Here is a 52,166-nt window from a genome sequence, read left to right as displayed (position 1 = left end):
CTGCGGTCAGCGTCGTCTTACCATGGTCAACGTGCCCAATCGTGCCGATGTTGACGTGCGGTTTTGTACGCTCAAACTTTTCCTTTGCCATGATGGCCTCCTTTTTCGGTAATGAAGGGAGCGTGATACCCACGCTCCCTCAAATCTTTGGTTATGCGTATTTCGCCTGGATCTCGTCCGAGATGTTCTGCGGAACCGGATCGTAGTGGTCGAACTGCATGGTGAACTGGGCACGGCCCGACGACATCGAACGCAGAGTGTTGATGTAGCCGAACATGTTCGCCAGCGGAACGAACGCGTCGATCGCGATCGCGTTGCCGCGCGGTTCCTGACCAGAAACCTGGCCACGACGCGAGGTCAGGTCGCCGATGATACCGCCAGTGTATTCTTCCGGGGTGATCACTTCGACCTTCATGATCGGTTCAAGCAGTTTCGCGCCTGCTTTACGCATGCCTTCACGCATACACATACGGGCTGCGATTTCGAATGCCAGAACGCTCGAGTCAACGTCGTGGAACTTACCGTCCAGCAGGGCAACCTTGAAGTCGATCACAGGGAAGCCAGCCAGAGGGCCGCTGTCCATGACGGACTGGATGCCTTTTTCAACACCCGGGATATATTCCTTCGGAACGGCACCACCAACGATACGGCTTTCGAACGAATACCCTTCGCCCGGCTCGGTCGGAGTGATCTCAAGCTTGACCTCACCGAACTGACCCGAACCACCCGACTGTTTCTTGTGGGTGTAGGTGTGCTCGACCGGCATCGAGATGGTTTCGCGATAGGCCACCTGCGGTGCACCGATGTTCGCTTCAACCTTGAACTCGCGCTTCAGACGGTCAACCAGGATGTCCAGGTGAAGTTCGCCCATGCCTTTCATGATGGTCTGACCCGATTCCAGGTCGGTTTCCACACGGAAGGACGGGTCTTCGGCGGCCAAACGGGCCAGACCCTGGGACATCTTCTCTTGGTCGCCCTTGGTTTTAGGCTCAACCGCGATCTCGATAACCGGATCAGGGAAGGTCATGGTTTCCAGAACCACCGGATCCTTCGCATCACACAGAGTGTCACCGGTGGTGGTATCTTTCAGACCCGCCAGCGCGATGATGTCGCCTGCAAACGCTTCTTCGATCTCTTCCCGGTTGTTCGAGTGCATCATCATCATACGACCGATGCGCTCTTTCTTACCTTTGGTCGAGTTCAGGATCGAGTCACCCTTGTTCATGGTGCCCGAGTAGATCCGAGTGAAGGTCAGCGAGCCAACAAAGGGGTCGTTCATGATTTTGAACGCCAGACCCGAGAAGGCCATTTCGTCGTCTGCACGACGGGCGATGTCACGAACTTCTTCTTCGTCGCCGGGTTTGAAGCCCATGTAATCAACAACGTCCAGCGGGCTGGGCAGATAGTCGATCACAGCGTTGAGCAGCGGCTGAACGCCTTTGTTCTTGAACGCCGAACCACCCAAAACCGGAACGAACGCGATGTCCAGGGTCCCTTTGCGCAGCAGGGCGCGCAGCGTCGGAACGTCGGGCTCATTGCCTTCCAGGTATTCCATCATCGCGTCGTCGTCCATTTCGACGGCCGCTTCGATCATCTTACCGCGCCATTCGTCAGCCATGTCTTTCAGGCTGTCGCGGATCGGAGCTTTGATCCAGCTTGCGCCCAGATCTTCACCCTGCCACAGCCATTCTTCCATGGTGACCAGGTCGATCAGACCTTCCAGTTCGGACTCGGCGCCGATCGGAATACCAACCGGAACAGCACGTGCGCCGGTACGGTCTTCGATCATGCGAACGCAGTTGAAGAAGTCTGCGCCGATCTTGTCCATCTTGTTGACGAAAACCATACGCGGAACCTTGTAGCGGTCAGCCTGACGCCACACGGTTTCGGTCTGGGGTTCAACACCGGCGTTTGCGTCCAGAACGCAGACGGCACCGTCGAGAACCGCCAGCGAACGCTCAACTTCGATGGTGAAGTCAACGTGGCCGGGGGTGTCGATGATGTTCAGGCGGTGCTTGGGGGTATCGGCGGTTTGACCGTCCTCGGTGCGCTCCCAGAAAGTGGTGGTCGCAGCCGAAGTGATGGTGATGCCGCGTTCCTGCTCCTGCTCCATCCAGTCCATGGTGGCTGCACCATCGTGCACCTCACCGATGTTGTGGGATTTACCAGTGTAATACAGGATACGCTCCGAGCAGGTGGTTTTACCTGCATCGATGTGCGCCATGATACCGAAGTTACGGTATAGTTCGAGCGGATATTCGCGTGCCATTTTTGATAAGCCTCTGAATTACCAACGGTAGTGGCTGAAGGCTTTGTTCGCCTCGGCCATCTTGTGGGTGTCTTCGCGCTTCTTCACGGCGGTACCGCGGGACTGTACAGCGTCCAGCAGTTCGCCGGCGAGGCGTTCTTCCATGGTGTTTTCGTTGCGGCCACGCGCAGCAGTGATCAGCCAGCGGATGGCCAGTGCTTCGCGGCGCTCGGGGCGCACTTCGACCGGAACCTGATAGGTTGCACCACCAACCCGGCGCGAGCGAACCTCGACCGACGGTTTGATGTTGTCGAGCGCTTCGTGGAACACCTCGACAGGTGCGCGCTTGATTTTGTTCTCAACGCGGTCAAACGCGTTGTAAACGATGCGCTCTGCGACCGACTTTTTGCCGTCGATCATCAGGTTGTTCATGAATTTTGTCAGAACCTTGTCGCCAAATTTGGCGTCAGGCAGGACTTCGCGTTTTTCGGCGGCGTGACGACGTGACATATCAGCCTCTCCTTCTTACTTGGGACGCTTCGCGCCGTATTTCGAACGACGTTGCTTACGATCTTTGACGCCCTGAGTATCCAGAACACCGCGCAGGATGTGGTAACGCACACCGGGAAGGTCTTTTACACGGCCGCCACGGATCAGAACAACCGAGTGTTCCTGCAGGTTGTGGCTTTCACCGGGGATGTACGAGATGACCTCGAACCCGTTGGTCAGGCGCACCTTGGCAACCTTACGCATAGCCGAGTTCGGCTTCTTCGGTGTGGTTGTATATACACGTGTGCAGACGCCGCGTTTCTGCGGGCACTGCTCCAGGTGCATGGACTTCGAGCGTTTTACTTTGGGCTGCCGCGGTTTGCGGATCAGCTGTTGAATAGTTGGCATTCCGGTTTCTTCCCCGTTTTGCAACACACATGACATGCACGCGCATTGCGTGCGGTTAAATTTGCTGCACTTATGCGTCCACAAGCGCAAAACCCGCGAGCGTTCCCATTCCGAGGTGAACGTCGCGGTTGGTTATCAGAGGACGCGAACTGCAAAATTGTCCGGGTCTTGACCAGTTCATTACTGAAATCGGTTTTGGGGCGGCCCCCGGTACCGAGATGACGCGCGTAATAGGGGGAGTCGGCCCAAGTGTCAACAGCACTTACCCCAGTGCGCAAAACTGGCCGGATTGCGCTGTGATATCAACGATTGCGCGCTCCGGCCAGCCTCTTCTGGCGTTGCGGGTGCAGGCATAGCCCGGCATAGTGAGCGCAGAACTCTTTGCGATGGATGACAGATGCAGGTTATCGGCCTTTGCCGCTTTTCCTTTCCAGCCCTTGGCAGCTTTCAGACCGAACATGAAAACCTGGATGATCGGCGTCGTCACCTCTACAGCCCTACCCGTCTGGAAGAGAGGTTCCGACTGTTTGAGTCCTCGACCCTGCCCTGTTTTCGCGAACACACCGACGAGGATTTCGAGCTGCTGGTGGTGATCGGAGACTGCCTGCCCAAAGATGCCTATGACCGGCTACACGACCTGACAGCAGATGTGAAACAGGTCCGGATCGTCGAGGAGTCGCCTCGGGCCGACAAATCGCATCGCCATATCATGAAGGATATTCTGAACGCAGCCCGCAAAGACCCGGCTCAGCCTTGCATCCAATTCCGCCACGACGATGACGACGCGGTATCCGTGGATTTCGTTGAACGTCTGCGCGAATCCGCCCGCGACAGCAAGGGCCTGATGGAGCGCAACACCATTGTCGGCATTGATTTCAACCAAGGCTTCTTCGCCCGGCTGAATGCCGATGGGATCACGGCGAAACCAACGCATAAACCGCTTTTGGGCGTGGGTCTTGGGATGCATATCGCAGGCGGCTGCAAACAGACGATCATCAGCTTTACCCATCATCGCATGGGCCGCTTCATGCCCATCGTCAGCTATGCCGATGCACCAATGTGGGTGCGTTCGCTCAACAGGTTCAACGACTCACGCGGGGCGCGCAACTATGACCGCGAACTCTCAGCACTAAGCCCCGAGCTTGAGGGAGAGTTCATCGCCCGTTTTGCCATTGATCAAAGCATCGTCCGGCAGGTTCACGGCGCGCCCTGAGTTGTTCTTTCGCGGAACAGGGTAAACAAACCGGCGGCTACAACCAGCCCGGCGCCGAACAAGGTCACCGCATCGGGCCATTCGCCAAACACGACCCAACCCAAGCCCAAGGCCCAGATCAGGCTAGAGTAGCGGAAGGGCGCAATGAAACCGACCTCGCCTTCTCGCATTACCATCACACTGCACAGATATCCGATCAGGACAAACACAGCCGCCGATGCCACCAAAACAGCATTGCCGCCGGACAGGTTGACCCAACCCTCAAACGTCGACACCAGACCTGCTGCGACCGAGATCGATAGCGAGGTGGCAAGGGTCACCACCAGTGATGGAACCTGCGGTGACATGCGCCGGGTGATCAAGTCTCGGATCGTCACCGAGACCACGGCCAGCAACGCATAGATCGCGTAGACGCTGAACCCGTCCGGGCCGGGCCGAACGATCAGCAGCATGCCCATGAACCCGACAACAATCGCCATGATGCGACGCCAGCCGATATGTTCCGAGAAGAACAGAACTGCCCCCAAGGTCACGGTCAGCGGCAACACCTGAAGAACCGCAGTCACATTCGCCAACGGCATGTTCTTGAGCGCAGTCAGAAAGAAAAACGTCGCAGATAGTTCGGCAACACAGCGAATTGAGACCAACCATTTGTCATGCCGCGAAAAATTCAGATGCAACGCCCCAAGATGGCGCGCCAACCCGTAAACAAGCAGAGTCGCCAAAGCCCCCCGGATCGCAACCAACTGAAACAAGGGCAATTCTCGCAGCGCGATTTTGACCAGCGTGTCATTCACTGTAAACGCGGCCATGCTGGCCATCATCAGCAGTGCGCCTTTAACATTTGGACTCATTCAAACAATACTCGGCCTTCAAACAATGGCGGTATTCACGCTTCAATCTCACGCAAAGTCAATTCGCGCGTCTCGATCCTAAAATTTTTTCACGAAGAGCAACTGTAACCGGTTGTTTTCCAGTCGCTTCAGTCCGTCATCTGGGCTGATGGCGTCGATTTAGAGATCGCGATCTCCTCATCCGTCATCTCTTCTTCCACCCCTTCAAACAACGGGGTCGAAAGATACCGTTCGCCGGTATCTGGGAGCATCACCAGCATCACCGATCCGTCCGGCGCGGCTTCAGCCAGTTTCATCGCCACCGCAAATGTGGACCCGCCCGATACGCCGGTGAAAATCCCCTCTTCCGCAGCCAGACGGCGCGACCAGGCAATACCGTCTACGCCGGGCACGGGGATCAACTCATCATAGAAGCCGTTATCTATGGCCTCCTGCAAGACCCAGGGAATGAAATCAGGCGTCCAGCCCTGGATCGGATGCGGCTCGAAGTTCGGATGGCTTTCTGTCGGCTGGTGCGTGTCGTTGCGGGTGTTCACATAGCCCGACGAGACAATCGCCGCATTCGCAGGTTCCGTCAGGATAATCTTCGTGTCCGGGCGTTCTTTCCTCAGAACCCGCGCCACGCCCGAGACGGTTCCGCCAGTGCCATAACCCGTCACCCAATAGTCGAGCTTCTGCCCGTCGAAATCCGCCAGAATCTCCCGCGCGGTGGTGTTTTCATGAATGTCGGCATTTGCCGCGGTTTCAAACTGACTGGCGAGGAACCAGCCATTCTGCTCGGCCAGCTCCTTGGCTTTGGTATACATGCCGAACCCTTTCTGGGCGCGCGGAGTCAGGACAACCTTGGCCCCCAGGAACCGCATCAGCTTGCGCCGCTCGACCGAAAAACTGTCGGCCATGGTCACAACCAGAGGATAGCCCTTGGCCGCACAGACCATCGCCAGCCCAATCCCGGTATTGCCCGAGGTCGCTTCGACAACCGTTTGACCCGGTTTCAGACGACCGTCCCGCTCGGCCGCTTCGATGATGTTCAGAGCCAGACGATCCTTGACGGAACTGGCCGGATTGAACGCTTCGAACTTCACGTAGACCGTCACGTTTGAGGGCGCGATCCTGTTGATGCGCACGCAGGGCGTGTCTCCGACAGTGTCCAAAATGCTGTCATACAGGCGCTTGCGCCCTTGCGTTTGCCGGGTTGTCATGGCGGCCCCTCCTCTGCTTTGCGCAACCATGCCACAAACAGATCCACATTGATAATTTTCTTTGTGAAAGCGCGCTGCGGGGGCGCAAACAAAAAGGCCCCGCGAAATCGCAGGGCCTTTTCTGTCTCTCAGATCCGAGGGTTACTCGCGGCTTTCCGGTGTTTCCACCAGAACGTCCAGCTCATCCCCTACCATGTCGTCATCAAAGCTGGGCGCCGCCAGAGCAGCAGCGGCTTCGGCCTCTTCCCGACGGGCTTCGATGACCACATTGTCACGCGACTGGGCGATGTGGCGGACGGCCTGAGTGGCCCCACCGGTACCGGCGGGGATCAGACGACCAACGATGACGTTCTCTTTCAGGCCAACCAGCTTGTCTTTCTTGCCCTGAACCGACGCTTCGGTAAGGACGCGGGTGGTTTCCTGGAACGACGCCGCAGAGATGAACGAACGCGTTTGCAGCGAGGCTTTGGTGATCCCCAGAAGGATTGGCTCGCCTTGTGCCGGACGACCACCGCGGGCAATGGTCTTCTCGTTGGCCGCGTCGAACTCTTGCTTGTCGACATGCTCGCCTTTCAGCAGGGTGGTGTCGCCTGAATCCAGGATCTCCCACTTCTGCAGCATCTGGCGCACGATGACCTCGATGTGCTTGTCGTTGATCTTCACGCCCTGCAGACGATAGACGTCCTGCACCTCGTCGATCATGTAATCCGCCAGCGCTTCGACACCCATGATGGACAGGATGTCGTGCGGAGCCGGGTTACCGTCCATCAGGTATTCACCCTTCTGGATGAAGTCCCCTTCGGCGACCGGGATGTGCTTGCCCTTGGGCACCATGTACTCGATGGTCTCCATGGACTCGTCAGCCGGTTCGATGCTGATGCGGCGCTTGTTCTTGTAGTCGCGACCAAAGCGCACGTAACCATCGGCTTCTGCGATGATCGCGTGATCTTTCGGACGACGCGCTTCGAACAGTTCGGCCACACGCGGCAGACCACCGGTGATGTCCTTGGTCTTGGCACCTTCGCGCGGGATACGCGCAACAACGTCACCAGCTTCGACCTTCTGACCGTCTTCGACCGACAGGATCGCATCCACCGACATCGGGTAGTGAACCGGGTTGCCCGCATCGTTGCGGACCGGCTCGCCATCTTCGCCAACCAGAATGATCTCGGGCTTGAGGTCGCTGCCCTTGGGGGCCGCGCGCCAGTCGATCACGATCTTCTGGGTCATACCGGTTGCTTCGTCGGTCTCGTCGCGGACAGCAAGGCCCGAAACCAGGTCGACATATTTCGCAGTACCGGCTTTTTCGGCGATGATCGGCAGGGTGTAGGGGTCCCATTCGAACAGCTTGTCGCCACGGGCCACTTTGGTGCCGTCCTTGACGAACAGCTTGGAGCCGTAGCCCAGTTTGAAGCTGGCCCGCTCTTCGCCGTGTTCGTCGTTGATCACCAGCTTCATGTTCCGGCCCATGACCAGACTTTCACCTGCGGCATTGACCAGGATCTGCGGGTTCTCAAACGCAACAACGCCTTCCTGGTTGGCTTCCTGGAACGACTGCTGACCACCCTGCGCAACACCACCGATGTGGAAGGTCCGCATGGTCAGCTGTGTACCGGGTTCACCGATCGACTGCGCGGCGATGATGCCGACAGCTTCACCTGTGTTCACCATAGTACCGCGGGCAAGGTCACGGCCGTAGCAGGTTGCGCAGACGCCTTCCTCGGACTCACAGGTCAGAGGCGAGCGGATGCGCATCGAGGCAACGCCGGCCTCATCAATGGTGTCAGCCATACGTTCGTCGATCAACTGACCTGCGGCCACGATCACCTCATCGGTGCCCGGACGCAGAACATCGTCAGCCGCCACACGACCCAGCACACGTTCGGCCAGCGAGGCGACAACCTCACCGTCATTCACGGCAGCTTCGGCAGTGATCGCACGCTCGGTGCCACAGTCGATCTCACGAACGATACAGTCTTGCGCCACGTCCACCAGACGACGGGTCAGGTAACCTGAGTTCGCCGTCTTCAGAGCGGTATCCGAAAGACCCTTACGGGCACCGTGGGTCGAGTTGAAGTACTCAAGAACGGTCAGACCTTCTTTAAAGTTCGAGATGATCGGCGTCTCGATGATGTCACCGTTCGGCTTGGCCATCAGGCCGCGCATACCGCCCAGCTGTTTCATCTGAGTGACCGAGCCACGCGCACCGGAGTGGGCCATCATGTAGACCGAGTTCGGTTCCTGCTCGGAGCCATCCTCAGCCCGATCCGACGACGAGATCGTCGACATCATGGCCTCGGTGACGCGGTCGTTACACTTCGACCAGGCATCAACAACTTTGTTGTACTTTTCGCCCTGAGTGATCAGGCCGTCCATGTACTGCTGTTCAAAGTCCTTCACCTGACCGCGGGTGTCATCAACGATGCCCCACTTGTCGTCTGGAATGACCATGTCGTCCTTACCGAACGAGATGCCCGCTTTGAACGCTTCTTTGAAGCCCATCGACATGATCTGGTCACAGAAGATGACCGACTCTTTCTGACCGCAATACCGGTAGACGGTGTCGATCACCTGCTGCACTTCTTTCTTCCGCAGCAGGCGGTTGACCAGATCGAACGGCGCTTTGTTGTTCATCGGCAGCAGAGCACCTAGGCGTAGACGGCCCGGAGTGGTCTCATAGCGCTTCTGAACTTCGTTGCCTTCGTCGTCGATCTGCGTGATCCGCGCGGTGATTTTCGAGTGCAGATGCACTTCGCCGGAATCCAGCGCGTGCTGAACTTCGTCGATCGACCCGAACACCTTACCTTCGCCCGGCATGCCTTCGCGTTCCAGGGTCACATAATAGAGACCCAGGATCATATCCTGCGACGGAACGATGATCGGCGCGCCGTTTGCAGGCGAAAGAACGTTGTTCGTCGACATCATCAGAACACGGGCTTCCAACTGCGCCTCAAGGCTCAGCGGGACGTGAACGGCCATCTGGTCACCGTCGAAGTCGGCGTTAAAGGCCGAACAGACCAGCGGGTGCAGCTGGATGGCTTTACCTTCGATCAGGACCGGCTCGAACGCCTGAATGCCAAGACGGTGCAGCGTCGGCGCACGGTTCAGCATGACAGGGTGTTCGCGGATCACCTCGTCGAGGATATCCCAAACTTCGGGACGCTCTTTTTCGACTAGTTTCTTCGCCTGTTTCACGGTCGAAGACAGACCCTTGGCTTCAAGGCGCGAGTAGATGAACGGCTTGAACAGCTCCAGCGCCATCTTCTTGGGCAGACCACACTGGTGCAGCTTGAGTTCCGGACCGGTCACAATGACCGAACGGCCCGAGAAGTCGACCCGCTTACCCAGAAGGTTCTGACGGAAGCGACCTTGCTTACCTTTCAGCATGTCCGACAGCGATTTCAGCGGACGCTTGTTGGCGCCGGTGATCACGCGGCCACGACGGCCGTTGTCGAACAGAGCATCCACGGATTCCTGCAGCATCCGCTTTTCGTTGCGGACGATGATGTCAGGCGCGCGCAGTTCGATCAGACGCTTCAGACGGTTGTTCCGGTTGATGACGCGGCGATACAGATCGTTCAGATCCGAAGTCGCAAAACGGCCACCATCCAGCGGAACCAGCGGACGCAGTTCCGGCGGGATAACCGGGATCACGGTCATCACCATCCACTCGGGACGGTTGCCCGACTCGAGGAAGGATTCAACAACCTTCAGACGCTTGATGATTTTCTTGGGCTTCAGCTCGCCGGTCGCTTCGGCCAGATCAGCGCGCAACTGCTCGGCTTCGGCTTCCAGATCGATCTGGGCCAGCATCTCACGGATGGCTTCGGCACCGATATTGGCGGTGAACGCGTCCATGCCATAGGCATCCTGCGCGTCCATGTACTCTTCTTCGGTCAGCATCTGGCCGTAGGTCAGGTCGGTCAGACCGGGCTCGATAACGACATAGTTTTCAAAGTACAGAACGCGTTCCAGATCGCGCAGCGTCATGTCCAGCATCAGACCGATGCGGGACGGCAGCGATTTCAGGAACCAGATATGCGCAACAGGCGCGGCCAGTTCGATATGGCCCATACGCTCACGGCGGACTTTCTGCAGGGTGACTTCCACACCGCATTTCTCGCAGACAACGCCGCGATACTTCATCCGCTTATATTTGCCGCACAGACATTCGTAATCTTTGATCGGGCCAAAGATACGCGCGCAGAACAGACCGTCACGCTCGGGCTTGAACGTCCGGTAGTTGATGGTTTCGGGTTTCTTGATCTCGCCATAGGACCAAGACAGGATCCGCTCGGGCGACGCCAGCGAGACCTTGATCTCGTCAAAGACCTTAGGGGGCGTCAGCGGGTTGAACGGGTTGTTGGTGATTTCCTGGTTCATTTGTTACCTCAAATCTTGCGGAAGGGGGGACGGGAGAAAGGGCAGCGCCCTTACTCCTCAACCTCCGCATCCAGGAGTTCCATATTCAGGCCGAGGCCACGGACTTCTTTCACCAGAACGTTGAACGATTCCGGTACGCCCGCTTCAAAGTTATCCTCGCCCTTGACGATCGACTCATAGACCTTGGTCCGGCCGGCGACGTCATCCGATTTCACGGTGAGCATCTCTTGCAGGGTGTAGGCGGCGCCGTAAGCTTCCAGAGCCCAGACTTCCATCTCACCAAAGCGCTGACCACCGAACTGCGCCTTACCACCCAGCGGCTGCTGGGTAACCAGACTGTACGGCCCGGTCGAACGCGCGTGGATCTTGTCATCCACCAGGTGGTGCAGTTTCAGCAGGTACTTGATGCCCACGGTCACCGGACGTGCAAATTGCTCACCGGTACGACCGTCGAACAGAACCGACTGCCCGCTTTCCGAGAAGCCCGCACGCACCAGCGCGTCGTTGACGTCAGCCTCTTTGGCGCCGTCGAAGACCGGGGTTGCGATCGGAACACCACGGGTCACATTCCCCGCAGCCTCGATCAGACCATCCTCGTCCAGACCGGTGATGCCTTCTTCGTAGACATTCTCACCATAGGCCAGCTTCATCGCTTCGCGCACCGGGGTCAGATCGCCGGAACGGCGGTATTCACCCAGAGCGTCATCGATGTTCAGACCCAGGCCGCGCGCGGCCCAACCCATGTGGGTTTCGAGGATCTGACCAACGTTCATACGCGAAGGCACACCCAGGGGGTTCAGACAGAAGTCAACCGGAGTACCATCGGCCAGGAACGGCATGTCTTCCATCGGAACAACCTTGGAGATCACACCTTTGTTCCCGTGACGACCGGCCATCTTATCGCCCGGCTGCAGCTTACGCTTCACGGCGATGAAGACTTTAACCATCTTCATCACACCCGGCGGCAGGTCGTCGCCACGACGGACCTTCTCGACCTTGTCCTCGAAACGAGCGTCCAGTGCACGCTTTTGCACTTCGTACTGCTCGTTCAGAGCCTCAACGATCTGTGCGTCCTGCTCGCCTTCCAGCGCCAGCTGCCACCACTGACCACGGGTCAGGGTTTCCAGCAGCTCCTCGGTGATCACCGACCCTGCCTTGACGCCTTTCGGGCCTTTGACAGCGGTTTTACCAAGGATCAGGCCTTGCAGGCGCGCATAGATGTTGCGGTCCAGGATCGCCAGCTCGTCGTCCCGGTCACGGGCCAGACGTTCGACTTCCTCACGCTCGATCTGCAGCGCACGCTCGTCTTTCTCGACGCCGTGACGGTTGAAGACGCGAACCTCAACGACCGTACCGTAGTCGCCCGGCTTCACGCGCAGCGAAGTGTCACGCACGTCGGATGCTTTTTCACCAAAGATGGCGCGCAGCAGCTTTTCTTCCGGGGTCATCGGGCTTTCGCCCTTCGGAGTGATCTTGCCGACCAGAATATCGCCCGGCTCAACATCCGCACCGATGTAAACAATGCCCGCCTCGTCGAGGTTGCGCAGCGCTTCTTCACCGACGTTCGGGATGTCGCGGGTGATCTCTTCCGGACCCAGCTTGGTATCACGGGCGGCGACTTCGAATTCCTCGATATGGACCGAGGTAAAGACGTCATCACGCGCGATACGTTCCGAGATCAGGATCGAGTCTTCGTAGTTGTAGCCGTTCCACGGCATGAACGCGACGACCACGTTCTTACCAAGCGCCAGTTCACCCATATCGGTCGACGGACCATCGGCAATGACCTCGCCCTTCTGGACGGTGTCACCCACCTTGATCAGCGGACGCTGGTTGATGCAGGTGTTCTGGTTCGAACGCTGGAACTTGCGCAGACGATAGATGTCAACGCCAGCGTCGCCCAGTTCCAGATCTTCGGTGGCGCGGATAACGATACGCTGGGCATCGACCTGGTCGATGATACCGGCGCGTTTCGCCTGAATCGCAGCACCCGAGTCGATCGCAACCTTTTCCTCGATCCCGGTTCCGACCAGCGGCGCTTCGGCGCGCAGCAGCGGAACCGCCTGACGTTGCATGTTCGAGCCCATCAGAGCGCGGTTGGCGTCGTCATTTTCAAGGAACGGGATCAACGATGCAGCAACCGATACCAGCTGTTTCGGCGACACGTCGATCAGGTCAACATTCTCACGCGGAGCCAGAGTGTAGTCACCGGCCTGACGGGTCGAAACCAGATCGTTGATGAACTTGCCATCAGCATCCAGCGTCGCGTTCGCCTGCGCCACGGTGTGACGCATTTCCTCGGTCGCGGACATGTAGTGAACCTCATCGGTCACCTCGGCGTCTTTGACGACGCGGTACGGTGTTTCGATGAAGCCATACTTGTTCACGCGGGCAAAGGTCGCCAGCGAGTTGATCAGACCGATGTTCGGACCTTCGGGCGTTTCAATCGGGCACATCCGGCCATAGTGGGTCGGGTGTACGTCGCGCACCTCAAAGCCTGCACGCTCACGTGTCAGACCACCGGGGCCAAGCGCCGAGAGGCGGCGTTTGTGGGTGACTTCCGACAGCGGGTTGGTCTGGTCCATGAACTGCGACAGCTGCGACGAGCCGAAGAATTCGCGAACAGCAGCCGCAGCGGGTTTCGCGTTGATCAAGTCCTGAGGCATGACGGTGTCGATTTCGACCGACGACATACGCTCTTTGATCGCGCGCTCCATGCGCAGCAGGCCAACGCGGTACTGGTTTTCCATCAGTTCGCCGACCGAACGCACACGACGGTTTCCGAGGTGGTCGATATCGTCGATGTCACCTTTACCGTCACGCAGTTCCACCAGTGCCTTGATGCAGGCCACGATGTCTTCGCGGCGCAGGGTGCGCAGAGTGTCGGGCGCATCCAGAGCCAGACGCATGTTCATCTTCACGCGACCAACGGCGGACAGGTCATAACGCTCGCTGTCGAAGAACAGTGTGTCGAACAGAGCCGACGCAGCTTCGACGGTGGGCGGCTCACCCGGGCGCATGACGCGGTAGATGTCCATGAGCGCGCTTTCGCGGTTCATGTTCTTGTCCTGCGCCATGGTGTTGCGCATGTACGGACCAACATTGACGTTGTCGATGTCCAGAACCGGAATGTCGGTGATGCCCGCGTCGATCAACTCTTTCGCGGTGCCGCCGATCAGATCGCCGTCCTTGTCATATTCCAGCGTCAGCTCGTCACCGGCCTCGACATAGATCGCACCGGTTTCTTCGTTGATGATGTCCTTGGCGACGTATTTGCCAACGATGTGATCGAACGGAACCAGCAGGTCGGTGACGGTGCCTTCGTCGATCAGCTTCTTGACCGCGCGCGGAGTGACTTTCTTGCCCGCTTCGGCAATCACTTCACCAGATTTGGCGTCAACCAGATCATAGGTCGGACGGGTGCCGCGTACACGCTCGGGGAAGAACGGTGTGACCCAGCCCTTCTTCTTATCCAGCTTGTAGGACACGGTGTTGTAATACGCGTCCATGATCGCTTCCTGATCCAGACCCAATGCATACAGCAGGGTCGTCACAGGCAGTTTGCGGCGACGGTCGATACGGGCGAAGACGATGTCTTTAGCGTCGAACTCAAAGTCCAGCCAGCTGCCGCGATACGGGATGATGCGGCAGGCAAACAGCAGTTTGCCCGAGGAATGGGTTTTGCCCTTGTCGTGGTCAAAGAACACACCGGGCGAGCGGTGCATCTGGGACACGATCACACGCTCGGTGCCGTTCACGATGAACGTTCCGTTCGGTGTCATCAGGGGCATGTCGCCCATGAACACGTCCTGTTCCTTGATGTCTTTGACCGATTTCGCGCCGGTGTCCTCATCGACATCAAACACGATCAGACGCAGAGTGACCTTCAACGGCGCGCTGTAGGTCATGTCGCGCTGCATGCACTCTTCGACGTCGTATTTCGGTTTTTCCAGATCGTATTTCACGAACTCCAGAACGGAGGTTTCGTTGAAATCCTTGATCGGGAAAACCGACTGGAACACACCGTTGATGCCTTCGCCGTCCGTGGGCTGTTCTGCATCGCCGGAGCGCAGGAAAAGATCATAAGAAGATTTCTGTACCTCAATGAGGTTCGGCATCTCCAGCACTTCGCGGATTTTGCCGTAATATTTACGAAGACGTTTCTGGCCAAGGAACGTTTGAGCCATGTCAGATGTCACCTTTCGATGTTCTCAGCGGGCAAAGACACCGTCGGGCCCCGGCATCTTGCACATTCGAGACGACACGCCCGGATCAATTCGTGGCCACCGTCCCGAAGGCGGCCTCCCGATCCGAAAACCGTGTCTTAGAAAACGCCCCACGAATTGAGGCCCTTTCTAAGACAGGTTCGGCTGGACCCGGATTTCTCCGGACCCAGCCAAATTTTTCGGCGCATCAGCGATGCGCCAGAGACTAAGCTTAGGCCAGTTCGACTTCGGCGCCAGCTGCTTCCAGCTTGGCTTTGACGTCTTCTGCTTCTGCTTTGTCCACGCCTTCTTTGATCTTGCCGCCGGCTTCGACCAGTTCCTTGGCTTCTTTCAGGCCCAGGCCGGTGATGCCGCGAACTTCTTTGATGACGTTGATTTTCGATGCGCCGGCGTTCTTCAGAACGACGTCGAATTCGGTTTTTTCTTCCTCAGCTGCACCGCCGGCGTCGCCACCAGCAGCCATGACAACTGCGCCGCCTGCTGCGGGCTCGATGCCGTATTCGTCTTTGAGGATGGTTTTCAGTTCTTGTGCTTCCAGCAGGGTCAGACCCACGATGCTTTCTGCGAGTGCTTTCAGATCAGCCATTTTATCAGCTCTTTCCGTTTACAGTGTGTGTTCCAACGTCAGGGGGTATCCCCTACGCAGATCATTCAGTGCCAACCGCTTACGCAGCTTCCGCCTTCTCTTCGATGGTGGAAAGGATGCTTGCGATGTTGCTTGCAGGTGCGCCAATTGCACCGGCGATGTTCGAAGCAGGCGCGCCAAGCATACCAGCGATCGTAGCAATAAGCTCTTCACGCGACGGCATTTTCGACACGGCTGTAACACCAGCCCGGTCCAGAGCGTTCTCGCCCATTGCACCGCCAAGGATTTCGAACTTTTGGTTCTCTTTGGCGAAGTCCTCGGCCACCTTGGCTGCTGCCACGGGGTCCTCGGAATAGGTCAGAACGGTCATCCCTGTCAGCAGGTCGGCCATGCTTTCACACGGCTTACCCTCAAGGGCGATTTTGGCGAGCCTGTTCTTGGCAACACGCACGGAGCCGCCCGCGTCACGAGCACGTGCGCGAAGGTCCTGCATCTCGGCAACTGTCAGACCGGCGTAGTGAGCAACCACTACGACGCCAGAGCTTTCGAAGATTTGGCCGAGTTCCTCGACCACTTTCTCTTTCTGGGCTCTATCCACAGTTCTCTCCAAGTTTGGGGCGATCACTCACCCCGGCTCATATTTGCCGAGGGGTTAACCCCGGCGTTCAGGTCCGTTGTTACGGGATTGGCCAAAATGCGCCCGAGGGTGGGACCCTCAGAATTCTTTGGTCTTACCCGTCTCAGGCAGGGAATTAAGGCGCCATATGGCACCACCCACCGTCTTGGACGAAACGAAATAAAGCGCACGACGAATCGCACGCTTTACTTCGCAGCCTTACTTAGGGCAGATGGCGGGGGTTTCCAAGGGGTAAATTGCCCCTATTTGCACTTGCGGCATCAAGGCGGAATACGCCCTTTGTATGCGGGACGATCTGCCCAGGGGTCAATAGACGCCAGCAATATCATTGACAGTGGGTTTCAGCTACGGTCACCTCCGGTATGAATGCCCGAAAACACTCCGGACTTGAGGCAAAATGACAGCGGTTACTCTGGAAGAATTCGACAAGGCCAGCGCCTGCGCCAATGAGTTGGCGCAGTCCTGTTTCGACACGCCCATCACTCAGATCCGCTTTAACTGCCGCTCCCATGCCTTTCCCAATACCCGTCTGGTTTGGAAGGTCGAAACATCGAACCGTTCCTACGCGTTAAAGCTTGATACCTTGTCGCCTGAAACGGGACGCCTGCGTAAAGAGTTCGACCTGCTGGTGCAACTGACCGAACACTTCAAGACGTCCAAAAACAACCGGGTCGTCCGCCCCGTCTACATGTCGCCAGGAGGCGCGTTCATGGTGACCGAGTTTGTAGAACGCCCAACCGCGACGGATATCATCTACAACAGCGACGATGACGCCCAGGTGGCCCAAGTCTATCGACGGGCGGGGTCGTGGCTGCATGACCTGCACGGGGTTCAAAACGCCACGGACTACGCGTTTCGGCCGCGTTGGATGATCGACAGCATACGCGAGCAGTCCACCCAAGTGCCCTCGCACGTCTCGGACATCAGCCAGCCTATGGTCGAGGAATTTCTGGCCGAAGTCCCATCCTTGAAAAACCGCCCTGACCTGCGTGTGTTTTCCCATGGGGATTTTCACGGCCTGAACCTGATCATGGGCCAAGGCACCGCCATCGGGCTGGATTTCACCGAGGCCCGCGACAAGCTGGCCGTCTATGATATCGTCGACTTTTTGAAGGCGGATATCTTCCGGGACGGGGCCAATAGGGACATCGATCGAAGCGGCGTTCTGACCCGCAACAAAGAGATGTTCTTCCGCCAGTATCGCCACCCGATCGACACTCAGATCCTCGATTGCTGCCTGCGGGGCCGATTACTGAAGGACTGGCTGCGCCTCTGGCAACCCGACATCACCTGCAGCGAGTTCGAACTGCGCAAACGCGACCGACTGCAATTGCGCCTGCAACAGGCCTTTCGCTAAGGCAGCAAAAAACCCGAGCAGCTTGCGCTACTCGGGTTTCAAGGATTTCTACGTCTGCGTTAAGGCTTATTCGCCTGCAGCAGCCGCCACGTCCAGCGTCACACCCGGGCCCATGGTCGAGCTCAGCGCGATCTTCTTCATGTAAGTACCTTTCGCGCCCGACGGCTTGGCTTTCGCAACAGCCGAGATAAAGGCACGGACGTTTTCGGCCAGCTTGGCTTCGTCGAAGGACGCTTTGCCAACACCTGCGTGCACAACGCCACCTTTTTCAGCTTTGAACTGAACTTCACCACCTTTGGCTGCTTCCACGGCCGCTTTCACGTCCATGGTCACGGTGCCAACTTTGGGGTTCGGCATCAGGTTGCGCGGGCCCAGAACTTTACCTAGACGACCAACGATCGGCATCATGTCAGGGGTCGCGATGCAGCGATCGAATTCGATGGTGCCGCCCTGAATAGTTTCCATCAAGTCTTCTGCGCCAACGATGTCTGCGCCAGCTTCTTTCGCTTCGTCTGCCTTGGGGCCACGCGCGAATACAGCAACGCGCATCGCCTTACCGGTGCCGTTCGGCAGGCCAACGACGCCACGAACCATCTGGTCTGCGTGACGGGTGTCAACGCCCAGGTTCATCGCGATTTCGATGGTCTCGTCAAACTTCGAGGTGGCGTTGCCTTTTACCAGGGCAACTGCTTCTTCAACCGACAGGTTTTCCTTGCCGGCGACAGCTTCGCGCGCAGCGCGGGTACGTTTACCGAGTTTTGCCATCTTACTTCACCTCGATGCCCATAGAGCGGGCCGAGCCCAGGATGATCTGCATTGCGCCTTCGACGTCGTTGGCGTTCAGATCTTTCATTTTGGCTTCGGCGATTTCGCGAACCTGCTTGGTGGTTACGGTGGCCACAGTCTCACGACCGGGGTTCTCCGCGCCACGAGGGCGGTTACGCTTGCCAACCGGCTTCAGACCAGCTGCTTTTTTCAGGTAATAAGACGCGGGCGGCGTCTTGATGTCCATTGTGAAGGACTTGTCCTGATAGTAGGTGATCACGGTCGGGCAAGGAGCGCCTTGCTCCATGTCTGCGGTCTTGGCGTTGAACGCCTTGCAGAATTCCATGATGTTGATGCCGCGCTGACCCAGCGCCGGACCAACTGGAGGCGACGGGTTCGCCTGACCTGCAGGAACCTGCAGTTTCATTGTACCAGCAAGCTTCTTAGCCATTTGGTTTTCCTTTCAACGTAGGCAGGACGCGTCCCACCCGGTTTATGTTGCGTGGTCCGATCCGGGATCGCGATCCCTGAAACCTCCCACGAGAGAATCTCGCCCGAAGACGATAGAGGCGGCGTGTAAAGGGGAATGAGTGGGTTGGCAAGGGCATTGCGAATATCCACTCACGTACATCTAAACCGAACTCACAGTAGGGAATTCCAGCATCGCGCCAAATCTACTTCTGATTGAAGATTGCGGATAATCAATCAAACCATTTGCAAAAGGCAGCTTTTGTTCCCTCTGAATTCACCCACCGTCTTTTCGATTGCTCTAGCAGGCATCGCGTTGATTTCCGCGATAGCGTTTCGATTTGATTGGCGAGTTCGCGCTCCGCTCATGCTCGCTTCAATTGCCCTTCCCACGGGCTTCTTGGTGTACCACCCGATAGCGGGTCAATATGCTGGGCTAGGGTACCTCATTGTCATCCTGTCTTGCCTTGCCATGTTTGCACTTGGTGCCGGCTGGGGCAGTGTCATGAGACTTTCGCGAGTTTCTCCGATCATATCCGTTTCAGCTCCGGTCATTGCAGCCTGCGCATATACGGGTCACGCCCTTTGGCTTCAGCACGTGCCAAAGGATTGCCTTAACGAAGACCTGCATGTTCGCATTGCTGGTGAAGTTGTAGTTCTACCACTGGAACTAAAACCCCGCCTCAAAATTGGGAATTCCGCAACCCATTTCGGAAGGATGGACCATAAATCTGGTTTTTCGAAAATATGCAGACTTAGCCAAAACGGCGCACGAGCTATTGATATGGACGTGGTGTGGATAAACCCCGCATCCAATCATGCGGCTCTGACTTCTCTCTGTGAGGGCATTGATGAGCCTGAGTGGTGCGGTCGCTATTCCTCGTATCCGTACCGCCACGTGGGAAAGGTGCTGTTTGCGACTGAGGATGAACTTGGCTTTCCCAAACCGTATTGGAAAGAAGGAGGGTCGTTGAAGAAAGAACGCCAAGGCGATCTGAACAAAGGCTCAATTTGTCTATTGTCAGACGTAGGGACAAAAACTCAATGCTGGGCTTGGCAGCCGTTTGGTGAAGGGTCGCGATTGACGGTCAGCACAAACAATCTTGACCCAATTTTTGTTGACATGCCCGTTGATGAAGCTCGCAATATGGCTCTTCAAGCCCTCAACACAACTCTCTCCATAGTCCAGCCGTAGGCTACCCGTGTGACTTGCGACACAGCAACCAAACCCAAGTAGTCCGAGGAAATGAAAACGCCCCAGTGTCTGTGGCACCGCGGCGTCTGGAATTCTCCGAGAAGGTAATCAGCCCTGCTTGGTAACCTGCGTAAAGTCCAACTCGACCGGCGTTTCCCGACCAAAGATCGAAACCGAGACCTTCAGCTTCTGGTTCTCGTCGTCCACGCCCTCGACCATGCCGTCGAAATCTTCGAACGGGCCGTCGTTGACCTTGACCTTCTCGCCGACCTCGAAGCTGATCATCAGCTTAGGCGCTTCTTCACCTTCCTGAACGCGGTTCAGGATCTGGTTCACTTCTGCGTCGCGCATCGGCATCGGGCGGCCTTGGGGACCAAGGAAACCGGTGACGCGGTTGATCGAGTTGATCAGGTGATAGCCCTGATCCGACATTTCCATATGCACCAGAACGTAACCGGGCATAAAGCGGCGTTCGGTGGTGACTTTCTTGCCGCGACGGACTTCGATCACCTCTTCGGTGGGGACCAGTACTTCGTCGATATCGTCCTCAAGGCCCTGTTCAGCCACCGACGTGCGGATCTGCTCTGCGATCTTCTTTTCAAAATTCGAAAGAACGCTGACCGAGTACCACCGTTTCGCCATGAACCTGTCGTCCTTGTTTGCCTTGGGCCAAGCCTCGCATTGCGGGTTCGCCCTGTATTGAAATCCTGTCGCGGCATGCCCGCGTGTTCCGGAATAAAAAGCGGCGCGCAGCCCGAATCGCCACACGCCCATTCCGAATAGTTCCGTGTGAACTACTCTGAGATTCCGCGCTGTGCAAGGGGGGCTGCGGTGTTTCCGCGCCTGAGTGCTGTTAGCTGAACGCGCCCAGGATCAGTTGCAAGCCGCCACGAATGCCCAGATCGACCAAAGCAAAGAATACAGCGGTCAGAGCAGCCATGATGAACACCATGACCGTGGTCAACAGCACCTCGCGCCGGGTCGGCCAGACGACCTTGGAAACTTCGGCTCGAACTTGCTGAATAAACTGGATCGGGTTGGTGGTGGCCATTTGGCGGGTTCTCTCTGCTTGCGGATAGGCCGGACATAGCCGGGCATTGCGGCAATTTCAAGGGCGGTTGGGATCAACTGTGATTTTGCATCCTCAGCCAGCTACTGCTTGGGCTTGTCATCCCATTCATCGCTGAGGATACGACGCGCATCGCCCTCGGGGTCCTCGTATTGGTTCGAGCGGACCGTGTAGACAAAAGCAACCAGGCCAATTCCGCCCAGAAACAGGGAAATCGGGATCAGATAGGCGAGCACTTCCATAACAGTTACCTCAGCCGCAGGGCATTCAAAGATACGGTAATCGACGAGGTCGACATCGCCAACGCCGCGATCAAAGGCGTGGCAAGCCCAATAACCGCCAGCGGCACCGCAATCACGTTGTAGACGGTCGCAATGCGGAAGTTCTCGCGAATCCGTTTTGTGGCTTTGACGGCAGTGTCACAGGCATCGGCGATGGGGGACAGGTCCGTCCCCAACAGAACGATATCGGACGCAACGCGCGCCGCATCCAGGGCGGAGGCCGGTGAGATAGACACATGCGCCGCCGCAAGGGCTGCCGTATCATTCAGACCATCGCCCACCATAAGGACCTTGTGGCCCCGTTCGCTGAGCTCCTGAATGCGCTGCGCTTTGTCCTGAGGCAGCGCTTCGGCAATCCAGTTCTCGATCCCCAGCTTCTCGGCCAGAGCTTTCACGGCACCCGTCGAATCGCCTGAAATCAGGATCACCTGCTTTCCGGCCTTGGCGAAGTCCGAGACGGCCTCGGCCGCGCCTGGTCGCAGGGCATCGGTGAATCGGAAGGCCACCGGCGTGTTCGATCCAACCGACAGCCAGGCGGAGGTCTCGACCCCTTGTTCCGCACCAACCCAAGCCGCGCGTCCAAGGCGCACGCGCTGGTTTCGATACTGGGCCTCGGTGCCATAGCCCGGAACCTCGGTGATATTTCGCAGCGTCGCGGGTTTGATCCCGGCCTCACGCGCTGCTTTGGCCAGAGCGACCGACAAGGGATGCGCCGATGCCTCGGCCAGAGCCAGTGCGATTTCAAGGTCGGCCGTGCTGTGATCGCCCAGATTGGTCACCTCGGGCGCGCCGGAGGTCAGAGTGCCGGTTTTGTCGAAGACAACCGTGTCGACCTCGGCCAAACGCTCCAGAGCAGTGGCGTGTTTGATCAACATTCCCTTGCGGAACAACCGGCCCGAGGCCGCCGTAGTCACCGCAGGAACCGCCAGCCCCAGCGCACACGGGCAAGTGATAATAAGCACCGCTGCCGCGATATTAAGGGCCGTGCGCATGTCGCCGGAATAGATGTACCAGCCCACAAAGCTGAGCGCCGACAGGATGTGAACGCCGGGGGCGTAAAGCTTGGCCGCTTTGTCCGCTAGCGAGGTGTATCTAGACCGGCCGGATTCGGCGATGGCCACGAGATCAGCCATACGATGGAGGGATGTATCTTCGCCAACCGCCGTGGCGCGGATGGTCAGAGGGCCGGTCAGGTTGACCTCGCCAGCGCTGACGATCTGGCCTGCCTCAGCAAATACTGGCAGGGTCTCACCCGTCAGCAGGGAGCGGTCCAATTCAGACTGGCCTGAGACAATCTGGCCATCCACCGGCATCCGCCCTCCGGGCCGCACAAGGATCAGGTCTCCGACGGCCAGGGCGGATACAGCGACCTCTTCTTCAGAGCCGTCGATCAGCCGAAGGGCACGAGGGACTTCTAGCGCTGTCAGCTCCTCAGCCGCGGACCGCGCGGCGGCGCGGGTGCGGTAGTCTAAGTATCGACCTGCCAGCAGAAAGAAGGTCAGCGTCAGGGCGGCATCGAAATAGGCATGCTCGCCGCTGAGTGCTGTTTCCCAAAGCGACGTCACCAGCGCCAGCAGGATCGCCAGAACGATCGGCACGTCCATGTTCAGCCGACGCACGCGAAGGGCTGACCATGCATTGGCAAAGAAGGGCTGCGCCGAAAAGGCAATCGCAGGCAGGGCGATCGCGGCAGAAATCCAGTGGAACATATCCCGCGTCGCATCCGTCGCCCCCGACCAGACCGAGACCGACAACAGCATCACGTTCATCGAGGCAAACCCGGCCACCGCCAAGCGCATCAGCAGATCACGCCCAGCCTTGTCTGCACTGGTGGCCGACAGGGCTCCGGCGTCTAGCTCATGCGCTTCATAACCCGCGCGCTCCAACACCGGGATCAGATCAGCAGCCCGCATTTCAGGCGCGGCTTTGATCATCGCACGCTTCAGGGTCAGGTTGACGCGCGCGTCCTCGACCCCGGGATGGGCGTTCAAAGCCCGCTCGACATTGGCGATACAAGCCGAGCAATGGATGCCGGGCAGAGACAACGCGATCTGAACATCCTCAGGGATCGGCCGCGCAGCTTCCGCCGGGGCGGCGACACACCCCGAACAAGCCGCCGTGCCTGAGGATAGCTGAACCGTCACCGCCCTACCCTTTCACGTACAGGGGTACCCGCTGAGCGAACTCGGCCCCTGAATGATCGCGGGCGACCAGGCGGATGTTCCAGTTCCCCTTTCCCAGCGTCGCAGGCGTTGCATAGGCAAGCCCGTCAAAGGTGAAATCGGGCGAGAAATCATCGCGCACATGAGTTGCACGGCCCACGACGGCCTGCAACTCGGCCACTTGCACTGGCGCGCCAGTGGTATCGGTGATGTGCAGGATCAGCAGACCGCCCGTGTTTTCTGCGCGCACCTCCCAGCCCAACGCCTGATGCTCCTTCAGACGGTCGTTGAACTCCTGACTTGCAACGTAGGAGTTTTTGACCTCCAGCCCCGGGAAGGTTTTGACCGCGCTATAGGCCAGGATCAGGTTCACCGTGATGATCACACCAAAGGCACATACGAACACCGCAAGGGCGTGTTTACCGGTGAATTTCCGCTCGGACATGATCAGTTCCCTCGTCCGTTGAAGCTTGTGTCTTTATTGGCGCGTTCGCCGCTGTCGATATCCTCAACCCAGATCCGGACGGCGGACGTATCCGCACGCGCAGGCCCCGTGTCAGGCGCCGCCGTAATGTAGACGCGTACCAGTTGCGCGGTATCGGGGGCTACAGTTACAGTTTGCCCGTCAACGCCTTCGATTTCCAGTAGCATGGCCGGATCGCCGGTCAGAGACAGATTGAACGGACGTTCTTCGCCATGTTTGTTGCGCAGGCGCACGTCGTAAGTGTTGCGGATGGTGCCATCCGACATAGTAACAAAGGTCGGATTGCGCACAGGCGCGACCGTCAGGTCGATATCGGACCGGATGAACAGGGCAAACAGCAGCGCGAAACCGACCAGAGACCACAACGCGGTGTACATGATCGTGCGCGGACGCAGAATGTGCTTCCAGATATTCTTAGGTGGCTGACCTGCGCGCTCATGCGCCTCATCACTCAGCGCCATATAGTCGATCAAACCCCGCGGTTTGCCGATCTTGGCCATCATGTCGTCGCAGGCGTCGATGCAAAGGGCGCAGGTGATGCACTCCAACTGCTGACCATCGCGAATGTCGATACCAACGGGGCAGACATTCACACAGGCCATGCAATCGATGCAATCGCCCAGCTCGGAATCGGCCGTGCGCTTGCCCTTGCCGCGCGGCTCACCGCGCCATTCGCGATAGCCGACGACCAGGGTGTCCTCGTCCATCATCGCGGCCTGAATGCGTGGCCACGGGCAGGCATAGATGCAGATCTGTTCGCGCGCGAAGCCACCAAACAAGAAAGTGGTGCCGGTCAGGATCAACATGGTCGTGTAGGCAACCGGGTGTGCGTTGCCGGTCACCAAATCACGCAGAAGGGTTGGCGCATCGGCAAAGTAGAAGACCCAGGCTCCGCCGGTTGCGAGGCCGATCAGGAACCAAGCGGTCCACTTCGTCAGACGCAAACGGGCCTTGCGGAGGTCCATCTTCTCTTGCCGGTGCAGGCGTAAGCGGGCATTGCGGTCGCCCTCGATCCAGCGTTCGACCAGAATGAACAGGTCGGTCCAGACGGTCTGCGGGCAGGCATATCCGCACCACACCCGGCCCAAGGCCGATGTGAACAGAAAAAGCCCGAGACCGGCCATGATCAGAAGGCCCGCAACAAAGTAGAATTCGTGCGGCCAAATCTCGATCCAGAAGAAATAGAAGCGGCGGTTAGCCAGATCCAGCAGCACAGCCTGATCCGGGAGGCTGGGCCCTCGGTCCCATCTGATCCATGGGGTGACGTAGTAGATCCCCAAGGTCACAATCAGGATAATCCATTTCAGGTTCCGGAACGGACCTGAGACGCGCCGAGGAAAGATAGGTTCTCGGGCGGCATACAAGCTGGGGGCGGGATCGGAATCGCTCACTGGCTGGCTCCAAGGATGGGTCTTATGGAAGTGTGTTCTTCCAGATCATGGACGCGCAAACATTGACATGGGTCAAAACGCGCATCGGACAAACACCTTTTACCGCGCGTCACCCGCCTGCCGCCTCAACCAGCTGACAAGTGTCTTTACCGCCGGTTTTAGAGGCGTTTTGGCCGTCAAAACGTGGTATCCGCTGCTTTCAGGCTCAGTATGGAGCTCAACAAGGCGGCCCGCCTTGATGTCCTGCTCGACGAAATGTCGCACCGTGGCTGTGACACCCTGCCCTGCCCGCAGCCCTTCAAGCAGCAAGGTCCCCGGCAGCGAGATGCGCCGCCCCTGAGGCGGGTGATCAACTCCGCGTCTGGCCAGCCAGGTCGAGGCCTCTGTGGTGCCAAACTCTTCCAGCCAAGGCAGCTGGCTCAACTCTTCCGGCGTCCAAACCGATCGACCGCCCAGCAGGCTGGGGGCCGCGACGACAACAAAAGGGGTTTCAAGCAGCATTTCGCAATCCACACCGGGCCACCCCCCAGACCCGTACCTGATCGCGACATCGACGCCGCCCGGCGTCAATTCCACCAGATGCGGAGAAGGGTCGATCGTCAGGCTGATTTCGGGGTATTTGGCCTGAAATTCCGGCAGTCGCGGCATCAACCACGAGGCGGCGAAGGTTGGTGTCAGCGACACATGAACCGGACGGGTGCCGCCTGCGCTCATCACCTCTTCCACGGCAGCGCCGATTGAACCGAACCCAAGCTGCACCGCACGCGCCAGATTCGCGCCTTCGGCTGTTAGGGAGAGGGACTTCCCATCGCGCCGGACCAGAGCCACACCCATGTGCTTCTCCAGCACGCGCAACTGCTGGCTTATGGCAGCGTGGCTCACATTCAACGCAGCGCCGGCTTGCACCACACCCCCCTTTTCAGCAAAGGCGGAGAAAGCGCGAAGGGACGAGAGCGGAGGCAGTTTCAACCAGTTCATATGTAATCCTAGCTTACATATAGAAATAGCAATTGGCTCGCATCCTGTACAGGGAAACATCATCCTAGGCGCATACAGAAAACGCGAAAGGAAAACCCCATGCTGAGTGTTTTTGCGAAATCGTTCATGACCGCGACACGGATCAACGAGCCCCATCTCAGGGACGCACCAAAGCTAGCCCGCAACAAATCGCGCTGGTTGCCCGAGCATCATTGGTGGAGGAAACACCCGCGCACGGTCGATCTTGAAGACCTTTGAAACGCGGTCTGTTCTGGATTGGCCAATGGCCCTATGATGGTTTTGGAAATAGGCACCGGCTGTTCAGGAAACGCGCGAACAGATGGAACAGCCGGTGCCGGGACCTGGGGGCAGCAAGCCGCCCCAAGGTATTCTTTTAGCCTTACTGACCGCCACCCAGTTGGTGGACATAGGCGGTCACGGCACGGATCTGCGCCTCGGTCAGGCGGGTATCCCAGGGGGGCATCACGCCAAAACGGCTGTAGGTCACCGTTTCAGTCAGGGCCTCTTCGCTGCCGCCATAGAGCCAGATGGCATCTGTTAGGTTCGGCGCGCCCTGGAAGACGTCGCCTTTGCCATCCTCGCCGTGACAGGCGGCACAATTGTCCTCAAAGACAACCTTGCCTGCCTGCGCGGCCGCATCGTCGGTCTGTGCATTGGTCAGCGACATCACGTACTGAACCACCTGAGTGATCTCTTCGCCTTCGAGGAGCTCACCAAAGGCCGGCATCTCGGAGTAGCGCGCATCGTCGCTTTCCTCGTTCCGGATCCCATAGCTGACGGTGAAATGGATATCCTCCATCGTGCCACCCCACAGCCATGCATCATCCAGCAGGTTCGGGAAGCCAGCCGCGCCCTGCGCGCCCGAGCCGTGACACTGTGCACACCAGGTGCGGAACACAGCGCTGCCTGCGTTGACGGCATATTGCTGCAACTCAGGGTCCGCCGAGATTTCCTCGAGCGGGGTTTCGACCAGCTTGGCGTTCCACGGAGCGTTGGCCTCTTCGAACGAGACCAGCTCCTGCTGGACTTCGGCCCGAGATGACCAACCCATGACGCCTGCCGTCGCCGACTGAACCAGTGGCCATGCGGGATACATGATCGTGTAAATCACACCCCAGAAGATCGTGGCGTAGAAGGTCCACAGCCACCAGCGGGGCATCGGGTTATCAAATTCTTCGATGCCGTCCCAGCTGTGACCGGTTGTATTCGGGTCACCCGGCTGTTTTTCAGGTGTCTTAGTCATTTCCGCGCCTCCTCGGATGTGGCGGGTTGGTCTTGCTGCGGTGCGGGTGCATCAACATGCCGGAAAGGGATGTTGGCGGTGTCGCTATATTCCTTGCTGGCGCCTGGGCGGAACACCCAGACAATGATGCCAACAAAGAAGGCGAACAGCAGAAGCAACATCCAGCTATCTGCGAACTGCCTCAGGAGAGTATATTCTTCCATTGCACCCTCCCTCAGCGGTTTGCGTCAGGCGTGAAGGTCGAGAAGTCGACCAGCGTGCCCAGCATTTGCAGATAGGCGATCAGTGCGTCAGCCTCGGTCAGGTCGGATTGACCATCGAAGTTGCGGACATTGACCTTGTCACCATAGCGCTCCAACAGCCCGTCATAGTCACTGTCGGGATCGGCCTGAGCGCGAAAGTCGGCTTGTGCGTTCTCCAGCATCTCGTCGGTGTACGGAGTACCGACCACCGCATTCGCCGCCATGATGTCGCCGATATACTTGCCGTCGATCTTGCGGTTTTCGAGGAAGCCATATTTCGGCATCACCGATTCCGGCACCACCGATTGCGCATCGCGCAGGTGGCGCACATGCCAATCGTCCGAGTAACGGCCGCCGACACGTGCCAGATCAGGCCCGGTCCGCTTGGACCCCCACTGGAACGGGTGGTCATACATCGACTCGGCCGCCAGCGAGTAGTGGCCGTAGCGTTCGACCTCGTCCCGCATAGGGCGGATCATCTGGCTGTGGCAGACATAGCAGCCTTCGCGGATGTAGATCTCACGGCCCGCCATCTCGAGAGGGGTGTAAGGGCGCATGCCCTCCACCTTCTCGATGGTGTTCTCAAGATAGAACAGCGGGGTGATCTGAACGATGCCACCGATGGTCACGACCAGAAAGCTGAAGATCAGCAAAAGGGTCGCGTTAGTCTCAAGCACTTTGTGTTTGTCAAGAATTGCCATTGCTCCGGCCTCCTTTATTCAGCCGGGACTGCGACGGTCAGGCTGGCCTCTTTGGCCGGTGCCTTGCGTACAGTCATCCACAGGTTGTAGCACATGATCACCGAGCCAGCGAGGAACAGAACCCCACCCAGACCGCGAACCACATACATCGGGAACTTGGCGGCAACGGTGTCAGCGAACGAGTTCACCAGGAAGCCGTTGGCATCCACTTCGCGCCACATCAGGCCTTCCATGATACCAGTGACCCACATCGACGCGGCATAGAGAACGATGCCAATCGTGGCGAGCCAGAAGTGCCAGCTGACCATCTGCAAGGAGTACAGACGCTCACGCTTCCACAGGACGGGCACCAGATAGTAAAGCGCACCAAAGGTGATCATGCCGTTCCAGCCCAGCGCGCCCGAGTGTACGTGACCAATGGTCCAGTCGGTGTAATGGCTGAGCGAGTTCACCGCACGGATCGACATCATCGGACCCTCAAAGGTGGACATGCCATAGAAGCCAACCGAGATGACCATCATACGGATGATTGGGTCGGTGCGCAGCTTGTCCCATGCGCCCGAGAGCGTCATCAGACCGTTGATCATACCACCCCAGGACGGCATCCACAGTACGATCGAGAACACCATGCCCAGCGTCGAGGCCCAGTCAGGCAACGCGGTATAGTGCAGGTGGTGCGGACCGGCCCAGATATACAGAAAGATCAGCGCCCAGAAGTGGATGATCGACAGCTTGTACGAGAATACGGGACGTTCGGCCTGTTTCGGGATGAAGTAGTACATCATGCCCAGGAAGCCCGCAGTCAGGAAGAAGCCCACAGCGTTGTGGCCATACCACCACTGGATCATAGCATCCTGTACGCCCGACCAGACGATAACCGATTTCGAACCCCAGATACTGACCGGGATGGTCATGTTGTTGACCAGGTGCAGCATCGCAACGGTCACGATAAAGGCCAGGTAGAACCAGTTGGCCACATAGATATGCGGCTCTTTCCGTTTGATGATCGTACCCAGATAGACAGCCAGATAGGCGACCCAGACGATGGTCAGCCACAGGTCCACATACCATTCAGGCTCGGCATATTCCTTGGACTGCGTGCCACCCAGAACATATCCGGTCGCTGCCAGAACGATGAACAGCTGATAGCCCCAGAACACGAACCAGGCCAGGTTTCCGCCCCAAAGGCGCGCCGCGCTGGTGCGCTGGACCACGTAGAAAGAGGTCGCGATCAGAGCGTTGCCCCCAAAGGCAAAAATCACCGCCGAGGTGTGCAGCGGACGCAACCGCCCAAAGTTCAGATAGCCCTGCGCCCATTCGAAGTTGAGCGTTGGAAATGCCAGCTGGAACGCAATAAAAGTTCCCGCCAGGAACCCGACCACGCCCCAGAAGGCAGTTGCGATCACGCCGTAGCGGATCACGCCGTCCATGTACTCGCCGGAGCGATCGACAAGAATATCTGGCTCATCCGTGTTTCGAAGCGTCCAGATGAACAGACCACCGGCGATGATCATCACCAGTATCGCATGCACCTGATACGCCAAATCGCGTGCATAATTGGACCCGATCGCGGCAAACAGCACGATCAGACCAAGCACGATCAGCTTGATGTAATTCGACATATTGCGTCCCTTTACCCTGCCCTGCGCGATTTACGTGCCGCACAGAACCTTTTTGACTGTGGTTCGTAATGTAGAAGAACGTCCTCTGCCGCTTTGATCTGAGTCAAGACAATCCGTTGTTTTCTGTGACACCCATAGTCAAGTGGAGGGGCGCTGGTCGCATTGGATCGGCTGCTCGAAAGACGAGGTCGATATGGCTTACAAATCAATTCTCACAATAATGACGGAAACTACGAATGCGCAGGCAGCACTGTCTCAGGCGGCGGCATTGGCCGAGGCGCAGGATGGTCATGCCGAGGCCTTGTGCCTGGGTGTCGATCGCAGTCAGACAGGGTATTACTACGCCGGGGCGAACGCTCTGATCCTTCAGGAAACCCTCAGCCGGGCCAATGCCGAGGCGGATGAGCTGCTAAGCTATGCCGAAGATTTTCTTAGAAAAACCGGTGTGCGGTGGTCGGCCGAAAACGGAGTCGCCCAGATCGCGGACATTGGACGCCACGTTGCACATAGGGCGCGGTTCTCAGATCTGGTTGTCCTACCGCACCCCTATGGCGAAGGGCGCGGTGCCGAGGCAGAACCAATTGTCGAAGCCGCAATGTTCGAAGGTCACGCTCCGGTCATGGTCGTCCCGAACGCGGGGCAACCTGTTTCGAAACCTAAAAATATCATGATCGCCTGGAACGAAAGCGTCGAGGCCATGCGCGCGGTGCGCTGCGCCCTGCCATTTCTGAAAGACGCTGATCTGGCACGCATCGTGGTGATCGACCCGCCGCGCCATGGGCCCGACCGCTCTGACCCGGGTGGCATGCTGTCCCAGATGCTGGCGCGGCACGGTGTACGGTGCGAAATCGAAGTTCTCAGCAAAACCATGACGCGGGTGTCGGACATTCTGAACCGCCACGCGACGGACACTGAATCAGATATGATTGTCATGGGCGCCTACGGCCATTCCCGCTTTCGCGAAGCGATTCTTGGCGGCGCCACCCGCAACATGCTGGAACAATCCGCTGTACCGGTCTTCATGGCACACTGATCGCGTCCAGAACCAAAAAAAGCCGCCCTGCGGGGCGGCTCGATCGCTTTGGTATGTGACTGGCGGGTGGTGTCTAAACGAGGAAACCACCGTCCGAGTCGTCTCCGGCCTCTTCCATCAGGCGACCAAGATCGGGAATGGTCACGTGGCGCTTGCCTTCCAGCACGATAACCCCGTCCTTTTTCAAAGCCGAGATCTGTCGGCTCACCGTTTCAAGCGTCAGACCGAGGTAGTCCGCCATCGCCTCACGCGTCAGCGGCAGGTCGAACACGAGCGGGCCTGACAGCCCTTTCTGCGTGATCGAGGCATCCCGGCGCGCAATGATCGAAAGCAGGCTGGCAATCTTCTCACGCGCCGTCTTGCGGCCCAGAACAAGCATCCATTCCCGCGCGGCGTCCAGCTCGTCCAGAGTCATCTGCAAAAGCCGATGCGCGATATGAGGGGTCTCACTCAACAACCCTTCGAATGGCTTCTTGCGAAAACAGCACATCACCACATCTGTGGTGGCCTGAACGTCATATGGCGCAGAATCACGCCCCGGTCGCCCAACGAAATCGCTGGGCAGCAGCAGACCCACCATCTGGGTCCGCCCGTCCTCCATCGTCTGGGTCAGGGATGCGATACCCGAGACGACCGAGCCGACAAAGTTCATCTGATCGCCGGACCAGATGATCGTCTGACCCGCTTCGAAACTTCGATAATATTTAATCTCTTCAAGGGACTGCAGCTCGTCCGCATCGCACCGGGCACAGACGGCTCGATGACGAATCGGGCATTCGTCACAGTTGGAATGATCAAACTTTATCTCTACTGACATTCGCTTTCCTACTTGATCTCTATCAAAGCAACCAAGACTTGGGTCCCTTAAAGGTATCTCCATGATAGATAAATCACAATTGGCAAGGCTTGGACTTTTTGACGCGAAGGTGCCTCGCTACACCAGCTACCCGACCGCCCCCCATTTCAGCAATGACGTGGGGGCTGATCTTTTTGGTGACTGGATCGCCCGGATTAAACCCGGCAGCGCCATCTCGCTTTATATCCACGTCCCCTTCTGCCGGCGCCTCTGCTGGTTCTGCGCCTGCCGCACGCAAGGCACGCAAACCGACAGCCCCGTAGTCGCTTACGTCGACGTGCTGAAGGCTGAGCTGGATCTATTGGCCGCGCGCCTGCCCGAGGGGGTGGTTCTATCCCGCCTGCATTGGGGCGGCGGCACCCCAACCCTGCTGAAGCCGGACCTGATGCGCGATCTGGCGCGCTACATTCTGGATATCGTGCCGCTGGGACCGGATGCCGAGTTCTCGGTCGAGATCGACCCAAATGAGATTGACGAAGCGCGGCTGGATGTCCTCGCCGAAGCGGGCATGAACCGCGCCTCGATCGGGGTGCAGGATTTCGATGATGAGATCCAGAAAACCATTGGGCGCATCCAAAGCTACGACACCACGCGGGATGCGGTGGATATGATCCGCGCGCGAGGGATCACCAGCCTGAATGCCGATATCCTGTTTGGTCTGCCACACCAGACCAAGGCGCGGATGACCGAAAGTGTGCAAAAGCTGTTATCGCTCAGCCCGGATCGCGTCGCGCTTTACGGCTATGCCCATGTTCCATGGATGGCGAAACGACAGCAACTTATCCCGTCCGAGGCGCTGCCAACGCCCGAGCAGCGTCTGGATCTTTTCGACACCGCCCGCCGCCTGTTCATGTGGGACAACTACGCCGAGATCGGAATCGACCACTTTGCAACGCAAGAGGACGGGCTGACCAAAGCGTTGAAAGCGGACCTGCTGAAACGCAACTTCCAGGGCTATACCGATGATCAGGCCGAGGTTCTGATCGGCGTCGGTGCAAGCTCGATCTCGCGCTTTCCTCAAGGCTACGCACAGAACAACCCCGCGACCTCGGCCCATACCAAGGCAATCCGCGACGGTCAGTTCTCGACCTCGCGTGGGCATTTGTTCAAGGGACAGGACGTGCTGCGTGCCCGCTTGATCGAAGCGTTGATGTGCGATTTCCGGATCGACTCCGCCGAGATCCTGCGCGGTTATGATGTATCCAGCGCAGAGCTGAACAAGATGTATGCCGAGGTGAACGCAAGATTTGACGGCCTTTTGCGAGTCACCGAAGACGGGTTGTTCATCCCGCCCGAGGCGCGTGCCCTGACCCGAATTATCGCCCGCAGCTTCGATGCCTATGACCTGAGCAAAGCCGGACATAGCTCTGCGATCTGACCTTGGGTTTAAGGGTCGGGTTTCGGCAGCTCCAAGCCGATCCCGAACGAGGGCTTGACGCAAGGCTGGTGTTTTCTCCACACTCGGGGCGTGGGTCTTCGATCAGGTCCACAGCCCGAGGCAGGCAATTCCGCAGACAAACCATGCCAACGCATTTGCGCAAGGCAGCCCCTTTCGTGCAGCCACTCTGCAACCTGAAAGAGGGACAGCACATATGCGCGTTTTCACCGTCCTAGGCCCCAGTCAATCGGGCAAATCCACTCTGGTCGAGGCCATCAGCCGCCTCGACGGGCGCCCGACAACATTCGACATCTCCGGAACCGTGCATTTGCACGGTTTTTCTTATTTGGACGAACCGTGGTGCGCGGTTGATGTGGATGGCGGCGGCGATGCGCTGGCCTATGTTGGACCAGCTATGGCGATCTCGGACGCTGCCGTGGTTGTCGTCCCGCCAGACCCCGATGCCGCCGTACTATGCGCGCCGTACTTGCGGCTGGTGGAAGAGGCAGGCATTCCCTGCTTTCTGTTCATCAACCGAATGGACAACCCCAATGGCCGTATCCGCGACATCATCGCGGCCTTGCAGACCTATTGCACCCATCACATCGCCTTGCGGCAGGTCCCGATCCGTGACGGCGATACAATCATAGGCGCGGTTGATCTGATCTCGGAACGCGCTTGGAAGTATCAGGAGGGCCAGCCCTCGGCCTTGATCGAACTGCCTCAATCCGTCGAGGACCGTGAACAGGAAGCCCGCACTGAATTGTTGGAAACGCTGTCGGATTTCGACGACCATCTGCTGGAGCAGCTTATAGAGGACAAGCAGCCCCCCAGCGCCGAGATTTACGATCTGGCCGCTCAGGTTCTGCAAAATCATCAGCTGATTCCGGCCTGCCTGGGGGCTGCGCAACATGGCAATGGGCTCACACGCTTGATGAAAGCCCTGCGGCACGAAGCGCCCGAGTTCGATATCGCCGCTGGGCGGGATGAGGCCGCGGACAATGCACGCGCGATTGCGGGCTTTGCCGATGTGAAGAAACATATCGGCAAGATCACCGTGCTGCGCGGGCTGGGCGATGGCGTCAAAGCGCATGAGGCTTTGGGAGGCGAAACAGTCGGCAATTTGACGAGCCTCGACGCCAAAACACAAATCGGCGCATTGGAGGCCGGACAAATCGGGCTTGCGGTCAAGTCCGACCACCTCAACCCGGGGTACATATACGACAGCCGGTCGGCTACGCCGCTTCCGAACTGGGCGTCTTCGCACCCAGTTGCGCACCGGCAGGTCGTCTCACCCGCGCATGAGCGCGACGACGTGCGCCTGTCTAACGCTCTGAGCCGTTTGGTCGAGATCGACCCGGGGCTGCATATGGAACAAGACGAGCTGAGCGGTCATTCCGTACTGGGTTCGCAGGGTCCGCAACACATGCGGCGCGTGACGGCCAAACTGCTGGAGGATTTCGGGATCGAGATCGAAACCGACCCCGTCGAGACCGCCTATCGCGAAACCATCCGTACGCCGGTCGAACACCGCCACCGTCATCGCAAGCAATCGGGCGGCGCCGGACAATTCGCCGACGTTGTAATCTCGGTCGCGCCTCTACCCCGTGGCTCGGGCTTTCAATTCGAAGAGGTTGTGAAGGGCGGTGCGGTGCCGAAGAACTACATCCCATCCGTGGAGCACGGGGCCAAAGACGCTTTGGTACAAGGCCCCGAAGGCTTCCCGGTCGTGGATGTCAAAATTACCCTCAGCGACGGCAAACACCACAATGTCGATAGTTCGGACTACGCGTTCCGGACGGCGGGCAAGAACGCAGTGCGTGAGGCACTGCCGCAGGCCAAGCCCGTGGTACTGCAGCCGATTCTCACGGCCGAGATTCATCTGCCGTCAGATTTCGTCGGAGATCTGGTCCCAACGATCAGTTCGCTGCAAGGGCAGGTTTTGGGGTTCGAGGGCAATCCGGATGCCTCAGGTTGGGAAATCTTCAACGCCCAACTTCCGGCCGTGGCGCAAGATGAGTTGCACCGAACTCTCGCCAGTGCCACGCGGGGAACGGGGTGGGTCAATCTGAGCTTCGATCATTATGAAGAGTTGCGCGGACCGGTCCCCAAATCCGCCGATCGCGAAAAAGCCAGCGCTTGAGGGAAACGCGAGGCGGGCCTTAGCCCGCCGCCGCAATCAGTTCACGGGTGTAATCTGTTTGCGCATTTTCAAACAGATCCTCGGATGCGCCCATCTCGACCACGTCGCCGTTGCGCATGACGATGACCTTGTGGGACATCGCCCGCACAACTTTCAAGTCGTGGCTGATGAACAGATACGCCAGCCCGTATTTCCGCTGCAGATCGCGCAGGAGATCAACGATTTGCACCTGCACCGTCATGTCCAGCGCGCTTGTCGGCTCATCCAGTACCAGTAGTTTCGGGCGCAGCACCATGGCCCGCGCAATCGCAATCCGCTGACGCTGCCCGCCCGAAAACTCATGCGGGTAGCGGTCCATTGAGGCCGGGTCCAAGCCCACCTCTGTCATCACTTCGGCCACTAGCTCGCGCGGGGCGCGATGGGGGTCGACATTGTGAATGGACAGCCCCTCGGAGATGATCTGCTGGCATGTCATACGTGGGCTCAGGCTGCCGAACGGGTCCTGAAACACGATCTGCATGTCCTTGCGCAGGCGCCGCAACTCTCGCGTGGACCAGCGGCGCACATCCTGATCGCGGAAGGTGATCCCACCCTCGGACGCGATCAACCGCATTATAGCCAGCGCCATCGTCGTCTTGCCCGAGCCGCTTTCTCCGACAATCCCAAGGGTTTCCCCGGCCCGCACGCTAAACGTTGCATCGTTGACGGCTTTTACATAGCCGACCGTGCGTTTCAGAAAGCCCCGCTGAATCGGGAACCAGACCTTCAGGTGGTCGGTTCGGGCGACCTCTTCCGCACCTGCGTCTACGGGGTCGGGGTGTCCCGAAGGCTCAGCCTCCAGCAATTTACGCGTGTAGGGATGCTGTGGGTTGTTGAAAATCTCAGCCGTGATCCCGGTTTCGACAATCTCACCGTCTTTCATCACACAGACCCGGTCGGCGATCCGACGTACAATGCCAAGATCATGGGTGATGAACAGCATCCCCATGTTCTCGGATTTTTGCAGCTCGGCCAATAGTTCGAGAATTTGCGCTTGAATGGTCACATCCAAGGCGGTCGTTGGTTCATCCGCGATCAGAACATCCGGTTTGTTGGCCAGCGCCATGGCAATCATCACACGCTGTCGCTGCCCGCCCGAAAGCTGGTGCGGATAGCTATCCAGACGATCATCGGGGTCGCGAATGCCAACCTTGTTCAGCAACTCCACAATTCTGTCGCGCGCGGCATCCCCGGCCAGGCCCTGATGCAACGCCAGCGATTCCGCCATCTGCTTCTGGATCGTGTGCAGCGGGTTAAGCGAGGTCATCGGCTCCTGAAAGATGAAGCTGATATCATTGCCGCGCACCTCCATCAGCTTGTCCTCGGACGCCCCGATCATCTCGGCCCCGTCATATTTGACCGAGCCTTCGACCATGGCGCTATCGCCCAGCAGCGACACGGTCGACAATGCCGTCACCGACTTGCCCGAGCCGGACTCACCCACCAGGGCAACCGTCTCACCCCGATCCACGGTGAAGGAGACGCCTTTAACCGCAGCCGACACCTTTCCGTCCTGCCGGAATGAGACCTTGAGGTTGTTTACATCCAAAAGGCTCATGAGAAGGTCTTTCTGGGATCAAATGCATCGCGGACGCCTTCAAAAATGAACACCAGCAGCGACAGCATGATGGCGAAGGTGAAAAAGGCGGTGAAGGCCAGCCACGGGGCCTGCAGGTTCTGTTTGGCTTGCAGAGTCAGCTCACCCAGAGACGGGGCCGAAGAGGGTAGACCGAAGCCAAGGAAATCCAATGAGGCTAGCCCGCCAATTGTACCAGTCACGATGAAGGGCATGAAGGTCAGCGTTGCAACCATCGCATTTGGCAGCATGTGACGGAACATGATGGTCATGTTACCGACGCCCAGCGCCCGCGCGGCGCGGACATATTCCAGATTGCGCGCCCGCAGGAACTCGGCCCTCACAACGCTGACCAATCCGGTCCAGCTGAACAGGATCATCAGGATCACCAGAAGCCAGAAACTTCGGCCCAGAATGGCGAACATGATGATGATGACGTAAAGAGACGGGGTCGCGGACCATATCTCGATGACCCGTTGAAAAATTAGGTCGAGCCAGCCACCGAAGAAGCCCTGTATGGCCCCAGCGAAAATACCGATCAGGCTCGCCACGCCGGTCACCATCAGCGTGAATAGGATCGACAGACGGAAACCATAAATCACCCTCGCCAGCACGTCTCGTTTGGTATCATCCGTTCCCAGTAGGTTCTGACCATTCGGCGGCAAGGGGGCGGCACCGGAGCGATCAACGCTGGTGTTGTAGGAATAGGGGATCAGCGGCCAGATGGCCCAACCTCGCTCGAACCCTTCGGCTTGAAATGTCCCCGCCTCGATCTGCTCGATTATACCTTCGGGGTCGTCGAAACAGTCCTCAAGCCCGCCACTGTCGATCAGGCAGCGTACCTCGGGGTCGCGATAGATCGCCTCGGTCTGGAAATCGCCACCAAATTCAGTTTCCGGATAGAAGTTAAAAATCGGCGTGTAGAATTGACCACGATATTGCACGAGGATCGGTTTATCATTTGCAATGAACTCGGCGAATAGGGACAGACCGAACAGCACCGAAAAGATGATCAGAGACCAAAAGGCTCGGCCATTGCGTCGGAAATTGCGCCAACGTCGCTGGTTGAGAGGGGACAGCGCCATTTACCCCTCCCTCTTCTCAAAATCGATACGCGGATCGACCAGCACATACATCAGGTCGCTGATGATACCGACAACCAGCCCCATCAGACCAAAGATGAACAGAGTGCCAAAGATCACCGGATAGTCCCGCGCCACCGCGGCCTCAAACCCAAGGCGACCCAGACCGTCCAAAGAGAAGATCGTCTCGATAATGATCGAGCCGCCGAAGAAGACACCAATGAACACTGCCGGAAAGCCCGCAATCACGATCAGCATCGCGTTGCGGAAGACATGACCATAGAGGACCTTGCGTTCCCCCAATCCCTTGGCGCGGGCGGTCATAACATATTGCTTCTTGATCTCATCCAGAAACGAGTTCTTGGTCAGCAGCGTTAGCGTTGCAAAGGCCGAGATCGTCAGGGCAATGATCGGCAGCGCAATGTGCCAGAAATAGTCGGCGATCTTGCCCAAAAGGCTCAGGCTGTCCCAATTGTCCGAGGTCAGCCCTCGCAGAGGGAAGATCTGCCAGTAGGATCCACCCGCAAACAGCACCAGCAGCAGGATGGCAAATAGGAAACCGGGGATGGCGTAGGCCACGATGATGGCTCCGCTGGTCACGGTATCGAACCGCGACCCATCTTTGACTGCTTTGCGGATGCCCAACGGAATCGAGACCAGATAGGCGATCAGCGTCGACCATAGACCCAGTGAGATAGACACGGGCATCTTTTCCAACACCAAATCAATCACGCTGATCGACCGGAAATAGCTCTCGCCAAAATCGAGCGTCAGATAATTGCCCATCATTCCAAGAAAACGCTCAAGCGGCGGCTTGTCGAAACCGAATTCCTTTTCCAATTCGGCAATGAACTCTGGAGGCAGGCCGCGCGCGCCCACATATTTGTCGTCGAAGACACCGCCTGCAGGCTCGGACCCGGCACCGGCGTCTCCACCCCCAGCGAAGCCCGCAAAGACATCGCCCTGTCCTTCGATCTGAGCGATGATTTGTTCAACGGGTCCACCCGGAACAAACTGCACAAGCGTGAAGTTGACGACCATTATGCCCAGCAAGGTCGGAATGACCAAAAGCAGGCGTCTTAGAATATAGGCGCCCATTTTACCGCAGCGCGCCTTTTGCCTTCAAATCGGCTTCTTTCTCGGGGTTGATCCACCAAAGGTCCAAATGTCCTAGCGAATAGGGTGGCAGGTTTTCAGGGTATTCGTACATGTCGTAGTAGGCTGTCCAATAGTCCGCGATGTAACCCACGGGGATCACGAAAAACTCATATCTCAGGGCACGGTCCAACGCCATAAGTGCTGCGTCCTGATCAGCCTGATTGTCGGTTTCAAAAGACGCTTCAATAATCGCGTCGACCAACGGGCTTGCCAGGCCAGCGGGATTGAACAGGCTAAAGGCTGCCTCTTCAGACCCATACATCTGGCTCAATCCGCCGCCGGTCGACAGGAATGACCCATACCGCGTGGAATAGACCATATCGTAGTCGCGCTCTCGGCTACGCAATGTGTATTGTGCCGGATCAACCTTTTCCGCAGATGCATCTACACCCAATGCCTGAAGGTTCTGAACATAGGTTTCGATCATCGTCGCCGTCGATGTCGGCAAGTTCGAAGGGTAAGGGATATTCACCTTCAGCGTCTGCCCTTCGGCATTGCGACGCACGTTGCCTTCGCCCACGGGCCAACCCGCCTCGTCCAACATCTTCGACGCTTTGCGCAGGTTGCGCCGGTCGTTCAGGCGCGCCGGATTGGATTCATGAGCGACGACGACATCCTCGGATATAAAATCGGCTGGGACGACATCGCCAAGCGTTTCCAAGAAGGCCAGCTCTGGGCCCGCTGGGGTGCCCTGTGCTTCGAGAGGTGTGCCTTGCACGAAAGAGTTGCGCGGTGAATTCAATCCAAACAACAAGGATTCGTTTGCCCATTCAAAGTTGAATGCCAGAGCCAACGCTTTGCGGACGTTCTTGTCTGCGAATTGGGGTTTGCCGAGATTGAACACAAAACCAGACGGTGTCGGCGGGCTGCCATCCTTGATTTCGTCACGCACAACGGAACCTTCTGTCAGCTTGGGGAAGTCATAGCTTGTCGCCCAGAGCTTGGGATCGCTCTCGATTCGCATCGTATATTCGCCCGCCTTGAAACCTTCGAAAGCGGCAGTCTGGTCAGCGAAGTACTCGACGCGAATAGTGTCAAAGTTGTTGCGGCCGACATTGAACGGCAGGTCTTTGCCCCAATAGTCGTCGCGGCGCTTATAGACGATACGGCGGTTGATGTCGTAACTGTCCAGCTTGTATGGACCCGAACCGACCGCCACTTCTAGCCGAGGTTCATCCAGGCGACGCGACTCGTCAGCTTCAAACCACGCTTTCGAGAAGACAGGCGTCGATCCTACGGTTTCGATCAAGCTGCGGCGCGTGACTTCTGGGTTGAACGTGAACCTCACAGTGTGATCGTCGAGCGCCTCGGCCCCGGTGACCATACGCCCGACAGCCTGCGCGTAAGACGGCAGGCCCTGCTCGATAAACAAACGGTGGCTGTAAACAACGTCTTCAGCCGTGACCGGTGTTCCATCCCAGAACATCGCCTCAGGGCGCAAGTTGAATATGACGTAGTTGCGCCCTTCGTCGTACTCGAGACTTTCAGCCAGAACACCGTAATACTGACCGACGCTGTCATCCGCGCTTTCGAACAGGCGATCATATTGGATTGTGGTTAACGCTCCGCTCCGACCCTTTCGTGAGTAAGGATTTAGCGAGTCAAAGGTTCCAGACGCTGCCAGTGACATCTCACCTCCCTTGGGAGCGTCGGGATTGACGTAATTCAGATGCGGATAGTCAGCCGGGTAGTCCAGATTTCCAAAATAGGAGTACCCGTGACTGGTTGCAACGTTTTCATCATTCGCTTGGGCGACCTCGGCTGATCCGAGCGTCACGGCGACCAACCCTAAGACCACCCCCCAATGCCGAATACTCATGTCGCGCGCAGCAGGCAGGAGGGGTTTCATATGGCTCATCCTCTGGATTGTTGTCGTCATCTATGTCTGTTCCGCCAGCTAAATCGCCAGTCCTGGCTGATTCAAGTTTAGAATGCGTGAACGCTTTGTGAAGATTTTCGACATAAAAAAAGCCGCTGCACAAGGCAGCGGCTTTGGGTTTTTTCGCAAACGTGATGGCAATCAGTTGCCAATGGTTTGCAGATAGGCAATCAGGTCAGCGCGTTCTTGAGGCTTTTTCAGGCCAGCAAAGCTCATGGATGTACCCGAGATATATGCGTTGGGTCTTTCAACGAAGGCATCAAGCGCTTCGGGGGTCCAGTTGCCACCATGCGCCTGCATCGCCGCCGAATAGCCGGTGAAACCTTTTGCCGACGCAACGGGCCGGTCTACAATGCCGTACAGGTAGGGTCCGGTGCCGTTCGCACCGTCTTCCAGTTTGTGGCACGCAGTACATTTGCGAAAAACTCTGGCGCCCTTTTCAGGGTCTGCGGCGGCCAGCAGGTCTTCAAAGACCACCTCTTCGCCATCGGCGCTTTCACCCGAGCTTTCGGTCTCGATGATGTAGGCAGCCTGTGCATCCCCATGGCCCCCATGCGAATGGTACAGGATGTCACCACCCCATTTGGCAAGAAGCAGCACAAGGAACGTGCCGAACAGGCCCGCAGCGGCCTTTGTAACTGTCATCGTGTCGAACATTGATCGCTAGTCCATTTCAGCTGTCTGAAAAGGTGTCTAAGGCTTCCCCTTGCGAGAGGCAAGGTATAGACACCGCGACGAAACGCCCAATTTTGTAACTTGTTGCACGGGACCGACCAAATGACCAAACGCATTGCCTTTCAAGGCGAACCCGGCGCCTACAGCCACGAGGCCTGCCGCAACGCGCGCCCCGATATGGAGGCGCTGCCCTGCCGCACTTTCGAGGATGTGATCGAATCAGTTCGGTCCGGCGCGGCCGATCTGGCGATGCTGCCGGTAGAAAACACGACCTATGGGCGGGTGGCGGATATCCACCGGCTGTTGCCGCATAGTGGTCTGCAAATCATTGATGAGGCCTTCGTGCGTGTCCACATCAACCTGCTGGCCGTGCCCGGTGCGACGCTGGACGACATCACCGAGGCGCATTCCCATTTGGTGCTGCTGCCCCAATGCGCGGGCTTCCTGCGCCAGCACGGTATTCATGGGCGGGTCAGCCCCGACAACGCCCGCGCCGCGCGTGAGGTGTCCGAGGCGGGTGAAATCCATTCCGCCGCTCTGGCTAGTGAACTGGCCGGAGAGATCTACGGCCTAAACGTCTTGGCCCGCCATATCGAGGATCATGGCGACAACACCACGCGTTTTCTGGTCATGTCACCCGAGGCCGACCTGTCGCGTCGGGGCGAGCACGGCATGATCACCAGCTTTGTCTTTCAGGTCCGCAACATTCCAGCGGCGCTCTATAAGGCGATGGGTGGGTTTGCGACCAACGGGATCAACATGACCAAGCTGGAAAGCTACATGGTCGATGGCTCGTTCACCGCGACCCAGTTCTATGCCGATATAGTCGGGCATCCAGAAGACCGGAACGTGCAACTGGCCATGGACGAGCTTGAGCATTTCACCACCAATGTGGAAATACTTGGCGTCTACCCGGCAGCTCAGCCACGCGGCTAGGCCCCCACTTCAGATAAAGGTGAGTCTAGGCGCCATGCCGGTGGCGCTGCTCCAGTTCTCGGGCGAATTCCGCCAGGCGCATTTGAAAGCGTTTGCGAAACCGCGCTTGGCCCAGCTTCATCGACTGCAGCAGCAACCGCGCCGGCAGGGACTTGGCGCTGAGCGACAGGTCCACACTCAAGCGGGTTCGGCGCTGAGACAGGGCCATGAAGTCAACCACCGTAACCCCAGTCATGCCCTTACCAGTCGCCTCGAATCGCATTTGCGAGGGGTGGTCGTAATCGGTCAGCAGTACGGACATCTGGCGGGGTTTGCCGCGCAGCTTGAACTCGGTCTCCCACGCCATGCCTGCGGAGGGTGCGACCCCGCCAGTGGTACGGCGCACGTCAACGCCACGGCGCATCGCCATGCGTTCGAACCGATCGAAATCGGCAACCATGTCAAAAACCGAGTGGATGGGAGCCTCGATATCTTCGCGCGCTGAAAACTGCATGTGGGCCTTTGCTGCTCGTTCTTTCCGTTTAGTGTTTCTTTAGTCCAGCGTATCTGCAAGCCAGTTCTGCAGCAGGAAATGCGCAATCGCCCCCTTGCGGGCGGGCAGCAGGCGCGGATGCTCCCCCGCGAAGGCCTGCATCATCTCGGATTTGCTGACCCACATTGCCTCTTCGATCTCAACCGGGTCGATCTGGATGTCCCGAGACAAAGCCTCGCCAGCGCAGCCGAACATCAGCGACGCCGGAAACGGCCAGGGCTGGCTTGACAGATAGGACACTGCGCCCACGGGAACGCCCGCCTCTTCCATCACCTCGCGCCGCACTGCGGACTCGAGTGTCTCGCCCGGCTCGACGAAGCCTGCCAGCAACGAGAACATACCCTCTGGCCATCCCGGTGAGCGCCCCATCAGCACGCTGTCGCCATGGGTGATCAACATGATCACAACCGGGTCGGTACGCGGGAAGTGTTGACCGCCGCAAACCGGGCAACTGCGCTGCCATCCGGCTTGTGATACGTCGCTTGGCGCGCCACAGCGAGCACAGAAGCGATGCGTCTCGTGCCAGCCAATCACCGCCTTGGCTGTCGCCGCAAGCTCGGCATCGCGGGCCGATAGGCGCGTCATGATCCGACGCAGCTCGGCAAACACATGGCCCTCAGGCAGATCGGGATGCTGTTGCTCGGACGGGTCGATGAAATTGCCCAAGCTCGCCAGATCCAGCCCCTCGGCCTGCCATTCAGAGATATCTGCGGCAAACATCGCCGCCCCGTCATCGGAGCAGCCAAGCAAGATCGGAGCCTCAACCACTCCACCTGGGCCATTCGCGACCAGAGGATGCGCCATGTTGACCAGACCCAACCGATCCAGAGCCTCGCCCTGCACCAGCACTTTTCCACGCCACAGCAACAGGCAGCGGGCGTTTGGATCTTGGGCCGCTTCGGTCAGCTTGTCCGCGTCTCCCCGCAGATGGGCCGCACGCTCAAAGCCTGAACTGCCGAATGTCACGTTTTCTGCGTTTTTCATTGGGGTCCCCTCGGCCTTTTGCGCCTAGGGCTGCCATGTCCGCGCAGGTGTTGCAATGTCAATTCACTACTGCGGCATATCGACAGGTGCCACCGAAACACCGCATGACCGTCTCGGATTTTTCACTTATTTGTCCTCTTGGTAAATTTTCTTAACTCTCATAGCGCAAAAGTAGACAACCCAACGTGACCGCAATCTCCCCGCGCATGAAAGACGCGCAGGAAGCCGGCGTGCATATCCGCATTCTGGCAACCACCGATCTGCACATGACCCTGACCGGGTTCGACTATTATGCGGACAAAACGGACCCGACCATCGGGCTGACGCGTACGGCGTCGGCGATCCGAAACGCCCGTCAACAGGTCGAGGACAGTTTGACCCTTTTGTTCGACAATGGCGACGCGCTGCAAGGGACGCCGATTGGGGACTGGGCGGTGGAAAACGAGGGCCCGCACCCGATGATGCATGCCTTCAAGGCGCTAGAATATGACGCGATCGGCTTGGGCAATCATGATTTCGGGTTCGGACTGGATGTGCTTGAACGCGTCATAGGCCAAGCCCCTTGCCCCGTGATTTGCAGCAATCTGACCCATGTGGACGACCGGCAGCCCTGGCTGCGCAGCGTTGTCCTGACTCGGTCCATTGTGCAGGACGAAGCGATCCGAATCGGTGTGCTGTCCGTGCTTCCACCTCAAACCACGATGTGGGAGGCGCATCATTTGCAAGACACGGTCATTGCCGAGGATATCCTGACCGCTGCCCGACGAACGGCTGAGGCGTTGCGCGCGCGGGGCTGTGATCTGGTCATCGCGCTGGCGCATTCGGGGTTGGAGCAATCGGCAGCTCAGCCGGGGCTTGAGAATGCCGTCATCCCCCTTGCCGCAATTGAAGGCATTGACGCGATTATTGCCGGTCACACACATCTCTCACTACCCGGCGCGGCCCATCACGGGCTTGACGGCGTTGATGCCGAAAATGGTCTGGTCCACGGTACGCCTGTGGTCATGGCCGGGTCTGCCGGGTCTTTTCTGGGGGTCATAGATCTGCACCTGACCAAGTCGCTCAAGGGGCGCTGGCAGATCATGGATCACCACTGCAGCCTGGTCGCCACAGCTGATGAGGTTGAAGACGAAGACCTGAGCGTCCTGTTTAAGCCCGCTCATCTGGCCACGCGCAAGATGATGGCCGAACCTGTCAGCCATACCACGCAGAGCCTGCACAGCTATTTCAGTTTCTGCGCGCCGGATCGAGGGCTGGCCCTAGTGGCGACGGCGCAAGCGGCGGGTTTGCGCCCGTACCTGCACGGCACCGCCTTCGCTGGAGTGTCGATTCTGTCTGCAGTGTCCCCTTACAAATTCGGCGGCCGCGCTGGACCCAGAAACTATACGGACGTGCCTGTGGGTGAGATTTGCCTGCGACACGTCGCTGACCTGCATGTTTTTCCCAACGAACTGCGCGCCGTCGAAATCACCGGCGCGCAACTGCGGGATTGGCTTGAGATGTCGGCAAGTGTTTTCAACCAGATCCACCCAGACACCCAAGCTGAGCTGACCGATTCCCACCGGGCGGGGCATAACTTTGACGTCGTGTTTGGCGTCACATATCAGATCGACCTGTCCAGCCCGGCGCGGTTCGATAGCAACGGCGCCTTGACCGATCCAGCCGCCCAGCGCGTCCGCGACCTGTGCTTTGACGGGCAAACAGTCCGCGAAGACCAGAGCTTTGTCGTCGCCCTTAACAACTATCGCGCCAGCGGCGGTGGGCATTTCCCTTTCGTTGACAAGGCCCGGACCATTCCGCTGCCGTCCAGAGATATCAAAGAGATACTGCGCGACTACCTGTCAGATCGCCTGCCCGCAGACCCACTGGATCAGGCTCCTTACCCGTTCTCCTTAACTCCATTGAATGGTGCCAAAACGATCCTCAGAACCGGCAGCGGAGCGTTGAAGTATTTGCCTGAGCTCTGCGCGTACTCCCCGGAATTGCTGGGGCCTGATACCGAGGGCTTTGAAAGGATACGACTAACCTTGTGACGGGTTGTCATTTTCACATCCCTTCCCTATATCAGGCCCTGAGAGGTTGGCGCGGGCGAGCGCCTCGCCAACCTGGTCAGGTCCGGAAGGAAGCAGCCACAACGAGCCCCGCTTGGGTCGATGTCCAACCTCTCACTTTATATAAACCATCAGCCGCAGGAGGGCTTTATGATTGTAGCAAACTCCCTTCGGGCAGATCGGTTCTAAACCCAACTCTCCGATTGCCTGAACACATCACCAACGGATGCGCGTCTGCCATCCGATGGGATTGCTATATCTGAACACAGGCAAACCAATGTCTTTTACTCTTTCGGACCTGGGATGGTCCTCTCACTTTGCTGCACAACACGCGGCGCACGCGCAGCTTACGCCTTTTCGTCTCACCGCTGTTCACCGGGACCGTCTGGTCGGGATGAACGAGACCGCAGAAATGTCTCTATTGGCCCCTGGTCATTCCACCGGCGACTTCGCTGTCGGAGATTGGGTGCTGGCCGATGACAAGAATCGCGTTCAGCATCTGCTTGACCGGCGCAGCCTGTTGCAACGCCGTGCTGCCGGAACCGGAGCCGAGGCGCAACTGATCGCAGCCAATGTTGACGTGCTGTTCATCGTCAGCTCGTGCAATGCGGATTTCAATGTGCCCCGGCTCGAACGGTATCTGGCACTGGCGCATCAGGCGGGCTGCTATCCTGTCGTGGTCCTGACCAAAGCAGATAGCTGCTCGGACCCCGCAGCCTACGCCAAGCAGGCCGAAGCGCTGGCACCGTTTTTGACAGTCCTGACGGTCAACGCGCATGAAGCGTTAGACCTGCAGCAGGTTCTGGCATGGTGTCCGGCGAGTCAGACAGCGGCTTTGGTCGGGTCATCCGGGGTTGGCAAAACAACGCTCGCCAACGGAATGACCGGGCAGGATCAGGCAACAGCCACAATCCGCGAGGATGACGCCCGAGGCCGCCACACCACGACGTCTCGCGTCTTACATCCGATGCAAAATGGCGGTTGGCTGGTCGACACCCCCGGCATGCGCGCCCTGCGCCTGCTCGACGCGCAGGACGGGGTGGACGAAGTGTTCTCGGACATTCTGGAGCTGGCCCAAACCTGCCGGTTCTCGGATTGCCAGCATGAGGCCGAGCCCGGTTGCGCTGTGCAGGCGGCGATTGAAGCAGGCACACTGGATGCAGATCGGTTGGAACGCTGGCGCAAGCTGAGGCGCGAGGATCAGCGCAACTCTGAGACCGTGGCCGAGGCGCGGGCACGCGACAAGGCTTTCGGCAAGATGGTCCGATCTGCGATGCACGGAAAATCCGCGCGGCGCGGCGATTGAAACACGGGCTGAAAAAGGGGCGTCGGTCCGCCGGCGCCCCCCATCAAGCGATCAATCGTGGCCAGAGCACCGCATTTCGGCGGGCAAACACACCGATATGGCCGATCTCCCGAACACCAAACTCTTCCGGTGACAACAGGTGACGGCGTGCTTTTGGACCATAAAGCTCGGCCAACCGCCAAACGGCAGCTTCTGGGACCATCTCATCATCTGTGAAGGCAAAAAGGTCGACGGGAACGTCAGCATCCTGCCACGTAGCTTGCGGCAGTGTGTCTCCGATCTCGGGCAGATAGCTTTGCGGCGCGGTGCACCATTTGCGCCATTGCCAATAGACCTTAGGCGGTAGGTCTGTTCCAAACCCAAGTGCCTTGCCCGGCAAATACCCCAGGCCGCTCACGACCAGAGGCACATGCCCATACCAGAACAACCCGGCCAGAGCGCGGTACGGCCAAGGATGATCGCCCAACTTCACAAGGCCAGAACAGACGCAGATCATGCGATCAATCTTTTCGATATCCGGCTGCACTGGCCCCAGCATCCCTCCAAGCGAATGACCAACTGACCATTGCTGCGACAGCGGGAACCGTCGGCGCATCTCGGCCCGCGCGGCGGGCATGTCCTGCAACGCCCAATCGGCCATCGAAATCTTCGACCGACGCTGTGGGCCCGATTTCGAATGCCCGAATTCCCGGTAGTCGTAGATCAGACAGGCGATATCACGATCCGAGGCCAACCATTGTGCGAAATGCTTGTAGTAGTCTCGCGGAACCCCTGTCGCGCTGTTGACCACCACTACGGTTTCGGGCTGCGCCACGGGCCGGTAGATCCGCCCGGACAGGGCACCATCCCCCACCGGGATCTGAACATCTTCGATCAGCACTGTTTGGTTTGCATCCAACATGGGCATCCTCGGTGGAAAACTGAACTGATGAGTTCACATTGCAACTTGACCCCAGACAGCCCATGCAAGTCAACTGCGATCCCGCTTGACCACGCGTCCACTTTGCGGATCGTCTTTCCGCAGCGCAGAAAGTTCAACTTGACTCAGAATGGTTATGAACGCTAGCGATGGTTCGATGGTTCCCGGCTTTCACAAGAAGTCGGGATGAAAAGGGAACACGGTGCGGTTTTCCCCGGCTTGCTCGGGACGAACCAAATCCGCGACTGCCCCCGCAACTGTAAGCGGTGAGCGATGTCGAAGATCCACTGGCCGAAAGGCCGGGAAGGTCGGCAAAGCGATGACCCGCAAGTCAGGAGACCTGCCATCGTCAACATAACCCAAACTCGGGCGGGGTGTCCGGGCAGGCCGTGACAGACCCTATCTGCCCCACCTGATCCCAGCCCCTGTCCACCGCGCGGAGGGCGCAGGATGATCTGGAAGACGAAGACACATAGGTTCTCAGCAACCATCTGCCAACATACCGGCAAGACTTGCCCTGCATTGGCACGGCTGGCGCGTTCGATGGTTGACGCACTGGACCAAGCCGGTCCGGCGACCACATCGGATTTCGAAATCGAAGGCAGCAGCGACCTGACCCATTGCACGGACGGCTGCCACGCCCGGTTTCGGGCCAGCCAGTCTCGGGTGCGGGTCTATTGCGGAGCGGACCCTAATGCCGACAGCGAGACCCTCCATCGCTACGCCGACCTTATGTTCGGAACCGAAACGAGCAGCCTGCCTAGCGCAGCGATGACATCCCTGCCCTGCGCCATGCTCGAGGCATCAGTGATTGCGCCGCGCAAAACGACCCCGGCGGAACTGCAACTGTCGGCTTAGGAGTCTGCCAAAGCTCGGGCGGGCAAGGTGGCCCAGTGCTTCTGCGCATCGGTTTCGACCGCGCAGGGGCGTAGCTTGCGCAACCGATCCAGCGCTTGGGTTGGAGCCTCGCCGCATTCGATCATCAACCGCAACACAACCATGCCAGAGCGACCACATCCGCCCTGACAATGGACAAGCACGCGCCCTCCGCCAGACAAAGCCTGCCGCGCCGCGGCACTAACATCGGGCCATTGCGCATCAACCTCTGACGGTGGCACGCCGAAATCCTGAATCGGCAGATGCACCCAGCGGCTGGCGCGCCCCTGAACGTCGCGGCCAAAATCGCGGGCTCCAAACTGGACCAGCTCGGCCTCGGTTGTCATCGAAAGCACGAGCCCCGGCCTCCAATCTCCAATCGTTTCAAGGTCGCCTGCATAGTCGCCGCCCTTTCCCGGCATCGACGTTAGGGCAAGTGTGCCCCCGCCCACTTGCAAAGCATGAATGACCAAATTCGTCATGACAGCATCCCCCCGGAAGCGTTGATCCTGACTTTAGGCTTGATTCACAATCTGCAGAGTGTACCCCTGACGCGCCGGTTTCCAAAACAAAATCGTTCTTCAACTCATGTGGACGCGGGCGGCGCAGGCCTCTACGCTGCGGTGACGTTCCGAATCCGCCAGAGCAGACATGACCGACTCAGACAGCCCCGCCTATCAGGTTCTCGCCCGAAAATACCGCCCGGAAACCTTTGCCGATCTGGTGGGTCAGGATGCGATGGTCCGCACGCTCAAAAACGCGTTCGAGGCGGATCGCATCGCGCAAGCCTTTGTCATGACAGGCATTCGCGGAACCGGTAAAACCACGACCGCACGGATCATTGCGAAAGGCATGAACTGCATCGGACCGGACGGAACTGGCGGACCCACGACCGAGCCTTGCGGCCAATGTGAGCACTGCGTCGCCATCATGGAGGGCCGTCATGTCGACGTAATGGAGATGGACGCCGCCAGCCGCACCGGCGTCAATGATATTCGCGAGATTATCGACAGTGTTCGCTACCGCGCTGCCTCGTCCCGCTACAAAATCTACATCATCGATGAGGTCCACATGCTGTCGACCAGCGCCTTCAACGCGCTGCTCAAGACGCTCGAGGAGCCGCCGGCGCATGTGAAGTTCATCTTTGCCACAACCGAGATTCGCAAGGTTCCCGTCACGGTTCTGTCGCGCTGCCAACGCTTCGACCTGCGCCGGATCGAACCCGAGGATATGATCGGCCTGCTACGCAAGATCGCCTCTGCTGAAAGCGCTGAGATTGCCGAGGATGCGTTGGCGCTGATCACCCGTGCTGCCGAGGGATCTGCTCGCGACGCGACCTCATTACTGGATCAGGCGATCTCGCATGGGGCCGGAGAGACGACGGCAGATCAAGTCCGCGCGATGCTGGGTCTCGCGGATCGTGGCCGGGTTCTGGACCTCATGGACATGATCCTGCGGGGCGATGCAGCTGGGGCGCTGACCGAGCTTGGTGGCCAATACGCCGAAGGGGCTGACCCACTGGCCGTGCTGCGTGATCTGGCCGAAATCACTCATTGGGTTTCTGTCGTGAAGATCACCCCCGATGCGGCCGAAGACCCCACTGTTTCCCCGGATGAACGCGCCCGGGGCCAGCAGATGGCTGAGGCCCTCCCCATGCGGGTGCTGACTCGGATGTGGCAGATGCTGTTGAAAGCGCTTGAGGAAGTTTCAGCCGCCCCCAACGCCATGATGGCCGCCGAAATGGCGGTGATCCGACTGACTCACGTGGCCGACCTGCCCAGCCCGGAAGAGCTGATCAAACGGCTGCAGGATACGCCTCCGCCCCCAAACGGCGGCCCAAGCGGCGGGATGCCAATCCAAAGCAACAGTGCGGCCCCGGTTGAAGCCCGCGCCGCTACAAGCTACGCCCCCGCGCCACGCGGGTCCGGCGGCGCACCAGTCGCCGCCTTGGCGCAAGATACACAGACGGCACTGGCGCGATACCCAAGTTTCGAACATGTGGTCGAGCTGATCCGGAACAACAGAGACGTCAAGCTTCTGGTCGAGGTCGAAAACGGCGTGCGGCTGGTGTCTTACCAGCCGGGACGGATCGAATTCACCCCATCGTCGCAAGCCCCAACCGATCTTGCACCACGACTGGGATCGGCCTTGCAGCGTTGGACTGGCAACAGATGGGCGGTATCCATCGTGTCGGATGGTGACGCTCCGACAATCGCTGAAATCCGCGATAAAGCCGAACTTGCGCTTAAAGAAGAGGCTACGGCGCATCCGCTTGTTCAGGCCGTTCTGGCAAGTTTTCCCAAGGCCAAAATCACCCGGATCGAAACACCGGAACAACGCGCCGCCCAAGTCGAGACCGAAGCCCTGCCCGAGGTCGAAGATGAATGGGATCCTTTCGAAGAAGACTGACCTCTATACAAAACCAAACCCTCCCGCGCCCGCCACGGGCAATCGGCTAAAGCCGATCACCCTGGGCGGCCTTGGGCCCGGCAGCGCTCGGGCTTTGCCCGAGCGCTGC

The 52,166-nt window shown here is 58.5% G+C and carries 45 protein-coding genes, 1 other RNA gene and 1 riboswitch; of the genes, 13 read left to right on the top strand and 33 right to left on the bottom strand.

Annotated features, from left to right (window positions below):
- From ACRZ95_RS22295 to rpsL, 4 genes are all read right to left on the bottom strand, one after another.
- Window positions 1–91, bottom strand: a 91-nt coding sequence (locus ACRZ95_RS22295; RefSeq protein ID WP_215675807.1) for a GTP-binding protein, incomplete at its 3' end; no start/stop codon positions are given.
- Between the two features lie 60 nt (window positions 92–151).
- Window positions 152–2,269 carry an elongation factor G gene (fusA, locus tag ACRZ95_RS22290; protein WP_170375372.1) on the bottom strand — a complete coding sequence of 706 codons (2,118 nt, stop codon included), beginning with the start codon at window positions 2,267–2,269 and terminating at the stop codon, window positions 152–154.
- 18 nt (window positions 2,270–2,287) lie between these two features.
- The gene (gene rpsG, locus ACRZ95_RS22285; RefSeq protein ID WP_039529242.1) at window positions 2,288–2,758 is read right to left on the bottom strand and encodes a 30S ribosomal protein S7; all 471 of its coding nucleotides are present in this window, start codon (window positions 2,756–2,758) and stop codon (window positions 2,288–2,290) included.
- Between the two features lie 15 nt (window positions 2,759–2,773).
- The gene (gene rpsL, locus ACRZ95_RS22280; RefSeq protein WP_005621086.1) at window positions 2,774–3,145 is read right to left on the bottom strand and encodes a 30S ribosomal protein S12; all 372 of its coding nucleotides are present in this window, start codon (window positions 3,143–3,145) and stop codon (window positions 2,774–2,776) included.
- 397 nt (window positions 3,146–3,542) lie between these two features.
- Between rpsL and ACRZ95_RS22275 the strand changes: the two genes are divergently transcribed.
- The gene (locus ACRZ95_RS22275; RefSeq protein WP_170677868.1) at window positions 3,543–4,358 is read left to right on the top strand and encodes a putative rhamnosyl transferase; all 816 of its coding nucleotides are present in this window, start codon (window positions 3,543–3,545) and stop codon (window positions 4,356–4,358) included.
- On the opposite strand, the gene ACRZ95_RS22270 is transcribed toward ACRZ95_RS22275, so the two are convergent.
- From ACRZ95_RS22270 to rplJ, 6 genes are all read right to left on the bottom strand, one after another.
- Window positions 4,343–5,212, bottom strand: a complete 870-nt coding sequence (locus tag ACRZ95_RS22270; protein WP_170471239.1) for a DMT family transporter — start codon at window positions 5,210–5,212, stop codon at window positions 4,343–4,345. The genes ACRZ95_RS22275 and ACRZ95_RS22270 overlap by 16 nt on opposite strands.
- A 128-nt stretch (window positions 5,213–5,340) precedes the next feature.
- Window positions 5,341–6,414, bottom strand: a complete 1,074-nt coding sequence (locus ACRZ95_RS22265; protein ID WP_170677870.1) for a pyridoxal-phosphate dependent enzyme — start codon at window positions 6,412–6,414, stop codon at window positions 5,341–5,343.
- A gap of 141 nt (window positions 6,415–6,555) precedes the next feature.
- The gene (gene rpoC / locus ACRZ95_RS22260) at window positions 6,556–10,797 is read right to left on the bottom strand and encodes a DNA-directed RNA polymerase subunit beta' (protein WP_170471243.1); all 4,242 of its coding nucleotides are present in this window, start codon (window positions 10,795–10,797) and stop codon (window positions 6,556–6,558) included.
- A gap of 50 nt (window positions 10,798–10,847) precedes the next feature.
- Entirely contained in the window at window positions 10,848–14,984 is a 4,137-nt protein-coding gene (gene rpoB / locus ACRZ95_RS22255) for a DNA-directed RNA polymerase subunit beta (RefSeq protein WP_170375383.1), read from the bottom strand.
- Between the two features lie 250 nt (window positions 14,985–15,234).
- Window positions 15,235–15,609 (bottom strand): 50S ribosomal protein L7/L12, encoded by a 375-nt coding sequence (rplL, locus tag ACRZ95_RS22250; RefSeq protein WP_008204003.1) that lies wholly within the window; start codon window positions 15,607–15,609, stop codon window positions 15,235–15,237.
- A gap of 79 nt (window positions 15,610–15,688) precedes the next feature.
- On the bottom strand, window positions 15,689–16,207 hold the full coding sequence (gene rplJ / locus ACRZ95_RS22245) for a 50S ribosomal protein L10 (RefSeq protein ID WP_170375385.1): 519 nt from the start codon (window positions 16,205–16,207) through the stop codon (window positions 15,689–15,691).
- A gap of 436 nt (window positions 16,208–16,643) precedes the next feature.
- On the opposite strand from rplJ, the gene ACRZ95_RS22240 reads away from it, so the two are divergent.
- Window positions 16,644–17,603: an aminoglycoside phosphotransferase family protein gene (locus ACRZ95_RS22240; protein ID WP_170677872.1), complete on the top strand. Its 960-nt coding sequence runs from the start codon at window positions 16,644–16,646 to the stop codon at window positions 17,601–17,603.
- A 66-nt stretch (window positions 17,604–17,669) separates the two neighbouring features.
- On the opposite strand, the gene rplA is transcribed toward ACRZ95_RS22240, so the two are convergent.
- Window positions 17,670–18,368, bottom strand: a complete 699-nt coding sequence (rplA, locus tag ACRZ95_RS22235; protein ID WP_170375389.1) for a 50S ribosomal protein L1 — start codon at window positions 18,366–18,368, stop codon at window positions 17,670–17,672.
- A 1-nt stretch (window position 18,369) separates the two neighbouring features.
- Window positions 18,370–18,819: a 50S ribosomal protein L11 gene (rplK, locus tag ACRZ95_RS22230; RefSeq protein ID WP_113791694.1), complete on the bottom strand. Its 450-nt coding sequence runs from the start codon at window positions 18,817–18,819 to the stop codon at window positions 18,370–18,372.
- Between the two features lie 279 nt (window positions 18,820–19,098).
- On the opposite strand from rplK, the gene ACRZ95_RS22225 reads away from it, so the two are divergent.
- Window positions 19,099–20,031: a hypothetical protein gene (locus ACRZ95_RS22225; protein WP_170677874.1), complete on the top strand. Its 933-nt coding sequence runs from the start codon at window positions 19,099–19,101 to the stop codon at window positions 20,029–20,031.
- Window positions 20,032–20,139: 108 nt separating this feature from the next.
- Here ACRZ95_RS22225 and nusG read toward each other — a convergent pair whose 3' ends face one another.
- From nusG to ACRZ95_RS22190, 7 genes are all read right to left on the bottom strand, one after another.
- A complete protein-coding gene (nusG, locus tag ACRZ95_RS22220) occupies window positions 20,140–20,673 on the bottom strand; it encodes a transcription termination/antitermination protein NusG (protein WP_117872965.1) in 534 nt (177 codons plus the stop codon).
- 211 nt (window positions 20,674–20,884) lie between these two features.
- The gene (secE, locus tag ACRZ95_RS22215; protein ID WP_050605011.1) at window positions 20,885–21,082 is read right to left on the bottom strand and encodes a preprotein translocase subunit SecE; all 198 of its coding nucleotides are present in this window, start codon (window positions 21,080–21,082) and stop codon (window positions 20,885–20,887) included.
- 101 nt (window positions 21,083–21,183) lie between these two features.
- Entirely contained in the window at window positions 21,184–21,342 is a 159-nt protein-coding gene (gene ccoS, locus ACRZ95_RS22210; RefSeq protein WP_170375394.1) for a cbb3-type cytochrome oxidase assembly protein CcoS, read from the bottom strand.
- Window positions 21,343–21,347: 5 nt separating this feature from the next.
- Complete coding sequence (locus ACRZ95_RS22205; RefSeq protein WP_170677876.1) at window positions 21,348–23,525, bottom strand: heavy metal translocating P-type ATPase; 2,178 nt, start codon at window positions 23,523–23,525, stop codon at window positions 21,348–21,350.
- Between the two features lie 4 nt (window positions 23,526–23,529).
- Window positions 23,530–23,988 carry a FixH family protein gene (locus tag ACRZ95_RS22200; RefSeq protein ID WP_170677884.1) on the bottom strand — a complete coding sequence of 153 codons (459 nt, stop codon included), beginning with the start codon at window positions 23,986–23,988 and terminating at the stop codon, window positions 23,530–23,532.
- Window positions 23,989–23,990: 2 nt separating this feature from the next.
- Entirely contained in the window at window positions 23,991–25,418 is a 1,428-nt protein-coding gene (ccoG, locus tag ACRZ95_RS22195) for a cytochrome c oxidase accessory protein CcoG (RefSeq protein ID WP_170677893.1), read from the bottom strand.
- A gap of 99 nt (window positions 25,419–25,517) precedes the next feature.
- Entirely contained in the window at window positions 25,518–26,396 is an 879-nt protein-coding gene (locus tag ACRZ95_RS22190; protein ID WP_170677895.1) for a LysR family transcriptional regulator, read from the bottom strand.
- Between the two features lie 99 nt (window positions 26,397–26,495).
- Here ACRZ95_RS22190 and ACRZ95_RS22185 point away from each other — a divergent pair, with 99 nt between their 5' ends.
- Window positions 26,496–26,654 (top strand): hypothetical protein, encoded by a 159-nt coding sequence (locus ACRZ95_RS22185; RefSeq protein ID WP_170677897.1) that lies wholly within the window; start codon window positions 26,496–26,498, stop codon window positions 26,652–26,654.
- 142 nt (window positions 26,655–26,796) lie between these two features.
- Here ACRZ95_RS22185 and ccoP read toward each other — a convergent pair whose 3' ends face one another.
- From ccoP to ccoN, 4 genes are read right to left on the bottom strand one after another with little or no spacing between them, the layout of a single operon-like run.
- Complete coding sequence (gene ccoP, locus ACRZ95_RS22180; RefSeq protein ID WP_170638375.1) at window positions 26,797–27,660, bottom strand: cytochrome-c oxidase, cbb3-type subunit III; 864 nt, start codon at window positions 27,658–27,660, stop codon at window positions 26,797–26,799.
- A complete protein-coding gene (locus ACRZ95_RS22175) occupies window positions 27,657–27,863 on the bottom strand; it encodes a cbb3-type cytochrome c oxidase subunit 3 (protein WP_170375409.1) in 207 nt (68 codons plus the stop codon). Before ACRZ95_RS22175 ends, ccoP begins: the two co-directional genes overlap by 4 nt.
- A gap of 11 nt (window positions 27,864–27,874) precedes the next feature.
- Window positions 27,875–28,603, bottom strand: coding sequence for a cytochrome-c oxidase, cbb3-type subunit II (ccoO, locus tag ACRZ95_RS22170; protein WP_170375411.1), 729 nt, complete (start codon window positions 28,601–28,603; stop codon window positions 27,875–27,877).
- Window positions 28,604–28,617: 14 nt separating this feature from the next.
- The gene (ccoN, locus tag ACRZ95_RS22165) at window positions 28,618–30,225 is read right to left on the bottom strand and encodes a cytochrome-c oxidase, cbb3-type subunit I (RefSeq protein ID WP_170638373.1); all 1,608 of its coding nucleotides are present in this window, start codon (window positions 30,223–30,225) and stop codon (window positions 28,618–28,620) included.
- Window positions 30,226–30,418: 193 nt separating this feature from the next.
- On the opposite strand from ccoN, the gene ACRZ95_RS22160 reads away from it, so the two are divergent.
- Window positions 30,419–31,258, top strand: a complete 840-nt coding sequence (locus tag ACRZ95_RS22160) for a universal stress protein (protein ID WP_170677899.1) — start codon at window positions 30,419–30,421, stop codon at window positions 31,256–31,258.
- A gap of 73 nt (window positions 31,259–31,331) precedes the next feature.
- Here ACRZ95_RS22160 and fnrL read toward each other — a convergent pair whose 3' ends face one another.
- On the bottom strand, window positions 31,332–32,075 hold the full coding sequence (gene fnrL / locus ACRZ95_RS22155; protein ID WP_170375417.1) for a transcriptional regulator FnrL: 744 nt from the start codon (window positions 32,073–32,075) through the stop codon (window positions 31,332–31,334).
- A gap of 61 nt (window positions 32,076–32,136) precedes the next feature.
- Between fnrL and hemN the strand changes: the two genes are divergently transcribed.
- Window positions 32,137–33,492: an oxygen-independent coproporphyrinogen III oxidase gene (gene hemN / locus ACRZ95_RS22150; protein WP_170677901.1), complete on the top strand. Its 1,356-nt coding sequence runs from the start codon at window positions 32,137–32,139 to the stop codon at window positions 33,490–33,492.
- Between the two features lie 214 nt (window positions 33,493–33,706).
- The gene (locus tag ACRZ95_RS22145; RefSeq protein WP_170677903.1) at window positions 33,707–35,635 is read left to right on the top strand and encodes an elongation factor G; all 1,929 of its coding nucleotides are present in this window, start codon (window positions 33,707–33,709) and stop codon (window positions 35,633–35,635) included.
- Between the two features lie 19 nt (window positions 35,636–35,654).
- Here the strand turns inward: ACRZ95_RS22145 and ACRZ95_RS22140 are convergent, their stop codons facing one another.
- The 5 genes from ACRZ95_RS22140 to ACRZ95_RS22120 all read right to left on the bottom strand — a co-directional run bounded on the left by ACRZ95_RS22140 (window position 35,655) and on the right by ACRZ95_RS22120 (window position 42,026).
- On the bottom strand, window positions 35,655–37,232 hold the full coding sequence (locus ACRZ95_RS22140; RefSeq protein ID WP_170677905.1) for an ABC transporter ATP-binding protein: 1,578 nt from the start codon (window positions 37,230–37,232) through the stop codon (window positions 35,655–35,657).
- Entirely contained in the window at window positions 37,229–38,335 is a 1,107-nt protein-coding gene (locus tag ACRZ95_RS22135; protein ID WP_170677907.1) for an ABC transporter permease, read from the bottom strand. Before ACRZ95_RS22135 ends, ACRZ95_RS22140 begins: the two co-directional genes overlap by 4 nt.
- Entirely contained in the window at window positions 38,336–39,430 is a 1,095-nt protein-coding gene (locus ACRZ95_RS22130; protein WP_170460207.1) for a microcin C ABC transporter permease YejB, read from the bottom strand.
- A gap of 1 nt (window position 39,431) precedes the next feature.
- The gene (locus ACRZ95_RS22125; RefSeq protein ID WP_170677909.1) at window positions 39,432–41,339 is read right to left on the bottom strand and encodes an extracellular solute-binding protein; all 1,908 of its coding nucleotides are present in this window, start codon (window positions 41,337–41,339) and stop codon (window positions 39,432–39,434) included.
- Between the two features lie 171 nt (window positions 41,340–41,510).
- Window positions 41,511–42,026, bottom strand: coding sequence for a c-type cytochrome (locus tag ACRZ95_RS22120; protein WP_170471271.1), 516 nt, complete (start codon window positions 42,024–42,026; stop codon window positions 41,511–41,513).
- Window positions 42,027–42,146: 120 nt separating this feature from the next.
- On the opposite strand from ACRZ95_RS22120, the gene ACRZ95_RS22115 reads away from it, so the two are divergent.
- On the top strand, window positions 42,147–42,980 hold the full coding sequence (locus ACRZ95_RS22115; protein WP_170677911.1) for a prephenate dehydratase: 834 nt from the start codon (window positions 42,147–42,149) through the stop codon (window positions 42,978–42,980).
- 25 nt (window positions 42,981–43,005) lie between these two features.
- On the opposite strand, the gene ACRZ95_RS22110 is transcribed toward ACRZ95_RS22115, so the two are convergent.
- Window positions 43,006–43,473, bottom strand: a complete 468-nt coding sequence (locus ACRZ95_RS22110) for an SRPBCC family protein (protein ID WP_170677913.1) — start codon at window positions 43,471–43,473, stop codon at window positions 43,006–43,008.
- A 39-nt stretch (window positions 43,474–43,512) separates the two neighbouring features.
- Window positions 43,513–44,496 carry an NAD(+) diphosphatase gene (gene nudC / locus ACRZ95_RS22105; protein ID WP_170677915.1) on the bottom strand — a complete coding sequence of 328 codons (984 nt, stop codon included), beginning with the start codon at window positions 44,494–44,496 and terminating at the stop codon, window positions 43,513–43,515.
- Between the two features lie 185 nt (window positions 44,497–44,681).
- Here nudC and ACRZ95_RS22100 point away from each other — a divergent pair, with 185 nt between their 5' ends.
- The 3 genes from ACRZ95_RS22100 to rsgA all read left to right on the top strand — a co-directional run bounded on the left by ACRZ95_RS22100 (window position 44,682) and on the right by rsgA (window position 47,853).
- Window positions 44,682–46,529 carry a bifunctional 2',3'-cyclic-nucleotide 2'-phosphodiesterase/3'-nucleotidase gene (locus tag ACRZ95_RS22100; protein WP_480555600.1) on the top strand — a complete coding sequence of 616 codons (1,848 nt, stop codon included), beginning with the start codon at window positions 44,682–44,684 and terminating at the stop codon, window positions 46,527–46,529.
- A gap of 39 nt (window positions 46,530–46,568) precedes the next feature.
- Window positions 46,569–46,667: signal recognition particle sRNA small type (gene ffs / locus ACRZ95_RS22095), an RNA gene on the top strand.
- 157 nt (window positions 46,668–46,824) lie between these two features.
- Window positions 46,825–47,853 (top strand): ribosome small subunit-dependent GTPase A, encoded by a 1,029-nt coding sequence (gene rsgA / locus ACRZ95_RS22090; protein WP_170677922.1) that lies wholly within the window; start codon window positions 46,825–46,827, stop codon window positions 47,851–47,853.
- 43 nt (window positions 47,854–47,896) lie between these two features.
- On the opposite strand, the gene ACRZ95_RS22085 is transcribed toward rsgA, so the two are convergent.
- Entirely contained in the window at window positions 47,897–48,754 is an 858-nt protein-coding gene (locus ACRZ95_RS22085) for an alpha/beta fold hydrolase (RefSeq protein ID WP_170677924.1), read from the bottom strand.
- A 160-nt stretch (window positions 48,755–48,914) separates the two neighbouring features.
- A riboswitch (cobalamin riboswitch) is annotated at window positions 48,915–49,134 on the top strand.
- Between the two features lie 88 nt (window positions 49,135–49,222).
- Between ACRZ95_RS22085 and ACRZ95_RS22080 the strand changes: the two genes are divergently transcribed.
- Window positions 49,223–49,630 carry a hypothetical protein gene (locus tag ACRZ95_RS22080; RefSeq protein WP_170642671.1) on the top strand — a complete coding sequence of 136 codons (408 nt, stop codon included), beginning with the start codon at window positions 49,223–49,225 and terminating at the stop codon, window positions 49,628–49,630.
- On the opposite strand, the gene ACRZ95_RS22075 is transcribed toward ACRZ95_RS22080, so the two are convergent.
- On the bottom strand, window positions 49,627–50,130 hold the full coding sequence (locus tag ACRZ95_RS22075; protein WP_170642670.1) for a phosphatase domain-containing protein: 504 nt from the start codon (window positions 50,128–50,130) through the stop codon (window positions 49,627–49,629). The genes ACRZ95_RS22080 and ACRZ95_RS22075 overlap by 4 nt on opposite strands.
- A 169-nt stretch (window positions 50,131–50,299) precedes the next feature.
- On the opposite strand from ACRZ95_RS22075, the gene ACRZ95_RS22070 reads away from it, so the two are divergent.
- On the top strand, window positions 50,300–52,057 hold the full coding sequence (locus tag ACRZ95_RS22070; RefSeq protein ID WP_170677926.1) for a DNA polymerase III subunit gamma/tau: 1,758 nt from the start codon (window positions 50,300–50,302) through the stop codon (window positions 52,055–52,057).
- Window positions 52,058–52,166 lie beyond the last annotated feature (109 nt).

The organism is Ruegeria sp. AI3 (assembly GCF_056541245.1).
This window is presented reverse-complemented; position numbering and strand designations above follow the sequence as displayed.

What these genes read in the sequence shown, in the direction of transcription:
- ACRZ95_RS22185 (WP_170677897.1), top strand. Translation starts at nt 26,496, where the DNA reads ATGCTGAGTGTTTTTGCGAAATCGTTCATGACCGCGACACGGATCAAC.
- ACRZ95_RS22070 (WP_170677926.1), top strand. Translation starts at nt 50,300, where the DNA reads ATGACCGACTCAGACAGCCCCGCCTATCAGGTTCTCGCCCGAAAATAC.
- ACRZ95_RS22200 (WP_170677884.1), bottom strand. Translation starts at nt 23,988, where the DNA reads ATGTCCGAGCGGAAATTCACCGGTAAACACGCCCTTGCGGTGTTCGTA.
- ACRZ95_RS22080 (WP_170642671.1), top strand. Translation starts at nt 49,223, where the DNA reads ATGATCTGGAAGACGAAGACACATAGGTTCTCAGCAACCATCTGCCAA.
- secE (WP_050605011.1), bottom strand. Translation starts at nt 21,082, where the DNA reads ATGGCCACCACCAACCCGATCCAGTTTATTCAGCAAGTTCGAGCCGAA.
- ACRZ95_RS22190 (WP_170677895.1), bottom strand. Translation starts at nt 26,396, where the DNA reads ATGAACTGGTTGAAACTGCCTCCGCTCTCGTCCCTTCGCGCTTTCTCC.
- ACRZ95_RS22265 (WP_170677870.1), bottom strand. Translation starts at nt 6,414, where the DNA reads ATGACAACCCGGCAAACGCAAGGGCGCAAGCGCCTGTATGACAGCATT.
- ccoS (WP_170375394.1), bottom strand. Translation starts at nt 21,342, where the DNA reads ATGGAAGTGCTCGCCTATCTGATCCCGATTTCCCTGTTTCTGGGCGGA.
- ccoO (WP_170375411.1), bottom strand. Translation starts at nt 28,603, where the DNA reads ATGGCAATTCTTGACAAACACAAAGTGCTTGAGACTAACGCGACCCTT.
- rpoB (WP_170375383.1), bottom strand. Translation starts at nt 14,984, where the DNA reads ATGGCTCAAACGTTCCTTGGCCAGAAACGTCTTCGTAAATATTACGGC.
- rplK (WP_113791694.1), bottom strand. Translation starts at nt 18,819, where the DNA reads ATGGCTAAGAAGCTTGCTGGTACAATGAAACTGCAGGTTCCTGCAGGT.
- ACRZ95_RS22085 (WP_170677924.1), bottom strand. Translation starts at nt 48,754, where the DNA reads ATGTTGGATGCAAACCAAACAGTGCTGATCGAAGATGTTCAGATCCCG.
- ACRZ95_RS22075 (WP_170642670.1), bottom strand. Translation starts at nt 50,130, where the DNA reads ATGACGAATTTGGTCATTCATGCTTTGCAAGTGGGCGGGGGCACACTT.
- ACRZ95_RS22270 (WP_170471239.1), bottom strand. Translation starts at nt 5,212, where the DNA reads ATGAGTCCAAATGTTAAAGGCGCACTGCTGATGATGGCCAGCATGGCC.
- ACRZ95_RS22110 (WP_170677913.1), bottom strand. Translation starts at nt 43,473, where the DNA reads ATGCAGTTTTCAGCGCGCGAAGATATCGAGGCTCCCATCCACTCGGTT.
- hemN (WP_170677901.1), top strand. Translation starts at nt 32,137, where the DNA reads ATGATAGATAAATCACAATTGGCAAGGCTTGGACTTTTTGACGCGAAG.
- ACRZ95_RS22130 (WP_170460207.1), bottom strand. Translation starts at nt 39,430, where the DNA reads ATGGGCGCCTATATTCTAAGACGCCTGCTTTTGGTCATTCCGACCTTG.
- ACRZ95_RS22145 (WP_170677903.1), top strand. Translation starts at nt 33,707, where the DNA reads ATGCGCGTTTTCACCGTCCTAGGCCCCAGTCAATCGGGCAAATCCACT.
- ACRZ95_RS22175 (WP_170375409.1), bottom strand. Translation starts at nt 27,863, where the DNA reads ATGGAAGAATATACTCTCCTGAGGCAGTTCGCAGATAGCTGGATGTTG.
- fnrL (WP_170375417.1), bottom strand. Translation starts at nt 32,075, where the DNA reads ATGTCAGTAGAGATAAAGTTTGATCATTCCAACTGTGACGAATGCCCG.
- ACRZ95_RS22115 (WP_170677911.1), top strand. Translation starts at nt 42,147, where the DNA reads ATGACCAAACGCATTGCCTTTCAAGGCGAACCCGGCGCCTACAGCCAC.
- rplA (WP_170375389.1), bottom strand. Translation starts at nt 18,368, where the DNA reads ATGGCAAAACTCGGTAAACGTACCCGCGCTGCGCGCGAAGCTGTCGCC.
- rsgA (WP_170677922.1), top strand. Translation starts at nt 46,825, where the DNA reads ATGTCTTTTACTCTTTCGGACCTGGGATGGTCCTCTCACTTTGCTGCA.
- nudC (WP_170677915.1), bottom strand. Translation starts at nt 44,496, where the DNA reads ATGAAAAACGCAGAAAACGTGACATTCGGCAGTTCAGGCTTTGAGCGT.
- ACRZ95_RS22140 (WP_170677905.1), bottom strand. Translation starts at nt 37,232, where the DNA reads ATGAGCCTTTTGGATGTAAACAACCTCAAGGTCTCATTCCGGCAGGAC.
- ACRZ95_RS22160 (WP_170677899.1), top strand. Translation starts at nt 30,419, where the DNA reads ATGGCTTACAAATCAATTCTCACAATAATGACGGAAACTACGAATGCG.
- fusA (WP_170375372.1), bottom strand. Translation starts at nt 2,269, where the DNA reads ATGGCACGCGAATATCCGCTCGAACTATACCGTAACTTCGGTATCATG.
- ACRZ95_RS22275 (WP_170677868.1), top strand. Translation starts at nt 3,543, where the DNA reads ATGCAGGTTATCGGCCTTTGCCGCTTTTCCTTTCCAGCCCTTGGCAGC.
- ccoP (WP_170638375.1), bottom strand. Translation starts at nt 27,660, where the DNA reads ATGACTAAGACACCTGAAAAACAGCCGGGTGACCCGAATACAACCGGT.
- rpsL (WP_005621086.1), bottom strand. Translation starts at nt 3,145, where the DNA reads ATGCCAACTATTCAACAGCTGATCCGCAAACCGCGGCAGCCCAAAGTA.
- rpsG (WP_039529242.1), bottom strand. Translation starts at nt 2,758, where the DNA reads ATGTCACGTCGTCACGCCGCCGAAAAACGCGAAGTCCTGCCTGACGCC.
- nusG (WP_117872965.1), bottom strand. Translation starts at nt 20,673, where the DNA reads ATGGCGAAACGGTGGTACTCGGTCAGCGTTCTTTCGAATTTTGAAAAG.
- ACRZ95_RS22120 (WP_170471271.1), bottom strand. Translation starts at nt 42,026, where the DNA reads ATGTTCGACACGATGACAGTTACAAAGGCCGCTGCGGGCCTGTTCGGC.
- rpoC (WP_170471243.1), bottom strand. Translation starts at nt 10,797, where the DNA reads ATGAACCAGGAAATCACCAACAACCCGTTCAACCCGCTGACGCCCCCT.
- ACRZ95_RS22135 (WP_170677907.1), bottom strand. Translation starts at nt 38,335, where the DNA reads ATGGCGCTGTCCCCTCTCAACCAGCGACGTTGGCGCAATTTCCGACGC.
- rplL (WP_008204003.1), bottom strand. Translation starts at nt 15,609, where the DNA reads ATGGCTGATCTGAAAGCACTCGCAGAAAGCATCGTGGGTCTGACCCTG.
- ccoN (WP_170638373.1), bottom strand. Translation starts at nt 30,225, where the DNA reads ATGTCGAATTACATCAAGCTGATCGTGCTTGGTCTGATCGTGCTGTTT.
- ACRZ95_RS22240 (WP_170677872.1), top strand. Translation starts at nt 16,644, where the DNA reads ATGACAGCGGTTACTCTGGAAGAATTCGACAAGGCCAGCGCCTGCGCC.
- ACRZ95_RS22125 (WP_170677909.1), bottom strand. Translation starts at nt 41,339, where the DNA reads ATGAAACCCCTCCTGCCTGCTGCGCGCGACATGAGTATTCGGCATTGG.